We start from the raw sequence: 56101 nt of genomic DNA on the forward strand, positions 1-56101 counted from the left end.
CCCTCCACGCGCTCACCCAACGGCCGATGGCCATGTACCATTCTTGGGGGTCGCAGAACGCGTGGCTGCGCCAAATTCACGGGGTGAACCCGCTTTATGTCCCAACAAAAATCTGGGAGGCAAACGGGTTCACCGAGGGCGACTGGGCCAAGGTCACATCCCCGCATGGCACCATCACCGTCCCCGTCGCACATCAGGCCAGCCTGAACGAAAACACGGTCTGGACGTGGAACGCGATTGGCAAACGCAAAGGGGCGTGGGCGCTGGACAACGACGCGCCCGAAACCACCAAAGGGTTCTTGCTCAATCACCTGATCCACGAATTGATGCCCCCCAAAGGCGACGGGCTGCGCTGGGCGAATTCGGACCCGATCACAGGCCAAGCCGCATGGTTTGACCTGCGCGTGAAAATCGAAAAGACCGCAACGCCAAAAGAGGTACAGCCGCAAATGCCCCCGATCAAATCAGCAGTGCCTGCGGGGCCAAAAACATTACGCTGGAAGGTAGGAAAATGACCCGTTGGAATCCCGTTCACTGGTTCAAACCCAAAGCTGCGCCTGCCGAGGCAGCAAACGATGCCTGCAAAAACTGGGGTGAATACAAAGGAACCGGCATTTGGTGGATATGCCCGGACTGCGACGCCCCGCATGAGGTCACGGACCAAGCCTTTTTCGACGAGGTCCAGAACGCCTGCGCAGACATTTCTGAATCGACACGAAAGATGTACGACGATTTCTACTTTAATAGTGATGGTGGGCGATGGGATATTGATCCCGACAACGGACTTTTTATCAAAACCGCACCTGATGGTCGCAAGGCCAGCGGGCGCTACGCAGTCGTCGGCTCTTGGAATGAAAAGACGCATTCTTGGTTATGGTCTTGGGAAATGGACGAAAGCTGGATGCCGCGTGCCGCGATTGAGCATGCGCAATACCTGTTGGATGCGGGCCGCGAAAAAGAGTGGGAAATCACATCGGCCAGACATTTGCTGGTGAATGCACATGAAACATGGCACCTGACAAACCTCGCTGCAAAAATCGCAGGTTTTCAGGGCACCTATCGTGCCAAGGTGAACGATCTTAATCATCACTATTTCATAATTGACCGGCTTGCGTGGGATCCGCTGCAATGAGCAATGCAAAGGTTCTGATGCTTATCGCCGCATTTGTGGCCCTCACATTCGGCAGTTTTATCTGGTTCATCGTGACATGGGACGCGGACAAGGAACAGCCGGTTGGCCAACTGACCCCCGCCTATATCGAAAGGGCCACCATATGACCCAACTGCCTCCGCCTTCTGCCAAAAAGCTTGGCCTTGTGATTGATCTGGATACTTGCGTGGGCTGTCATGCCTGCGTGATTTCGTGCAAGGGCTGGAATACGGAAAATTATGGCGCGCCGCTGTCGGACCAAGACCCTTATGGGGGCGACCCGTCGGGGACATTCCTTAACCGTGTCCATTCCTACGAGGTCCAGCCGGAAGACGCCCCCGCCCAGCTGGTCCATTTCCCCAAATCGTGCCTGCACTGCGAAGACGCGCCTTGTGTGACGGTCTGCCCCACAGGTGCCAGTTACAAGCGGGTCGAGGACGGGATCGTTCTGGTGAACGAGAGCGACTGCATCGGTTGCGGGCTTTGCGCGTGGGCATGTCCCTACGGTGCGCGTGAATTGGATGCGGATGCTGGGGTAATGAAGAAATGCACGCTTTGCGTGGACCGGATTTACAATGAAAACCTACCGCAAGAAGACCGCGAACCCGCCTGCGTGCGGACCTGCCCTGCGGGTGCACGGCATTTTGGCGATCTGGGCGATGCGGATAGCGATGTATCGAAACTGGTCGCAGAACGCGGTGGCTTTGATCTGATGCCGGAACTTGGCACCAAGCCCGTCAACAAATACCTGCCGCCGCGCCCGAAAGATGTGGCCACACCCTGTACGCCACTCGAAACCGTCGCGCATGACGGCAAAGGTTTTGCCGCATGGCTTGACCGCGCCCTATCGGCCCTACCCGGAGGAGGTAGCTGATGCATCCCGCACCTTCAGTCATTATTTTCACCACGTTTTCCGGCCTCGGGTTCGGCCTGCTTTTCTGGCTGGGGCTTGGGGTGATTACACCAACTGGCCTATCGGCGTTCATCTGGTTTGCGATTGCCTATGTCTTTGCGGTTGGCGGGTTGCTCGCATCCACGTTCCATCTTGGGCACCCCGAACGCGCGCTTAAGGCGTTCAGCCAATGGAAAACAAGCTGGCTCAGCCGCGAAGGCATCGCCGCGATCGCGACCCTGATCATCATGGCAATCTATGGCGCAGGGTTGGTTTTTGCGGCCACCCCGATTGCCATTCTGGGCTGGATCGGCGCACTGGGGGCACTGGCCACCGTATTCACCACATCAATGATCTATACCCAACTGAAAACCGTGCCGCGCTGGCACCACTGGTCGACCCCTATGTTGTTTCTCGGGTTGTCACTTGGCGGTGGGGCATTGCTTGCGGGGCAAGTCAAATTGACGATTACACTGCTGACATGCGCGGGCGGGTTGCAGGTATTCGTGTGGATCACGGGCGGCGCGCGGTTTGAACAATCGGGCAGCGATATGCAGACCGCCACAGGGCTTGGCAATATCGGCAAGGTCCGGTCCTTTGCGCCGCCGCACACGGGCAGCAACTATCTGATGCGCGAATTTATCTATGTGGTCGGGCGCAAACATGCGCAGAAGCTGCAAGTGATTGCGCTTGTTTTTGGGTTTGTCGCGCCCATCATCCTGCTTTTGATCCCGTTCAACCATATTTTTGCAGGACTTGCCGTGCTGTTCCATATCGGCGGGGTACTCACGCTACGCTGGCTGTTTTTTGCACAGGCCGAACATGTGGTCGGGCTGTACTACGGGATGCGCTGACACAAACCGTGCTTTTACTTTTGTTCGCGGTGCACTACCAATTCCCGCGAACATAGGGACGACATACGATGACTATCAAAGCAGATTGGATCGCCGTTGACTGGGGCACCAGCAACATGCGCGCTTGGGCGATGTCCGCAAGCGGCACGGTGCTGGCCGAAGGCAGCACCGACAAAGGCATGGGCCGCCTGACCCCCGCCGAATTTGAACCGACCTTGATCGAAGTCGCAGGGGACTGGATCGACGGGCCAACCACGGTGATTGCCTGCGGCATGGTCGGCGCAAAGCAAGGCTGGGTCGAGGCGCCTTATGCAGCGGTGCCCTGCCCTGCGATGGGTCATAACTTTGTGACTGCCCCGACGCAAAACCCCGATCTAACGGTGCATATCATCCCCGGCGTCAGCCAGGCATCCCCCGCCGATGTGATGCGCGGCGAAGAAACCCAGATCGCGGGGTTTCTTGCGCGCAACACCGGTTGGGATGGCGTAATTTGCCTACCCGGAACCCACACCAAATGGGTCCATGTCAGCGCCGATGAAATCGTCAGCTTTCAAACATGTATGACCGGTGAATTGTTCGCAACCATCAGCACGCACACCGTTTTGCGCCATTCGGTTTCCGGCGACGGCTGGGATCAGGCCGCGTTTGATGGCGGCTTGGCCGATGCGATGGCACGGCCCGAACGCATGGCTGCACAGCTGTTTTCGCTGCGCGCCCAAGGATTGCTTGACGGGCTTGGCAATGATGCGGCCCGCGCGCGGTTGTCGGGGCTGCTGATCGGGGCAGAGCTTGCCGCGAGCAAACCCTATTGGCTGGGCCAGCAGATTGCCGTGATCGGCGCAGGCGGGTTGTCGAAACTCTATGTTGATGCATTAGCGGCACAATCGGCCCCCGCCACCCAAGTCAACGGCAGCGCCATCACCCTTGCCGGTTTGACCGCTGCCTACCGCCTGTTGAAAGGATAGATCATGCACCGTCCCATTATCGCCATTTTGCGCGGCATTACCCCCGATCAGGCCGCCGCGGCCGCCGCAGCGCTGATCGACGCTGGCATCACCCAGATCGAGGTGCCGCTGAATTCACCCGACCCGTTTGACAGCATCAAAGCGATGGCAGATGCGCATGGGGATCAGGCGCTGATTGGCGCGGGCACCGTGCTGTCGACCGATGATGTCGGCCGTGTGGCGCAAGCAGGCGGCAAGCTGGTCGTGTCGCCAAATTGCGACCCGCGCGTCATTGTCGCAACCAAAACCGCCGGCATGCAAAGCTGGCCGGGTGTTTTGACGCCAGCCGAATGTTTTGCCGCGCTTAAATCCGGTGCTGACGGGCTGAAAATCTTTCCCGCCAACCTGATCGGTCCCGATGGGATCAAAGCCTTCCGCGCGGTTCTGCCCCAAGGCACATTGGTTTATGCCGTGGGCGGGGCTGGCAAGGACAACTTCAAACAATGGATAGATGCGAGCGCTGACGGGTTCGGCATTGGCTCTGCGCTTTATAAACCGGGAATGTCGATCGCAGATATCAGCGCACGCGCCCGCGACATCGTGACCGCATATGACGAGGCCGCAAAATGATCTTCGACGACACACATTGCCAGCTTGGCGAAGGCCCGCTGTGGCACCCGACCCGCAACCAATTATTTTGGTTCGATATTCTGAACAACCGGCTGCATACCAAAGGCCAGCATTGGGATTTTGACACATTTGTCAGCGCCGCGGGCTGGATCGATAATGACACGCTGATGATCGCCTCTGCCAAGGCGCTTTTGCGGTTTGACATCCCCACCGGCACGCATTCAGATATTTGCGCGCTTGAGGCGGACAACCCTGTGACACGCTCCAACGATGGGCGCGCGGACCCGCAAGGTGGGTTCTGGATTGGCACGATGGGGATCGATGCCGAAGACAAGGCAGGGGCGATCTACCGCTATTACAAGGGCGAGCTGCGCCAGATTTTCGCGCCGATCACCATCACAAATGCGATCTGCTTTGCCCCCGATGGCAAGACCGCCTATTTCACCGACACGCCGACGCAATTGGTCATGCAAGTCAGTCTTGATGCTGACGGCTGGCCCAATGCGGAACCGACTGTCTATCTTGACCTGCGTGGCACGGATGAACGCCCCGACGGGTCGGTCATTGATCAGGACGGCAACATGTGGAACGCGCAATGGGGGCTTGGCCGTGTGGCGGGCTACACCGCTGCTGGCAAGTTCATCAAAGCCTATGATTTCCCCGCCCCACAAACCACCTGTCCGGCCTTTGGTGGCGCCGATCGCAATATCATGTTCTGCACATCTGCGGCCGTGGGTCTGAACAGCGGCGAAAACAACGGCCAGACCTTCCAGATCACAACCGATATTCGCGGTCAGGCAGAACATCGGGTGATCCTTTGATCGCGCAATTTGGCACCACGCAAAACGGTGATCCGGTCGAAAAAGTGACCCTGCGCGCGGGTGATTTAGAGGTCAGCATCCTGACCTTGGGCGCAATTGTGCAAGACCTGCGGCTTGACGGGGTCGCCCACGGCCTGACGCTCGGGTCCGATACCCTGTCCGATTACGAGACAACAATGCGCTATCACGGCGCAATCGTAGGGCCCGTTGCAAATCGGATCAGCAATGCGCGTGTCCGGCTAGACGGGATGATGTACGAATTGGAACGCAACGACGGCGCGGGCCATTTGCATTCGGGCAGCGATGGCACCCATGCGCAAATCTGGACCATCGCGCAGCAAAGCGACAGCAGCGTCACGCTCACGCTTGATCTGGCCGATGGGGTTAACGGGCTACCCGGGCGGCGCAAGATTAGCGCGACATTTACCGTGGCTGCGCCCGCCAGCCTGACGCTCGATATTACGGGCACCACCGACACAAAAACGCTGATGAACTTTGCCAACCACAGTTATTGGAACTTGGACGCAAACGACACTTGGGTCGGGCACAAGTTGCAAATCGCGTCAGACAACTATCTGCCAACCACTGCGGCCAGCGCCCCCACAGGCGAAATTTGCCCTGTTGTAGGCACCGAGGTGGATTTCAGAACGGCGCGCAACTTTGACAAAGCGACCCCTGCGCTTGATCACAACTTTTGCTTGGATGATGCCACTGAATTGCGCGACGTGCTTTGGCTTACTGGGACCAGCGGCATAGCGATGACTGTCGCCACCACCGCACCCGGCATTCAGGTCTATGACGGGCGCGCAGCGCAGCGGCCGGATCGCGCGACATATGAAGGGCTCGCGATTGAACCGCAGCATTGGCCGGATGCGCCAAACCAGCGCGGATTTCCCAACATCACCGTGACGCCCGATGCGCCCTACCGCCAGACATCGCGCTGGACATTTACAGCCTAGCTGCCGCGATAGGTCGAAAAGCTGAAGGGCGAGACCAAAAGCGGCACATGGTAGTGTGACGCCGGATCATTGATGCCAAAACGGATCGGAATATCGTCGAGAAAGCTGACGTTTTCGCCACGCGCGAAGTAGGCCCCCGCCTGAAACACGAGTTCGTATTTGCCCACCGCAAAGGCATCTGTAGGCAGGATCGGGCTATCGGTGCGGCCATCATCATTGGTCACCATCGTGACCAGATGTTTGCGCGCGTCACCCTCTAGGCGATAAAGATCAACCGTCATCCCCGCCGCTGGCAGGCCGCTGGCGGTGTCCAGCACATGTGTTGTCAAAAATCCGGTCATCAATTGCCCCTTGTTGCGCCGCATCATGGTGCAAAAAACGGCCCCTGTTGTCACGTGGTTTTCATAGGTCGGGGCAAGGATAACAGAAAACAGGAAAAACCAGCCAGAATCGGTTTGACACCCCGCGCCCCATTGCGTAATCGGTCCTTCGTGATCAGGCGCGGTAGCTCAGTTGGTTAGAGCGATCGACTCATAATCGATAGGTCGGGAGTTCAAGTCTCCCCCACGCCACCACACTTCCCCCTTTGTCTGGAATGTTATGCCTGCGCTCTTTCGCGCGCGGTGGTTTCGCGCTAGGCAGATTTCACGCAGTTTTTGAGGGGGATAAGATGTCAGAAATTTGTGAACAAATTGCCAAGATAATCGGCGCGGACCGCGTGCTGACAGGCGCAGATGCCGCCCCCTATGCAACCGACTGGACGGGCCAATATACGGGCGCGCCCCTGGCCGTGCTGCGCCCCGCCAATACTGCCGAAGTCTCGGAAATAATGAAGATTGCGCATGCGACAGGCACGCCTGTGGTGCCAGTATCGGGCCACACAGGGTTGACGGGGGCGACATTGGCAACGGATGCGCTGGTGCTGTCGGTAGATCGGTTGAACAGCATTGACGCGATTGATGTCGCGGGCCGCACCGCCACGGTTGGTGCGGGCGTGATCTTGTCAAATTTGCACGACGCGGCGGATGCGCATGATCTGATTTTTCCGCTGACATTTGGGGCGCGCGGCTCTGCGATGATTGGCGGGGTTCTATCGACAAATGCGGGCGGATCAAACGTCGTGCGTTACGGCAATACCCGCGATCTATGTCTGGGGATCGAGGTCGTGATGGCCGATGGGCGGATCATGAACCTGATGAGCGCGCTGCACAAAGATAACTCCGGCCTGAACCTGCGCCACCTGATGATCGGGGCCGAGGGCACATTGGGGATTATCACCGCCGCCGTGATGAAGCTCAAACCCAAACCGCGCGCCTATGCGACCGCGATGATCGCACTGCCTTCGCTCGACGATGCGCTTTCACTGCTGCACGTGATGCAAGACAGCACCGGCGGCGCGGTCGAGGCGTTTGAATATATGCCGCGCAGCTATATCGACCGACACCTTGCGATCATGCCGGGTGCAAAGCCGCCCTTTGAAGACAGCTATGACGTCAATATTCTGATCGAAATCGGCGCCACGGCTGCGCACGATGCGACACCGGGGGCAAATGGGCAGGTCCCTGTTGTAGCGCAGCTTGAGGAAACGCTGGGAGCGATGCTCGAACAGGGCCGTGTGCTGGATGCGGTGATCGCCCAGAACCAAGCACAACGCGCGCAGATGTGGCAGCGCCGCGAAGACGCGGGCGAGGTGATGACCCGCGGCACGCCCTTTGTGAACACGGATGTCGCCGTACCGCTTGATAAGGTCGCAGCATTCGAGCGGATGATCACACCGCGCCTGAAAGCCATCGACCCCGACTGTAACGAGGTCATCGTGTCCCATCTGGGCGACGGCAATATTCACCACACCACATATGTCAGCAACAGCGCCCCCGCAGCAATGAAGGCCATGGTCGCAGCGGTCGAGGATGTTGTGCAGGAACTTGGCGGATCATTCAGCGCCGAACATGGGGTAGGCATTTCCAAACTGGATACGATGCGCAGGCGCAAAGATCCGGTCGCACTTGATGCGATGCGCGCAATCAAAGCAGCCCTTGATCCGAAAAACATCCTGAACCCCGGCAAGGTGATCCCGCCAGCAGATCCGGCCGCACAGAATTTTTGAAAAATTCTAAGGCCAAGGAATTTTCAAAATTCCTTGGCGCGCTCAGCGAAAAAAGTCAGGTCCAGCCCGGCTAAGCAACCGCAGCGCCATTGCATTGCCCATGTCAGGACCGCTGGCAATCGGGCCTGTGGCCGCATCCGTCAGCACCCGCGCGCCGTCCTCGCTCAGGATTTCACCGCGCAGGTGTAGCTGATCGCCCTCAATTTCCGCCAATGCCCCAATCGGCGTCTCGCACGACCCGTCAAGCCGCCCCAAAAACGCGCGCTCTGCCGCGACCCGCGCACCGGTTGGCGCATCGTGAATTGCCGCAAGCATTTTTGCCGCCCGCGCATCATCACCGCGCCGTTCAATCCCGATCGCGCCTTGGGCAATGGCTGGCAGCATGTCATCAGGTGAAATCGGCGTATAAGGCACATCATCCATGCCCAGCCGCCGCAGGCCCGCTGTTGCCAGAAACGTAGCATCAGCCACACCGTCCGCCAGCTTTTTCAACCGCGTCTGCACATTGCCGCGAAATTCAACGACCTTCAAATTGGGGAACCGCGCGGCCAGTTGCGCGCGTCTGCGTGTCGACGAGGTGCCGACAACCGCGCCATCGGGCAAATCAGCAAGGCTCTTGTATTTTAGCGACACGAACGCGTCGCGCACATCTTCGCGCGGCAAAAACACATCCATCACCAGCCCCGCCGGATGCGCCACAGGCATGTCTTTGGTCGAATGCACTGCAATGTCGATGCTGCCGTCAATAAGCGCTTCTTCGATTTCGCGGGTGAATAACCCTTTGCCGTCGATCTCGCGCAGGGGTTTGTCCTGAATTTGGTCGCCGGTGACTTTGATCACGCAAATCGCAAAGGCCTCTTGCGGCAGGTCCCATGCCGCCATCAGCCGGTCACGGGTTTCATGCGCCTGCGCCAATGCGAGCGGCGAACCACGGGTTCCGATTTTAAAACTCTGGGCGGGTGTGGGCATTTCAACTGTCATGCAGCGTTGTTAGCGACCGCGAACTTGCTTGACAATAAGCCATGCAATTGGGACCACCGTCGCAAGCAAAAGGACGAACAAATGACGCAGCAAAAAACCATCCTACGGGCCCTTGCGGGTGAAACATTGCCAACCCCGCCAATCTGGATGATGCGTCAGGCGGGGCGTTATCTGCCCGAATACAAGGCGACACGCGCGCAGGCGGGCGACTTTTTGTCGCTGTGCTACAATCCGGAATTGGCGGCCGAGGTCACATTGCAACCCATCCGCCGCTACGGGTTTGATGCAGCGATCCTGTTTGCCGACATCCTGCTTTTGCCGCAGGCTTTGGGCGCGGATCTTTGGTTTGTCACCGGCGAAGGCCCGCGCCTGTCCACAATCACCACGGCGGATGAGCTGGCGCAGCTCAAACCGCTCGATGCCATCCACGACACGCTGAACCCTGTCTACGAAACGGTGAAAATCCTGTCACAAGAATTGCCCAAGGAAACGACGCTGATCGGCTTTGCAGGCGCACCCTGGACTGTCGCGACCTATATGATCGCTGGCAAAGGCACCCCCGACCAAGGCCCTGCACATGCGCTTTTGCGCGAAAACCGCCCCGTTTTTGAAGGCATCATTGACCGGATCACCGATGGCACAATCGCCTATCTGTCCAAGCAGATCGAAGCCGGTGCCGAAGTGGTCAAACTATTCGACAGCTGGGCCGGATCGCTGGCGGATCAGGATTTCATCGACTTTTCGGTTAATCCCATGCAGCGCATTATCGCAGCACTCAAGGCCGCACACCCCGGCATTCCCGTTATCGCCTTTCCGCGCGGCGCAGGTACGCGCAACGTCGGCATGCATGCCGCGACAGGTGCCGATTGTATCGCGCTTGACGACGGGGTTGATGCGGCATGGGCTGCGGAACACGTGCAAATCCACGGCTGCGTGCAGGGCAATCTGAAATCATCGCATATGGTCACCGGCGGGGCCGATCTGGTGGCCGAGACGCGGCGCATTTGCGCGGCCTTTTCCAAGGGTCCGCATATCTTTAACCTTGGCCACGGGATCACGCCGGACGCCAGCCCTGACAATGTGCAACTGATGATCGACACTGTGCGCGGTGGCTAGGCTACACATCCCTTTGACGCTGCGGCTGGCGTTTCACGCGTTGCGCGCGGCATGGATCGGGCTGATCTTGTTTATTGCCAGCTGGGTCTGGCTTGTCCCCGCGACCCCGATGGAACGCGAGGCGCTTTCGGCGCCGTTCAGCAATGCAAGGCCCGCAGGGCTAAGCGCGATGCGTATCGCCCGCGCGATGGTGCATTTTGCGCCCGAACGCGCGGCACAATTACTTAGCGATTCCAGTAACGGTGAAATATCACCACGCTTGGCAGGCATGATCTTGCGTCAGGTCGCAGCGGGCAACGCAGGTCCACCCGCACCCGAAAACGGCCCCGCCGCGATTGGCGATGATATTGACGGGCCGCGATTTATCAGCGTGGATTAAACGTCGTCGCCCAGCCAAACCACAGCGCGACCGCCACGAGCGCCAAGGCCAAGGCCCGCCGGATAAAGCGGCTATAGCGTTCATTCTCAAGCAAGACCTGCGCGGTTCCGGCAAGGCTGACAATCCCTGCATGGATGACCGTCGCAACCACCACAAAAACAGCCGAGAGCGCAAGCGTTTGCGACATCACCGGTGCATCGGCGCGCACAAAGCTGGGCAGGATCGCGACATAGAACACTGCTGCTTTTGGGTTCAGTAAATTGGTAATTAGTCCACGTCGAAAATACGTGCGCGCGGCGACACCGCTTGCGACCTTTTGCACGGGCTCGGACGCATCACGCCAGCCATCCCATGCCAGCCACAGCATATAGGCGACACCGCCAAACCGCAGCGCCTGAAACAACAGCGGCGAAGCATTGATCGCAGCGGCCAATCCCAGCGCCGCTGCAATGCCCACAACCGCCAACCCAACGGCAACACCGGCAACGGCCGCGTAGCCCAACCTGCGCCCTTGGCTTGCCGCCACAACGGCGAGGTAAACCATGTTTGGCCCCGGCGTGAGTTCGATCAGCATTGCCGTTCCCGCAAACGCGAGCAGGATTGCGGGATCAATCATTGCTAGACCCATTTGGCCATTGGCGGCAGGCTCATCAATACGGCATTGGCGTCATGTCCGGTTGCCAGCCCGAATTTGGTGCCACGGTCGTAAACAAGATTATATTCCGCATATAGCCCGCGATGCACCAGTTGCGCATCCTTATCCGCATCTGACCATGCCGTTTCACGGCGTTTATCAACCAGCGGCACATAGGCGGGCAAGAAAGCGCGGCCAATGTCTTGGGTCAGGGCAAAATCGGCATCCCAGTCGCCCGTGCAATGATCATCCATAAAGATGCCGCCAACCCCGCGCGCGCGATTGCGGTGCGGGATATAGAAATATTCATCTGCCCAGTCCTTCAGGCGCGGATAAAGATCAGCCCCGTGCGGATCAAGATGCGCCTTTTGCACTGCGTGAAAATGCGCCGTGTCATCCGCGTATTCAATACAAGGGTTCAAATCCGATCCGCCGCCAAACCACCATGCATGCGGGGTCCAGAACATGCGGGTGTTCATATGCACGGCTGGCGCATGCGGGTTTTGCATATGGGCGACCAGCGAAATACCCGAGGCCCAGAACCGCGGATCGCTGTCCATACCGGGCACGCCGCGCGCGGCCATTGATTTTTGCGCCGCGTCCCCAAGCTGGCCATACACCGTGGACACGTTCACGCCGACTTTTTCAAATACCCGCCCGCCGCGCATGACCGACATCAACCCGCCGCCCGCATCGGCCCCGTCGTCAGCGGCGCGTTTGGTCTGTGTCACTTCAAAACGGCCAGCAGGCGCATCTGTTTCGTGCCGGTCTTCGAGCCCTTCAAACGCCGCGACAATCTCGTCGCGCAATTGGCGAAACCAAGCTGATGCCGTTTGTTTTCGGGTCTCAAATTCCTGTGACATATCCGCTCTCTTATGCTGTGCTATTGCATAACACTCTATCTTAGCTTCTTTGGGATATAGCAATCACGAACCCCGAATTTGACACTATCCCGGAGAGCCTTATGCACCGCGCGCTTATTATTCTGCCCCTTATTGCCCTGACAGCCTGTGCGACACCGCGCGAACAATGTATCGGCGATGCCAACCGGCAGGTGCGCGTGCTATCCGATCTGGTCACTGAAACGCGGGGCAATCTGTCGCGCGGCTATGCGCTGGCGGAAACCACGGATGTGCGCACGCTGACACGAACCTGTGAAGCAACCAACGCCGAAGAAGTGGTGTTCACCTATCCTTGCAATGAAACCGAAACATTCACCACCACACGTCCCGTGGCGATTGATCTGGACGCCGAACAGGTCAAGCTGAACCAGCTTGAACGCCGCCTTGCGCAAGCGCAATCAAATGCCAACGCGATGATCGCGCAATGTATCGCGATGCATGCGGAGTAATCAGTGACATGACACCGCGGCCGGATCCAACAGGGTGCGGCCGCCATCAACGGTGATAATCTGACCGGTAACAAAGCTTGACGCGTCGGATGCCAGATATTCAACCGCATCGGATACTTCGCTCGGGCTAGCGATCCGGTGTAGCGGCGTGTTGTCGACGATTGCCTCGCGGGTTTCATCATGGCCCTTGAGCGAACCCATGAGGCTTGCGCTCATGACGCTGCCAAATGCGACCGCGTTCACGCGGATCCCGCTGGGGGCAAATGCAACCGCCAGCGAACGGGTCAGTTGGTCAAGAGCCGCAGAACTGACGGAATAGGCAAGCAGTTCGGGATGGGTGCGCCGCGCCGCGATCGAACTGATATTCACGATTGACCCGACCGGTCCGGCCGGATTGCCTTCGGCCTGCTGGATCATCTTGCGCGCCACAGCCTGACTGACGCGCAACGCGGTCATCGTGTTTTGCTGCAAAAGCTCTTCGACGCTGGTGTCATCGGGATCAAGCGGATCGGTTTTCATCACCTGACGCGATGCGTTTACAAGGATATCGACCCGTTCAAACGCGTCAATGGTCGCTGACAAAAGGTTCTTGATTGTCAGTTTCTTGCGCAAATCACCCGCAAAAAGATGCACATTCTCTTCTTTTTCGGCGGCCTCGCCCATTTCATGGTTAAGGGCTTTTTCATCCATATCGGCAAAGACGACGTTTGCGCCCGCTTGGACAAAATGCCGCCCGATCGCAAGCCCGACCCCGTTAGCCGCACCTGTGACGATTACTGTTTTTCCAGCAATTGAATGTGACATTGTGTTTCTCCTGTGCGCGCTAGCGTTGCGGCCGGTTGGCGTGAAAGACCTTGAACGCACCATTACTGGCAATCATGTCCACATTACGGAAACATTCGGACAAGCAGGATTCGTAGGGCAGATGCCGGTTGGCGACCATCCACAGCTTGCCATGCGGGGCAAGCAGGCGGGCGGCGGACTGGATAAATGCACGGCCCAAGGACGGATCAGCGACGCGGCCAGTGTGAAACGGCGGGTTCATGACAATGCCGTCATATCCGGGCTTGGCAGTAAATTGCGTGGCATCGGCCCAATGGAATGTCACGCGCGGATCGGTCACGTTTTGCCTTGCGCAGGCCAATGACAGGGCCTCTGCCTCGATCAGGTCAAGCGATTGCACGCCTGCGCGATCCAGCACTGGCGCCGCCAGATAACCCCAGCCTGCCCCCAGATCAGCCATGCGCGCCGGCAATTTGGCAGGCAACGCCCCCACAAGCAAAGCAGATCCCGCATCAATTGCCCCGTCTGAAAACACACCCGCCGTTGTGACAAACCCGTGCGGGCCTTTGGCGGGGGGCGGGGCTGTCCAATCGGCGAACTTATCCGTTGAGGCAAACCAGAAGATCCGCCCATGCCCTTTGGTGATCGTCGGCAAAGTACCCAACCGCTTGCGACAATCCTTAAAGATACTGTCGACACCGTCCGTCTTTTGGCCGTCAACCACAACAATATCGGCATAGGCACAGGCGGCGGCAACCATCGCGCGGGCCAATGCCTTGGAACGCGGCACAACCACAATCGCAACGGCAGTTTTGCTCAGGTCTTGGGTAACGGTATAGCCCGCGTTTTCCCAAGCGGCATGATCGGGATAGAACCCATGGACGATTTGCACATGATCGCGCGGCAGTGCCGATACATCATAAGTGGCAGACGGGCGCATGATTGTGATGCCACCAGTGGGCAACGACAAGAGACCGTCTTGGAGAGCGGTGGTGAGGCGTGACTGTGACATTTTTGTACGAATAACGCGGGCGCGCTATTCTTTCTCCATCGTGCATTGCAGCGGGTGCTGATGACGCTGCGCAAAATCCATGACCTGCGCAACTTTGGTTTCCGCGATCTCATGGCTAAAGACGCCAACAACTGCAATGCCCTTCTTGTGAACGGTCAGCATAATTTCAAACGATTGCGCGTGCGACAGGCCAAAAAACCGCTCAAGAACCTGCACTACAAATTCCATCGGCGTGAAATCATCGTTCAGGATCATGACCTTATACATCGGTGGACGTTTTGTCTTTGGCTTGGTCTCAAGGGCCACGCCAAAATCGCTATCGTCGCCGTCGTCCGGTTTATCCGCCATCATGTAAAAATCAGCCAGCATTGCATCGCCCTGTTTGGTCAGCCCCATATATAAGCCACCCAACGCGCGTGGAAACCCCCCAGTGAAAATCTCAATATGGCGCATCTAGCGCTGTGGCGCGGACAAGCTACTAAATGTGCCAATTGGTGCTTTATGATCACATCGAAAGTCTTTGAATTTAGGGTATTTTCCGAATTCACAAGCTGTGTTAGCGTCATGGCATAATAATAAGGTCACCGAAAAAATTCGGGGCCAGAGGCAGTAAAAAAAGAGGCAAGCGACGTGGCAAGTCGTCCGGGACAGTTGGCCCTAAATGGGCTGTATCTATTCGCATTCCTAATTGTAACGTTGTTTGCGCCCATCAGCGCAATCGCAGCACCTTATGCCGCGATGGTGATGGATGCGCGCACAGGCGAGGTTTTGCATTCGCGAAATGCCGATACACGGCTGCATCCGGCATCGCTGACCAAAATGATGACGATGTATATCGCATTTCAGGCATTGGAACGTGGTGAAATTACGCTGGATACCGAAGTCACGATCAGCCGCAACGCAGCCAATGAACCGCCATCCAAACTTGGCGTGCAGGCGGGGCAAACGATCCGTCTGCGGTATCTGCTACGCGCGGCAGCGGTGAAATCCGCAAACGATGCCGCAACCGCCATCGGCGAAGCCATTGCCGGATCAGAAGAAGCCTTTGCCATACGCATGAACCGCACCGCCCAAGCCATGGGTATGCGCAACACGACCTTTGTAAACGCCCACGGGCTGACCGAGGCGGGACATTTGTCGACGGCGCGTGACATGACCGTTTTAGGTCGACACATCATCTATGATTTCCCGCAATACTATAATCTGTTTTCACGCCGCACCGCTGATGCGGGGATCGCGACCGTGCGCCATACCAATCGCCGCTGGCTTGACAGCTACGAGGGCGGTGACGGGATCAAAACCGGCTATACAAACGCAGCGGGGTTTAACCTTGTGGCCTCTGCGCAGCGCGGGCAGGAACGTATTATCGTGACGGTATTTGGCGGCACATCGACCGCTGCACGCAACGCACGTGTGACGGAACTGATGGATATGGGCTTTAACCGCGCGCCTTCAAGCGCCACAATCCGGCAGCCGAACCCGCCTGCGGCAATGCTTTCGGCTGCACCGGCGGCCCAACAGCAGGCGGCTCTGCGTGTTTCAGGGTTGGTTGACACCAGCTTGCGCCCAGTTGCGCGCCCCGCCCCCGACACACCTGACCCAGCGCCAGAAGCCGAAATCCTTGTCGCAGCGGCAGATAACGCGATCATAGATGATGTTTTGAATGATGTCATCAACGCGGCCCTGCTCGAGGCGATGGAAGCGCCGGATCCGACACCCGCTGTCGCACCGCCGCCCACCGAAACGCTAGTTGCCGCCGATGAACCAAGCCTGACGCCGGAACTACGCCCTGCAAGCCTGACCACCACTGAGGTCGCCGCGGCAACGCCCGCGCCAGAAGCGGCACCCGCCATTATCACAGCCCCGGCAGAGCCCGAAGTCGTCACACGGATTTCCACCTCGGGCGGGCGTCACTGGGGTATCAATGTCGGGCGTTTCAACAGCCGTTACGACGCGGAACGTGTCCTGCTGCGTGTGGCGCTGAATGAAATGAGCACCCTCGACGGGGCCCTGCGCCGCGTTGTGCAACGTTCTGGCGGGTTTGACGCGAATTTCATGGGGCTTAGCCGCGAAGGCGCCGATCTGGCCTGCCGCCGCTTACAAGCACGCGGCACGACATGTTTCATGATCGGATCTGAAGGTTAACAAAATGCGTTCCACATGCAGTCGCATATGAAACGCCCTAGTGGACCTGCATGATCCTGCCAGCTAGCGGCAGTATTCTCCGGATTGCAGCGCGCCAGCGTTCGTGACTGTTTTGGTCTCGAAATCATAGCAGCCTTGTGTCGCTGCGGGCGCATAGCGAATATAGTAATCTTCGCCTGCATAACGATAATCCATGCGACGTTGACCGTTTTCATCTTCTGAATAAACCAACCCCTCGACGCCACCCTGTGGCGGACGACCAGGTGTTGCGCCGCCGCCTGCTGCCGCGACAAGTGGTGCAACCCTTGGCAACGCATCAAAATCGGCGACAACACCCATCAGGCATTGCACGATATAAGGCGCGTCTTGCGATGTATGATAACGATACCCGAATTGCACATCCGGCTGGCCGTTGCAGACATCAAGCACGCCGTCCGCGATCACCGATCCGTCAGGGTTCGTATCGCCATAAATCGGAAAACCATCAAAGGCCCAGCCGATCACCGCATTCGGACCCGCGTTGTCCATCTGCGCGATCATGCAAACCGGTGCTGCATGGTAATGGTAATCGTCGCCCCGCCCCGCATGCCCGCCGCAAATATCAAGCTGGCCGGTTTGAACCGTATCATGTTGGGCCTGATGGTGCGCCAGATCGGTCTGGGACATCTCTCCACCGCCGGTGTAATCATAGATCGGCACGCCATTGACCGCGACCCCAAGAGCCGCATCACGGGTCAGCGGCGTATCCCCCAGTTCAGGAACAAGAATGACCGGAGCCGCGTAATCAGCGGGCACTGGCACCTGTTCATTGGTTCCTGTGATACCTGTCATCAGATCATGATCGGGATAGGTATCGGACCGGATCGTCGCATGGGTGTCAGAACATGTCACTGTGACGCTATCTGCAAATCCCGCATCAACAACAGAACCCGCAATTGCGGCACAATGATCATCATGGGCTTGCGCCGCAGTGGCGCCGCCAATGCCGACACAGGCCGATATTAATAGCAGCCCCGCTCCGGTTTTCAGCGTTTTCGTATCACGGTGGAGCGCGATGTTCATTCCACCGTCAACCGGCAAAGAACCGTATTGCTTTGTTCAAGATCGGGACCCCAGATCAGTTCCGCCGTGTCATCCCAGCTAATCTCGTCATATCCCATCTTGGGATCGACAGCATTTTCGCTATACACATCGGCTTGCGGCCAGTCACTTGCATCAAATCCGGCGGTGTCCCAATCGGCGGGTGCGTCTGATGCTTCAAATCCGCAAGCGCCCTGCCCCGCGACAGGATTGGCTTCGCTTTCACAAGATTTATCTAGCGGGGCTGTGTGAATCACCAGACATTGCCAAGCCGCATCGCTCACCGCGACGGGTGTGCCTGCGGCATCCATAATCTGCACAATCACGCCGCCATCGCCCATCTGTTGGCGACCGGTCCCGATATATTCAAGACCCGTGTCGTTTTCTTTGAAATCTTTCGCGACCAGCCCGATCGTGAACGGTCGCTCTGCTTCAAAGGTAAAGCTCTCGGCGTTGAAAGAACGCTCTGTGGTGATTGGCACGCTATCTTCGGCGACCTGTACGCCATTGATCCGCATTTCGAACCAGTTATCGGCCCAGACATCCGCACTGAATGTTTCCGCGAAAACCGCCCCCGCAGAAAGTGGGATAAAAGCGAGAGAATAGATGATCGTGCGCATTGTGATGACCTTTGCTGAATTGCTTTCTTATTCAACGGTGCAACTGTGATTTTCCGTCGCACAAAATGCAGATTGTCCACACACGCTTAAACGACGTTGCCCTCAAAGGCGGCGGCCATCAGCGCGCGGGTATAGTCGGTTTGCGGCGCCTCAAAGATCGCCTGCGCTTCGCCTGCCTCGACCACATCGCCTTGCTTCATCACCATGACCTTGTGGGACAGGGCGCGCACGACCTTTAGGTCGTGACTGATAAACAGATAGGCCAGCCCGTATTTTTGCTGCAAGTCACGCAAAAGCTGCACGATCTGCACCTGTACGGTCATATCGAGCGCGCTTGTCGGTTCATCCAGAATAAGCAGTTTCGGGCGCAAAATCATCGCGCGCGCAATGGCAATCCGCTGGCGCTGCCCGCCGGAAAATTCATGCGGGTAGCGGTCCATCGTAGCAGGATCAAGCCCGACCTCTTGCATGATCTCTTGCACCATATCGCGGCGGTTGCGGCCTGGATCAACACCATGAACGCCCAAGCCTTCGGCAATGATTTCCGCCACGGTCATGCGTGGGCTAAGCGATCCGTAGGGGTCTTGGAACACGATCTGCATATCGCTGCGCAGCGGGCGCATTTGTTTTTGGCTATAGCCGTCAATATCCGTGCCCTGAAACGCGATCCGCCCTTCCGACCGGATCAGCCGCATCACGGCCAGCGCCAGCGTGGTTTTGCCAGATCCGCTTTCGCCGACAACGCCAAGCGTTTCACCCGCGCGAATTTGCAAGGTCGCGGCGTTCACCGCCTTGATATGGCCCACCGTGCGCCGCAAAAGCCCTGCATGGATCGGGAACCAAATGCGCGCATTATCCGTTTCCAGAACCACGGGTGCATCCGCGGGTACCGGCACGGGCCGCCCCGCCGATTCCGCCGCCAAAAGCGTTTGCGTATAGGGGTGCTGCGGGTTGGTAAAAATCTCGGCAGTGGGGCCGGTTTCAACGATTTCGCCGTCCTTCATTACACACACACGGTCCGCGATCTTGCGCACGATGGTCAGGTCATGGGTGATAAACAGCATCGACATGCCCGCGCCGCGTTTGAGATCGGCCAGCAGTTCCAGAATTTGCGCCTGAATAGTCACATCAAGCGCGGTTGTGGGTTCATCCGCGATCAGCAAATCGGGGCCGTTGGCCAGCGCCATCGCGATCATCACCCGTTGCCGTTGCCCGCCGGACAATTGGTGCGGATAGGCGGTCAGGCGGCTTTCGGCATCCCTGATCCCCACGCGGTCCAGAAGGTCCAAAATCCGTTCGCGTACCGCCGGACCACGGATACCCTGATGCAGTTCAATGCTTTCGCCCAACTGTTTTTCAAGCGTGTGCAGCGGGTTGAGCGATGTCATCGGTTCTTGAAAGATAAAACTAATGTCATTGCCGCGCACGCGGCGCAGCGCGCGTTCCTCCGCGCCGACCATTTCTTCGCCCGCGTATTTGATCGAACCCGCCATCACGGCGCTTTCGTCCAACAGTTGCACGGTCGAAAGCGCGGTTACCGATTTACCGGACCCGGATTCGCCAACAATCGCAACGGTTTCGCCCTTATCGACATGAAATGACACGCCGCGCACCGCATGGGTCACGCCGCCGTCTTGGCGGAAGGCAACGCGCAGGTCGCGCACATCTAAAACCCTGCTCATTGCGCGGCCTCGCTTTTGTCAGCAAAGGGCAGATCGGCGGTGTCGACCTTGCCATCCGCGACAAAGGTCTTACGCGGATCAAACGCATCGCGCACGCCTTCAAAGATGAAAACCAAAAGCGACAGCATGACTGCAAACGTGAAAAACGCGGTAAAGCCAAGCCAAGGCGCTTGCAGGTTTTGTTTCGCCTGCAGGGTCATTTCACCCAGCGACGGCGCAGAGGACGGCAGGCCAAAGCCCAAGAAATCAAGCGAAGCCAATGTCGCAATTGCCCCCGTGACCAGAAACGGCAGCATTGTCACGGTCGCGACCATCGCGTTGGGCAGCATATGGCGGAACATGATCGTGCGGTCGCGCACGCCAAGCGCCTTGGCCGCGCGCACGTATTCAAGATTGCGCGCGCGCAGGAATTCCGCCCGCACAACACCGACCAATGACGGCCAGCCGAACAGCACGGTCAGAAAAACAAGCAGCCAGAAACTGCGCCCCAAGATCGCAAAAACAATGATGATCACATAAAGCGACGGGGTGCCTGTCCAGATTTCGATAAACCGTTGAAAAATCAGGTCGGTCCAGCCGCCAAAATAGCCCTGCACAGCCCCCGCCATGATGCCCAGAATGGATGACGCGACCGTCACCATCAGCGCAAAAGCAATCGACAGGCGGAACCCGTAGATCACCCGCGCGACCACATCGCGTTTGGTATCATCGGTGCCCAGCCAATTATCGGCACTTGGCGGTGCGGGGGCCACGCCCTGCACATCGACGATGGTCTTGTAAGAATAGGGGATCGGCGGCCAAATCATCCAACCTTTGTAGAATTCGCCATCAATTGTGTCGCCTTGGGCAACGGCATCAATCAGTTCCTCTGGCGTGTCAAAGCAGTCTTCAATCCCGCCCGTGACAATCAGGCATTCAACTTCGGCGTCCTTATAGGCGGCCTCGGTCGGGAAATCGCCGCCGAAATCGCGTTCCGAATAGAAGTTGAAAATCGGCATATGCAATTCGCCGCGATAGCTGACCACAATGGGTTTATCATTGGCGATAAATTCAGCCAGTAGCGACAGGCCAAACAGGACACTGAATATAATCAATGACCATACCGCGCGCCGGTTGCGTTTGAAATTACGCCAGCGGCGTTGGTTCAGGGGGGAAAGCAGCTTCATCCGCGGGCCTCGAAATCAATGCGCGGATCAACAAACACATAAGTCAAATCGGTGATAATCCCCACGACAAGCCCAATCAGCGAGAACGCAAAAAGCGTGCCAAAAACCACTGGATAGTCGCGCGCAACGGCAGCTTCAAACCCCAAACGCCCCAAACCATCCAGCGAAAACAGCGTTTCAATAATCAGCGAGCCGCCAAAAAACACACCGATAAACAGCGCCGGAAAGCCCGAGATCACAATCAGCATCGCGTTGCGGAAAACATGGCCATAAAGCACCCTGCTTTCCGATAGGCCCTTGGCCTTGGCGGTGATCACATATTGTTTTTTGATTTCGTCCAAGAAGCTGTTTTTGGTCAGCAAGGTTAGCGTTGCAAAGGCCGAAATCGTCGAGGCAAAGACCGGCAATGCAATGTGCCAGAAATAATCCAAGACTTTGCCGATCAAGCTTAGCTGGTCAAAATCGGTCGATGTCAGCCCCCGCAGCGGAAACACCCGCCAATATGACCCGCCCGCAAACAACACGATCAGCAGGATCGCAAAAAGAAAGCCGGGGATCGCGTAGCCGATGATGATCGCGCCCGATGTCCACGTATCAAATCGCGACCCGTCGCGGACCGCCTTTTTGATCCCCAGCGGGATCGACACGAAATAGGCAATCAACGTCGACCAGAGCCCCAGCGTGATCGACACGGGCATCTTTTCCATCACCAGATCAAACACGGATATGGACCTGAAATAGCTTTCGCCAAAATCAAAGCGCATGTAGTTCCAGATCATATTCAGGAACCGTTCGAGCGGTGGTTTGTCAAAGCCGAATTCGCGTTCCAATTCGGCGATGAATTCAGGCGGCAAACCACGCCCGCCAATATATTCGCTTTCGGATTCGCCACCAAAATCGGCGTCATTGCCGCCGCCTGCAATGCTTTCAAAGACATCGCCATTGCCTTCCATCTTGGCCAGAATCTGTTCGATCGGGCCACCGGGGACAAATTGGATCAAGGCAAAGTTGACGATCATGATCCCAAGCAACGTGGGGATGATCAGCAAAAGCCTGCGTAGGATATAGGCGCCCATGTCGATGCGTTACTGGAACGCGCCGGCAGCCGCGAGCGCCTCGGCTTTATCTTGGTTAATCCACCAGTAATCCAGATAGCCAAGCCCGAATTCCGGCAGATTTTCAGGGTGCTCGTACATGTCATAGGCCGCGACCCAGTTCTTGCCCAGATACCAGACAGGCACGATGTAATATTCATAGCGCATGATGCGATCAATCGCGCGCACAGCCGCTGCCATTTCATCGTAATCTTCCGCAGCGGTTACAAATTCCGCCAATTCATCAAAGGCTTGCGAGCAGTATCCAGCGGGGTTGAACACGTCATCCTTGTCTTCGCAGCCAAATTTTTGCGTGATCCCGCGCCCTTCGACAAGCCCGTTCACATAGTAGCTGAACATCATGTCAAAATCATTTTCTTGGGTGCGCGCCTGATATTGCGAGGGGTCAACCCGGTTATAGGTGATATTCACGCCAAGCCGCTGCAGGTTTTCGACGTAAGGGTTGATGATCCGGTCAAAGCTTTGCCGTGTTTCCAGAAATTCGACATCAAGTGTATTGCCATTTGCATCACGCAGCAGCCCGTCATCCCCGCTGGTATAGCCCGCGGCCTCCATCAGTATCAGGGCCTGCCGCAGGTTGTTGCGGTCAAGCGCGCGTTCACCGCTGACATGGGGCAGCAATGCCTCTTGGGTGAAAATCTCGGCTGGCAGATGTTCCCGCACGGTTTCCAGCATTTCCAATTCGCGCCCTTCGGGCAGCCCCGCAGCCTTAAGCCTGTCGTTTTCCCAGAAACTTTCGCGCTGTTGGAACAGCCCGTATTGCAGGTTTTCATTGGTCCATGTGAAATTATACATCAGCCCCAGCGCGCGGCGCACGTTGCGATCCTGAAACTTTTCGCGGCGCAGGTTAAACACAAATCCGGTCGCTGCGGGCAATGTCCCGTCGTCCAGCGTGGTGCGGGTTACCCAGCCTTGTTCGAGCGCCGGAAAATCATAGGCCGTCGCCCAGTTGAGCGAGCTGTTTTCACGGCGAAATGTAAATTCACCGGCTTTAAACGCCTCGAACGCGGCGGAGGTATCGGCGAAATATTCGATGCGGATCGAATCGTAATTGCCACGTCCGACATTGATCGGCACATCCTCGCCCCAATAGTCGGGGTTGCGCACGTAAATCAGCTGGCGACCCGGATCAATGGTGCCCACCATATATTCACCCGTCCCTGGGCCTGTTTCCATGCGGGCTTCGTCCAGACGGGCGCCGGTTTCTTCGAACCAAGCCTTTGACATCACAATCTGGCCACCCATTTGTGACACCCGACCCTTTTCCGGCGCATCCGCCGCAAAGGTGAATTTCACGGTGTAATCGTCGATCGCTTCATAGGATTCTACCAATGCGACAATGCCGGCACGGTAGGACGGGGTAGCCTGTTCACGCAGCAATTCGTGCGTATAAATGACATCATGCGCGGTCATCGGCGTGCCGTCTGAAAATGTCACATCATCGCGCAGATGGAATATGACCCAAGACTGGTCTTGCGGATATTCGACCGTTTTGCACAGCAGGCAATATTCCGATCCGACCTCGTCATCGGTGCCGGTCATGATCCGTTCATACATGATAGACGCCATCGCCCCGGGTGAACCGGAGAGCGTGGCAAAGGGGTTCATATTGTCGAAAGTACCGTCGGCGGAAATGCTCACTTCGCCGCCAATGGGGGCATCGGGGTTCACATAGTCAAGATGTGCAAAATCGGCAGGGTATTTCAGCGTGCCATATTCATTATAGCCGTGGCTTTGGATGATCGTGTCGCCGCTTTGCGCATGCAGGGCCTGAGCCGTGAACAATGTCGCAACCCCAACAAGCCCGGCCAGAAATACCTGCGTCAGCCGGCTGGAATCAACTTCTTGTTTCAAGGCGGTAGCGCGGGTCTGGGTGCGGTTTTGCATCATTGTCTCCGATCACGGTTTGTTACCCGCAAGGCTACGTGACAGACCGGTAAACATTCAAGTTGAGAATGCGTGATCAGCCCGTGTTCACCGTATTTTCATAACAAAAAGGCCGCCCTAGATCAGAGCGGCCCCTTGGCAATACAATTATGCGTTCGGATCAGTCGTCAAGACTGTCCAGATAGGCAATCAGATTTGCGCGATCTTCGATCTTGCGCACACCGCTAAAGTTCATCGCAGTGCCCGGCGCAAAGCCGCTTGGGCTTTCGAGGAAATGGTTCAGCGTTTCTGCATCCCAAGTTTCGGCCACAGCGACCAATGATCCCGAATAACCAAACCCGTCAACAGACCCGACCGCACGACCGACAACACCGTAAAGCGATGGACCAGCGCCGTTTACGCCCGGTTCAACGGAATGGCAGGCTTTACAGGGGCGGAATTCGCCTTCGCCGTCAGCGGCGCTTGCGGTTGCCATAACTTCGGCGAAATCGACTTCTTCGACAACTTCTTGTGCTTGATCGCCGCCTTCCACTTCAATCACATAGGCCTGTGCGTGATCGCCGTGGCCACCGCCACCGGAATAAATCAAATCAGCAGCCCAGCCACCCAGCAAGAATACAAGAAACGTCCCGCAAAGGCCGCCTACTACTTTCGTCAAAGTCATTGTGTCGAACATGTCGCGTTCCATTCAGTTCACAGATTTATGGCTATGTATCCGCTTCCCATGGCAGGTTGCAAGGTATACTGCCGCGACCAATCGCCCATTTTTCCGCAGATGCAGTCCGGAGGCCACGTTTATGACCCAAAAAATCGCATTTCAGGGAGAGCTTGGCGCCTACGGGCATCAAGCCTGCGCAGATTCCCGCCCCGATTTCGAACCGCTGCCCTGCCCCACATTTGATGCCGCAATCGAGGCAGTGCGCAGCGGCGCGGCTGATCTGGGCATGATTGCGGTCGAAAATTCGACCTATGGCCGCGTTGCCGACGTGCATTCGCTTCTGCCCAAAAGCGGCCTGCACATCGTTGATGAAACTTTTGTCCGCGTGCACGTTAACCTGCTTGGCAAAAAAGAGGCCGTACTTTCCGATATCAAACAGGCGCATGGCCATCCGGTTATCTTGCCGCAATGCGCTGATTTCTTGCGTGAACATGGCATCACCGGACACACAAGCACCGACAATGCCCGTGCCGCACGCGAAGTTGCCGAAGGCAACGACGTAACAGTTGCGGCGCTTGCGTCCGAACTGGCCGCCGAGATCTATGACCTAAAGGTCGTAGCCCGCCACATCGAGGACCATGACCGCAACACAACGCGGTTCCTGATCATGGCGCGCGACCCTGATTACCGCAAACGCGGTGAATTCGGTATGGTCACCAGCTTTGTTTTCCGCGTGCGCAACATCCCTGCGGCGCTTTACAAGGCGATGGGCGGGTTTGCGACCAATGGCGTCAACATGACCAAGCTCGAAAGCTATATGGTGAACGGGACATTCAACGCGACCCAGTTCTATGCGGAAATTGAAGGCCATCCAGACGACAGCAACGTGCAGCGCGCGCTCGAAGAACTCGACTATTTTACCGACAAACTGCATGTGATGGGTGTCTATCCGGCCGCAGCGCGGCGGCACGAATAATTGCTACTGCGCTTTGCGGTAAGAGTCTTCGATCTCTTCGCAAAATTCAAGCACACGCGCGCGAAAGCGTTTGGTAAGCTTGGCCTTGGCCAGTTTCATTGATTGCAAAATCAGCCGTGAAGTCATTGTTTTTGCACGGACATCAAACCCGACGATAATTCTTGTGCGCGACGGCGACAAAGCGACAAGCTCGACCTCGGTTGTGGAATCCATGCCATCGGTTGATCCGGTGACCTGATAGGAATTGGGCTGATCAAAATTTGTCAAAACCGCATCAAGCGTCCGTGCGCGCCCGCGAAATTTGAACGCAATATGCCACTGCGCCCCGATATTCACCGGCCCGTCATCCACACGCGTGATCTGCGCCCCATGTTGCAAAGCGCGCCGTTCAAAGGCCACGAAATCGCTGACACGCGCAAACGTATCTGCGATCGGAACTTCGATATCCTCGCGTGTGCTGAACTTCATTCGTCGGGCCCTTTTGCGTAGCTTAACTCAATAAGATTAATCAAACCGATCTGCCAACCAGTTTTTAAGCAAAAAATGTGCGATAGCGCCTTTGCGGGCGGGCAGTATCTTTGGGTGCTGGTTTGCGAAAATCTGCGCGACTTCCTCGCGCGTCACCCAAACCGCATCTTCGATCTCGGCCGGATCGATCGTGATCTTTGTACTGGTTGCAGCCCCCGCACAGCCAAACATCAATGACGCAGGAAACGGCCATGGCTGGCTGGCCAGATAGCGCACATCGCCCACGGTGATCCCTGCCTCCTCGAAGACTTCGCGGCGCACGGCGGCCTCGATGGTCTCGCCTGGCTCGACAAAGCCAGCAAGCAGTGAATACATGCCTTCGGGCCATCCCGGAGACCGGCCAAGCAGCACCGCGTTCCCATGCGTGATCAGCATAATCACAACCGGATCGGTGCGTGGAAAATGATGACCGCCGCAATCGGGGCAATCGCGTTGCCATCCACCCATCGCCATCCGGCTTTCATGACCGCAAAGCGCGCAAAACCGGTGCGAACCGTGCCAGCCAAAAACCGCGCGCGCCGTGGCGGCAATTTCTGCATCACGCGGGGAAAGCTGCGTCATAATCGCGCGGAGTTCAACAAATTGCGCCCCCGCAACAGCCGGATGTTCCTGCAACGAAGCGTCTAAAAAGCTGTTCAGCGATTCGACGGCGTCACCCTGTGGCGTCCACGCCGACAAATCCGCTGCAAAAACGGGACCGTCTTCGCAGCCCAAAAAGATCATATCGGCGCTTGCATCATCCAAAACGGCATGCCCCGGCGCAACCCTGACCAAAGCCCCGTCCTGCACCATCGGTTTGCCCCGCCACAACAGCACGATCTGCGCATCGGCCTGCTGCGCTATTACCGCCGCCTGTCCGCGCAAATGCGCCGCGCGATCAAGCCCGGAGCCGCCGAATGTCACTGTCTCTGCAATTTTCATCCCCCCGAAATGGCACGCGCATCCAGAAAGTTCAAACCATTCTATCAGACAGGCACCCCCCGCTTGCACTGCGCGCGCGCCCGCCTTATATAGACCCCGAGAGGTTGGCGCGGGCGAGTGCCTCGCCAACCTGGTCAGGACCGGAAGGTAGCAGCCACAACGAGCCCCACTTGGGTCGATGTCCAACCTCTCACCTAAGTGGTTTTACGCCAGTAAAACCACGTCACGCGACAGAGCAAAATCATGAAATGATTTGGCGGAGTCGCAGCGCTTTGAGCCAAAAGGAGGACAATCATGTTTGTGTTATCCCCTCTCCCGGTTTGGGTGCGCTGAAGATATTCCGTTCCCTCGTCCGGTTCCCGCTGATAGCCTGTGCTTATCAGCCAACGCATTTCCTTTGACGAGGACATTCCATTGACAGAATTTTCCCGCGACGCCCTTGGCTGGTCGCCCTTCTTTATGTCGCAGCTTGATATCGCCGATCTCGAGACGCTTACCCCTGCCCGTATCGCAACCGTCCACCGCGACCGTGTTGTCGGCTTTTCCGAGATTGGCAATCTTGAACTGACGCTTGATCCTGAAATTACTACCGCCGCTGTGGCAGTCGGCGATTGGGTGCTGGCTGCAACTGAACAGCACCGCGTGATCCGCGTGCTTGACCGCAAAACGGAACTGTCGCGCAGTACCGAATTCCATACCGGCGACAAACAACTGATCGCAGCCAATTTGGACACATTGTTCATCACCAGCTCGTGCAACAATGATTTCAATGTGGCGCGGCTGGAACGCTATCTTGCATTGGCGCATGACGCGATGGTCACGCCTGTGATTCTGCTGACCAAGGCAGACCAATGCGAAGACCCCGACAGCTATGTCGATCAGGCGCGCGCGCTTGGGCGCGGGCTTGAGGTGATCGCGCTTGATGCTAAATCAGGTGATGTCGCCGCTGTGCTGGCGCCGTGGTGCGGCAAGGGCCAGACAGTCGCGCTGAGTGGATCGTCGGGCGTGGGCAAAACCACGGTCGCTAATGCGCTGACGGGCGGCAATGCCATCACCCAAGACATCCGCGAAGACGACGCGCGCGGGCGGCACACCACGACGGGGCGTTCCTTGCATGCGATGCCGTCGGGCGGCTGGCTGATTGACACGCCGGGGATGCGCGGGCTTGGCATGGCCGAAGCCGCCTTTGGCATTGATGCGACCTTCCCCGAAATCTCGGAATTGGTCACCCGCTGCAAATTCCGCGATTGCGACCACGACAGCGAACCGGGGTGCGCCGTGCAGGCGGCCATCGCGGCGGGCGATATCGACCCCGAACGCCTGCGCAGGTTCAAAAAGCTGAAACGCGAAAACACCCATGCGACCGAAACGATCGCGCAATCGCGTGAACGGGCAAAGAAGTTTTCCAAGAACGTCAAACGCGCGATGAAGAAAAAAGGGCGCTAACCCTGCTGCGCCCAAGCAAGCTGCGCCTTGGTTTCTACGGCGCAGGGCCTGACGCCGCGCAAGCGCGCAAGTGCGGCGTCAGGGGCTTCGCCTGCGGCAATCATCGCCCGTAAAACCAGCATCCCTGACCGCCCGCAGCCGCCCCGACAATGAATCAACACGCCGTGGCCCTGATCAAACTGGGCGGTCATACGCGCATGCAGGCGCGGCCAGTCCATATGCGCAGGCACCTCGAAATCCGGCACCGGCAGATGCAGCCAGTCAATGCCCCGCCGCACAAGATCATCGCCAAGATGCGCTGCACCGCAGGCCTGCAATTCGGCCTGCACGGTCAAGCTGATCACCAATGCCGGCGCCCAATGCAGCAGGTCACGCAAATCCGCCGGATAATCCCCGCTGCTGCCCGGTGAAGGGCATAGCGCAATGCGCCCTGTGACGATGGGCAGTTCAAAAATCTCAAATACAGACAATTTGATGATCCATGGTTTGCTGTTGCTGTCGCATGGGCGTGATTTCGCGGACCGGCAAAACTAGCGATCCTTCTCTGCCACGTCGCGCAGTTTACGGCTGAGCGCATCGACCTGATCACGCGTCCAACGCGAATGCTTGCGCACCACGCTTGCGGGTTGATTTGCCAATCCCAGCTTGGGCTGATCGTGATAGGCGTTCTTTGGCCGGATCGGGCGCGCGACAAATCCGCCGCCACAGGTTGGACACACGTTGTGCAGAACATGCGCGACGCAATCTGCGCAATAAGTACATTCATAGCTGCATATCCGCGCTTGGTTTGAATCAGGCGGCAGATCCTTGTCACACCATTCGCAATTTGGTCTTAGCTCAAGCACAGCAATAATCCTTTCCTTCGGTCATCGGCAACATCTTCGCTTTATTGAATAACCTCAGAAGATTAGTCGCAATTCGGCGGCCCTACCCCAAAACCCGAATAAACCCGGCCAGCCCCGTCTTTTGGTGTTCGATCACATGGCAATGAAACGCCCAATCGCCGGGGTTGTCCATGACCATGGCAATTTCGATGGTTTCTTCGCGCAGCAGCAGCGCCGTATCTGTCCAGTTGGATGGCAAGACCCGTTTGTTGGATGAAATCGGCCGGAAGGTCATGCCGTGCAGGTGGATCGGGTGGTCATTGGGGCTTTCGTTGCGTAGCCGCAGCACCACGTTTTCGCCCTTTTGGAATGTCGCCAAGGCGGGCGTGTCTTCTGCGGCATCCCCCTGCCACGGGGTGCGGTTGATCGACCAGAACGCATAGCCAAGCGACCCGCACAGCCCGTCCACGGGCGGCCCGCCTTCGGGCGTCCAGCCAAAGACGAATTCTTCAACACGCGGTGCGGTCAGGTCAGGTTCTGAAACCCGATTCGGCAATAGCTGCGGCGCGTCAGCCAGCGCGCGCCCAAGGTTTGCACCAACGCTGCGCAATTGCGCCAGCGCACGCGGCCCGCCTGGCGCGTCGGTCAGCACAGTGACTTCGGCGCCTTCTATGTCTGGCATTTTCAGGACAATTTCAGCGCGTTGTCCGGGGGAAAGGATCAGAGGCTTTTCAGCGCTCGGAAATGGCACCGGTTCACGCAGCGGATGCCCGTCCATCGCGATCACAGCACCCGCAGCACCCGCGACGATCATCTTGTAAATCCGCGTCGTATCCGTCGCCACAAGCCGCAACCGCACCAGCCCGCCAGTCGGCACATCATGCAGATCAAGCTGGTTCCAATTGGCGGTCATAACCGTGCCAAAAGTGCCTGATCGCGCAGCCCCCCGCGCAGTCCACAGATCGATGAATTCGCCCGCGCTATTCAGACGGAAATCGCGCAGGTTCAAAACCACTTCGGAGTCGAATTCCAGCGGATCAGCCTCGTCCACAATCAACACACCTGTCATGCCCCGCGCCATTTGATCCATCGTCATGCAATGCGGATGATACCAATAGGTGCCCGCGTCCGTGGGGGTGAATGCATAGCGAAATGTCTCGGCTTCGGCGATAGGAAACTGGGTCAGATAGGGGACGCCGTCCATCGCATTTGGCACCCGCAACCCATGCCAATGCATCGCCGTGTAATCGGGGGTGGCATTGGTCACATCAATCGCAAATGGTTGGCCTTGCCGCATGCGGATCACCGGCGGCGGCGCATCGGCAAAGGCGGATACCATGCCCTGCGTCGGTACGTCCAATACCGCATAGCTCGCGGGCTGGATGGTCAGGCTTTGTACGGCAGCTACGGCCCGTCGCGGCCAAAGCCCTGCGGCACCAATCGCGCCGCCCCCCATAACGCCCATAAATCCACGCCGTGAAATCGCCATCTTCAAACGCCTTTATTACTGTCGCGCACAGATATGCACCGCCCGCACCCAAAGCAAAAGGCGCAGCATGGTCGCAGTCAAAGCGGTGGACCTTCGCGCCCTGCCCGCTTAGGCTGGCGCGGATAGAATCCACACCCCAAAGGCCCCCATGACCGACACCCCCGCCTACCAAGTGCTTGCACGTAAATACCGGCCTGAAACCTTTGCCGATCTGGTCGGCCAAGACGCGATGGTGCGCACGCTCAAGAATGCGTTCGCGGCGGACCGGATCGCGCAGGCGTTTATTATGACGGGCATTCGCGGCACCGGCAAAACCACCACGGCGCGGATCATTGCCAAAGGGATGAACTGTGTCGGCCCCGATGGCACTGGCGGGCCAACGACCGATCCTTGTGGCAAGTGCGAACCATGCCGCGCGATCATGGAAGGCCGCCATGTTGACGTGATGGAAATGGATGCCGCGTCGAACACAGGCGTGGCCAATATCCGTGAGATCATCGATTCTGTGCATTACCGCGCTGCCTCTGCCCGGTACAAAGTCTATATCATCGATGAGGTGCACATGCTGTCGACGGGCGCGTTTAACGCGCTTCTCAAGACGCTCGAAGAACCGCCCGCCCATGTGAAATTCATCTTTGCGACCACCGAAATCCGCAAGGTTCCCGTCACCGTGCTGTCGCGGTGCCAGCGCTTCGATCTGCGCCGGATCGAGCCCGAAGTGCAAATTGCCCTGCTCCGCAAAATCGCGGATGGCGAAGGCGCACAAATCAGCGATGACGCGCTGGCGCTGATCACCCGCGCCGCCGAAGGATCCGCGCGCGATGCGACGTCACTACTGGATCAGGCGATCAGCCACGGCGCGGGCGAAACCACCGCCGATCAGGTCCGCGCAATGCTGGGGCTAGCGGATCGGGGCCGTGTGCTTGACCTGTTCGACATGATCCTGCGCGGCCAAGCCGCTGAAGCATTGACCGAACTATCCGGCCAATACGCCGACGGGGCCGATCCGATGGCGGTGCTGCGCGATCTGGCCGAGGTCTGCCATTGGGTCAGCGTGATCAAGATCACCCCCGAAGCCGCCGAAGACCCCACCATCAGCCCCGATGAGCGCACGCGTGGTCAGGCGATGGCCACCGATCTGCCAATGCGGGTCCTATCGCGGATGTGGCAAATGCTGCTCAAAGCGCTGGAAGAGGTCGCGATGGCCCCCAACGCGATGATGGCCGCCGAAATGGCCGTAATCCGGCTGACCCATGTTGCCGACCTGCCCACACCTGATGAATTGGTGCGCAAACTGCAAAACGCAACGCCGCCGCCCGGCGGCGGGCCATACGGCGGACGCCCTGCCCCGTCTGGCGGGACGACTTCGGCCATGTCACAGACCCCTGCGCCAACGCATTCAGGCCCAAGTGGCCCGTCAGCATCCGGCGCGCAAGCGGCTGTGGCCTTGGCGGATGATGCCTTGCAACATTACGCGCGGTTCGAAGATGTCGTCGCGCTGATCCGCTATCAACGCGATGTGAAACTTTTGGTCGAGGTCGAAACCGGTCTGCGGTTGGTCAATTACCAACCCGGACGGATTACCGTGAACCCGACCGATGACGCCGCAAAAGATCTGGTCGGGCGGCTTGGATCGCGGCTGCAGACATGGACCGGCACGCGCTGGGTCATTTCGGTCACAACCGACGCAGGCGCGCCCACAATCGCCGAGGTCCGCGACGCCGATGAGAACGCCCTGCGCGCATCAGTTCAAGAACACCCGCTGGTCCAAGCCGTGATTAAAGCCTTCCCCAAAGCCAAGATCAGTAAAATCCAGACCGAGGCCGACAAAGCCCAAGACGCGTTTGAGGACGCATTGCCAGAGGTGGACGACGAATGGGATCCCTTCGACGAGGATTAAGTGCCGCGTTGCCAATCGCGCGCGCAGCCCATATCTGAAGGCAAACAAGACAGGAGAGAGCACGATGCTCAAAGGATTAGGTGGTCTTGGCGATATGGCCAAGATGATGAAACAAGCCCAGGAAATGCAGGGCAAGGTGGCGCAGATGCAGGCGGACCTTGAAAACATCATGGTCGAAGGCGTCAGCGGCGCAGGGCTTGTCAAAGCGACGGCAACCGCCAAGGGCGAGCTTAAGGGGCTGGATATTGATCCATCCATCTTTAACGGCGATGAAAAAGAAGTGGTCGAAGACCTGATCTTGGCCGCAATCAAGGACGCCCAAGCCAAGGCCGCCGAGCGCAGCCAGCGCGAGATGGCCAAAATGGCCGAGGACATGGGCCTGCCTGCCGGCATGAACCTGCCATTCTAGACGCGATAGAGTTTTCGCGAAAATTCAATGGAGCGAACAAATTTCGCGAAATTTGTTCGTGACAGCAGGAACCCCATGACCAACGGCACTGATGATCTTGATAACCTGATTGCGCTGATGGCGAAACTGCCGGGGCTTGGGCCCCGTTCGGCGCGCCGTGCCGTGCTGCACCTGATCAAGAAACGCGGGCAGGTCCTTGTTCCCTTGGCCGAGGCCATGCATCGCGTCGGCTCAACCGTGCGCGAATGCCTGAACTGCGGCAATATCTGCACCGCCGATATCTGCGATATCTGCCAGTCCGATAAGCGCAACATCGGCCAAATCGCCGTGGTCGAAGATGTTGCCGATCTATGGGCGATGGAACGCGCGCAGGTGTTCAAGGGGCGCTACCATGTGCTTGGCGGTACATTGTCGGCGCTTGATGCCATAGGGCCGGATGAATTGCGCATCCCGAAACTTTTGGACCGCGTCAAATCCGAAAACGTCACCGAAGTAATCCTTGCCCTTGGCGCCACAATCGACGGGCATACGACAGCGCATTATATCGCCGACCAGCTGACTGACATCATGGTAACATCGCTGGCCCAAGGTGTGCCTGTGGGTGGCGAACTGGACTATCTTGATGATGGCACCATCACCGCTGCCCTGAACGCACGCAAGGCGCTTTAATACTGGGGCAGCTTGCCCAAAGCATCGGCAAGCGCGTCGTACACAATCCGGATCCGGCGGCTCGTATGCAGCTCGCGGTGCGTCGCCAACCACATCGGAAAGCGTAGCGGCTCCATATCCGGCAGGATGTGTTCAACATCCGTGACACTGGGCCAGATCCCGTTTGGCATGGTCGTGATCCCCAAGCCCGCGCGCATCAGTTCCCACATCACCACACCATTGTCGGCGGTATAGCGTATCTGCGACGGTGTCAGATGAATGCCCTGCATCTGCAGGTATGTGACCAGCTCCTCGCGGTCACCAACGCCGATAAAATCGTGACCGGCAAGATTGCCCAAAGCCTGCGGGCGGCCTCTTTCATCTAGGTAGCTTTTGGCGGCAAATAACCCTGCTTTGTGATGGCCGATCAGGCGCGCGATCAGGTCAGGCTGGGTTGGGCGCACGTTACGCACGGCAATATCGGCATCACGACGGGTCAGGTCCTCGATATGGTTGCTGGCGATAATGTCGATCTCAAGCCCCGGCGCGGTGCGGCGCAGGGTTTTCAAAATCTGTGGCAGATAGGCGGCGGCGAACAGGTCACTGGCGGTTACAGAAACACGCCCCGAAACTGATTGTGACTGGCTCGTCGCGACCATCGAAATCCGGCTGGCGGCATCCCCCATGACCTGCACATGTTCCAGCAAATCCTGACCGGAATTGGTGATGACCAATGTCTTGCCAACGCGTTCAAACAACATCACGCCCAGTTCCGCCTCGAGCGCGGCAACCTGCCGGCCGATGGTCGGCTGCGTTGACCCAAGTGCACGTGCCGCGGCACTAAGTGATCCTTCTTGCGCGGTCGCCAGAAACGCGCGCACTTGATTCCAATCAAAAGATATTGCCTGCCAGTTCATACATATATGTATATCGAAACGCCATTATTTGGCAATTCATATACGATCGACACCGATATAACCTGCGTCCAAGTTTCCGAACCACATTCAGATAGGATTATGACCATGGCTTCTGCCAGCTTTTGGGACAAGGCCGCGCGCAAATACGCGGCCCGCCCTGTACCCAGTGAAACCGCCTACCAAGAAACACTGGCTCGCACCCGCAATTACCTGTCAGCCCAGGACCATTTGCTCGAGATCGGTTGCGGCACCGGCAGCACCGCGCTTTTGCTTGCGCCATTTGTCGCAAAAATCACCGCAACGGATATTTCAGGGGCGATGCTTGAAATTGCCGAGGCCAAGCGCGAGGCGGGTACCCCTGCAAATATTCGTTTCTTGCAAGTCCCCGCAATGAAGCCGCTGGCAGATGCGCCGTTTGATGCGATCTGCGCGTTTAGTATTCTGCACCTTCTTGATGATCTTCCCGCATCGCTGGACCATCTTTACGGGCAGTTGAAACCCGGCGGTTACCTGATTTCCAAAACGGCCTGCATCGGGGAAATGAACCGTGCGATTCCGGTCGTGATCCGCGTGATGCAAATGTTCAAAAAGGCGCCATTTGTGAACAGCTTTACCGTGGGTGAACTTGAAAAATCGATCGCACGTGCCGGATTTGAACTGGTCGAGACCGGGTATTTTGGCAAAAACAGGTCCGCGCGCTTTGTCGTCGCCAGACGGCCCGCATAAAAAAAGCGCGGGTCCCAAGACCCGCGCCATCAATCAACCAAAATGGCTGAGATCAATCGTTGTCGTCGCTATCGGGCAGGTTAAAGAAGCTGTCGGCGTCGGATACGTCGCGCTTGTCTTCAGCCTCTTCGTCTTCGTCACCGCGCGGATCCGACAGGCTAAATGTCTCGAGCCCTGACAGGGACGAAGGCATTTTCGGCTCTGGCTCCATGCCCAGCGACGTTTCGGTGCTGACCAGCTTGCGCCGTTCATCATCGGTCATCGCACCACCTTCGGCAGCCTTTTTCGCATTGGCTTTTTGCACGGCAGCGTCCAGCTCGGACTGTTTGCACAGGCCCAGCGCAACCGGATCAATCGGTTCGATATTGTTGATGTTCCAGTGGGTGCGCTCGCGGATTGCCTGAATGGTCGGTTTGGTGGTGCCGACAAGTTTGCTGACTTGGGCGTCCGACAATTCGGGGTGGAATTTCACCAGCCAATAGATCGACGCTGGACGGTCCTGACGTTTTGACAGTGGCGTATACCGCGGGCCGCGGCGCTTTTCCTCGCCTGCAGATGCAGGGTTGAACAGCAGTTTCAGCTTGTGCTGTGGGTTGGCTTCGGCCTTGTCGATTTCTTCTTGGGTCAGTTGCTTGTTGGCGATCGGGTCAAACCCTTTGACGCCGGCAGCGACGTCACCGTCAGCGATGCCTTGCACCTCAAGCTCGTGCAGGTCGCAAAATTCTGCGATCTGTTTGAACGTCATCGTCGTATTGTCGCAAAGCCACACAGCCGTTGCTTTGGCCATAATCGGTGTATTGGACATCTTTCATCTCCTGCGTATTTTCAGACAAGCCTTTCCCGCGCCCTTAAACTGGGCAGACTGTAATCACAGCCGGGTTCGCATTGTCGGGGAACTTGAACCCTATATAGTGACGCAAACAGATTTAGGAAAGATCAAAATGCGCAGGCTTTTCGCCCTTCTCATGCTTGTTGCGGGCGCGGCCCATGCCGATGATACCGCCGGGGAATTCGACTATTACGTTATGGCGCTGTCGTGGTCCGCCAATTGGTGCGCCATCGAGGGCGATGCGCGCGGCGCGCAACAATGCAAAGCCAACGCGGATTACGGGTGGATATTGCACGGGCTTTGGCCACAATATGAACGCGGATATCCGGCCAATTGCCGCACCACACACCGTGCGCCATCACGCAGCCAAACCGCTGAAATGTCTGATATTATGGGCAGCGCGGGGCTTGCGTGGCACCAGTGGCGCAAACATGGGGTTTGCACCGGACTAACATCTGATGACTATTTTGCGCTGTCGCGTCTGGCCTATGACCGGCTAGTCCGCCCGCCGGTTTTTCGCAGGATCGACCGCGATATCACCGTGCCTGCGCAGGTCATCGAAGACGCATTCCTCGCCGATAATCCGGGGCTCTTGGCGGATCAGATCACCATCACCTGCAAAGACAGCTATATCCAAGAAGCCCGCATTTGCCTGACCCGCGATCTGGAATTCCGGACATGTGGTCCGGACGTTATCCGCGATTGCACATTGCGGGACGCGCGGTTTGCACCGATGCGCTGAAACAAAAAAGGCGCCCGCATCGGGCGCCGATTTTTGTGGAAATTGATTCGCGCTCAGGCGCCCGGCATTGCGGGTTCTTGTTCTGCCATCATGGTGCTGCCGTCCTTAAGAACAATTGCGCCACGATCATCTTGACAGCGCGGTGTGCCATCGCGGTTCAGGCGCGGTGTCATGTACCCTTCAAGGCCGTCATCGATGTACCAGTGCTGGCACCCGTCAGGATCAACCCAGATGTTTGCGACCCCATCGGCCAGCGGGCCGCCGTCATAGCCACCATCAGTGATTCCATTCCCGTCACGGGTCGTTTCGCAGCCTGCCAAAACCATCGCGACTGTCGCCGCTGTAAGCATCTGCAATGTCGTTTTCATCTTCATCTTTACCCTCGCATCGGCAAAACCTGCCGTACTTTGTTACAATACACTGTATTGAGATTCCATAAATGCCTTAGCACCTTGATATTTATGTGACTACCCGATGGGCGCTACGTGTATTTCCTCATAACAAACTGCGCGTGTCAACGCGCCTATTGGGTCAGATAATCCTTCAATTATGTTAAAATGATGTTTGCCATGTTCAAGTATCAACCCGCAGCCCCAATATTTCGCAAGATATTGCGATTGCTCAATAAAAACAGGCCTTTCATCTGCCCCGACCCATATTTCGACCTTGCAGGCGGGTGCAGGCATATTAAGCGGACTTTGCGCGTGTGCCTCTTGGGCATCCAACCCAAGATCCGCATTCATTGTGGTCCGGCACAATGGTGTCAAATCTGCAACGGGTGAGATGGGAAAAACCCCCGTAAGACGCGATTTCCACGCCGCATTTGGCCCGATTGCACCGATGCGCGCGACCAGTTGCGCCCCCGCAGAATGCCCTGTCAGCCGAATCGGGCCGGACACACGCTGTGCGACGACCGAAACCGCGCTGGCAATCTGGTCGCCGATCTGGGTGATCGTGGCCTGCGGGCATAGATCATAAGAAGGTATCGCAACCGCCCAGCCCAGTGCCAGCGGTCCTGCGGCCAGATGCGACCAATAGGATTTGTCAAACATCCGCCAATAACCGCCATGCACAAACACGACCACACCGCGCGCAGGCCGCACCGGATGGAACAGGTCAAACCGCAGCCGTGCACCCGCGCCGTAAGGGATATCCGGTTCATGTCGGGCGCTTGCACGAAACTGTGCGGCCTGCGCTGCCCATTTGTCGGGATAGCGTGCGCCATCCGCAATATAGGCCGCATTTGCGAATGCATCGTCGAATTCCATCTTTCCCCCTTTACGCGGCCGCGCCCGAAGGTTCAGATGGCGCAACAAATGACGGAGCCTACCATGCTTGATAATTCAACCAACCTAAAATCAATACTCAAACGGCCTGACCTGCTGTGCGAGGCCGCATTTGTTGCGGGTGACTGGGTGGCAGCCCAAGGGCGCGCCTCTTTTGCCGTGACTAACCCCGCGCGCGGCGATGTCATCGCAAATGTGCCCGACCTTAACCGTGCCGAAGTTGCCAATGCCATCAAATCAGCGGAAGCGGCGCAAAAACCCTGGGCCGCGCGCCCCGCAAAGGAACGCGCGCAGATCTTGCGCAAATGGTTTGATCTGCTGATGGCCAACCAAGAAGACCTTGCCGTGATCATGACTGCCGAACAGGGCAAACCACTTGCCGAGGCTCGGGGCGAAGTCGCCTATGGGGCATCCTTCATCGAATGGTTCGGCGAAGAAGCCAAGCGCGTCTACGGCGAAACCATCCCCGGCCATATGGCTGACAAGCGGATCACCGTGATCAAGCAACCCATCGGCGTGGCCGCAGGAATTACCCCGTGGAATTTCCCGAACGCGATGATCGCACGCAAAGTGGCCCCCGCACTGGCCGCGGGTTGTGCCTTTGTGGTGCGCCCCGCGTCGCAAACGCCCCTATCCGCACTCGCGATGGCGAAACTGGCCGAAGAAGCAGGTCTGCCCAAGGGGCTGTTTTCTGTCGTGACCTCTGAAGACGCTGCCGGCATCGGCAAGGAATTTTGCGAAAACCCCATCGTGCGCAAACTGACCTTTACCGGTTCAACCGAAGTCGGTCGCATTCTGCTGCGTCAGGCCGCCGATCAGGTGATGAAATGCAGCATGGAACTGGGCGGCAACGCGCCGTTTATCGTGTTCGATGACGCCGATCTGGATGCCGCCGTCGAAGGGGCAATCGCGTGCAAGTTCCGCAACAACGGCCAGACTTGCGTCTGCGCCAACCGGATTTACGTGCAAAAAGGCGTCTACGATGCCTTTGCCGCGAAATTCGCCACCGCCGTCAACGCATTGCGGGTCGGTGACGGGCTGGCCGATGGCACAACGCTTGGCCCGCTGATCGAAGCCAAAGCAATTGATAAGGTCCAAAGCCACCTTGACGATGCGCTGGCAAAGGGCGCCACTGTGCTGACCGGCGGCAAGCCGCATGATCTGGGCGGGCTGTTCTTTGAACCCACCATCATCAGCAACGCTACAAAAGACATGACCGTCAGCACCGATGAAACCTTTGGACCCTTTGCACCGCTGTTCATGTTCGAAGACGAAGACGACGTGATTTTCCAAGCCAACGACACGATCTTTGGTCTGGCATCCTATTTCTACGCCAAAGACCTGTCGCGCGTCACCAAGGTCGCCGAAGCGCTGGAATACGGCATTGTTGGTGTAAACACCGGAATCATTTCGACCGAAGTCGCGCCATTCGGCGGCGTCAAACAATCCGGCCTTGGCCGCGAAGGATCATCGCACGGCATCGAAGATTACCTTGAGATGAAGTATATTTGCGTGGGTGTCTAAAGACTTGCGCACGTCAGGGGCACAAAGCCCCTGATACCCCACCTAATTGATTCCGTTCGCCCGCTGGAGCGTGCGGACATACTCCACGATCATCGCAACATCACCGCGGGTAACGCCATCAAGGGCTGGCATATCGCCAAATGGCCAATGATGGCTCGGCACGCCCAGCGCTGCGGCCCGTTGAAAACTCTCATCGCCATGATGGCCGGGTTCATAGATCACATGCACCAAGGGCGGCGCTACGCCATCCTGCCCAGCGGCATTTGCGCCATGGCAGGCCGCACATATTGCATCATAGGCCCGTTTGCCGAGCTGCGCATTCTCCGAAAGAGTATCAGGCAGGACCACTTCTACGAGTGCGGCGCCGACAGCATCACTTTCAACGGTCTGAACGCGCGTGTCCGCATTTAAGAATCCAACATAGGCAAACGTGGCGATTGCGACGACTGCGCTTGTGGCGATGAATGGCTTCATAATGACCTCTTTTCCGATTGTTGGATCCGCTTTACGGCTTCCAGCCAATGGAAGGTCAAACGATAATAGGCGGGTGCAAGAAATATTTTCGTCGCCCGACCAATGATTGGCCTTTAGCCGCATTCAATCAAATGTGACGCGTTTGATTGGATGCGGCTGCAAATGGCGATTGACAGGTTTTCAGCCCGCGAGGACGTGCGCGGCGCGATAGGCTTTGGGTGTCATGCCCGTTTCGCGTTTGAATGCCTTGTAGAAAGTTGACCGCGAGTTGAAACCAACGTCTAGCGCAACGGTGAGCACCGATGCTTCACCCGCTTTGATCCGCGGTTTTGAGGCCTCGATCCGCCAGCGCGCGACATAGTCAAAGAAACTGACCCCGATCTCTTGATTGAGCGTTTGTGACACTTGATTAGGCAGCGCACCCACATGCTGCGACAGCTTTTGCAACGTCAAGTTGGGTTCGAGATAAAGCGCATCTTTTTGCATCGCCTTCGCAATACGGTCGGCCAGTTTTGCCGCGTGGTCAGCGGTTAACGCAGAGCGGGCATATTTGAGGTCTGGCGCGTCGGCTTCGCCCGCTATGTTCAGATCTGGCGCTTTGATTGGCGCGAAGATGTTCAGCACCAACAGGCCGCTGGCGATCAACGTCAGAAGCAGTTCCTTAGCGAAATAACTGCCTTCCGCAAAATTTTCATCCGCGAGCGAAACCGCCGCCGCAATCCAGATCAATATCAGTAAAACCATCACCGCATCGACCCAGCGTAAATCACGTTCTGCGACATCCGAATAAAGCTGTCTAATATATGCGCGATAGGTCGCAAGGTGGCGCAGGATCGCGACAAGGTAGGCGAAAGACGCAAACATCCAGACCAGAAGCAACACAAAGGTCACAAGCGCAAGTGCTGCGGGCAACATGCCCGGAGGCAATTCGCCCAGTATGAACATTTCCCTTTTAGCTTGCGCGGGGAGGGTCCAAAAACCAATGCAGACCACAGCCCCAATCAATGGCAGCGCCAGATCCCGCCAAAGCGTTTGCACGGTTGGTGACGCCCTGGATGTCTTGGCGATGACGTAGTAGTAAAACGCTGGCGGCAGTACCAGCAGCATGACCAGCAACAGCGGCATGTAATTGATCACCGCAAATGCCGCGAAAGTTGCGATAAGCGGCAGCGCGATCATCCCGATGAACGCGACGTAAACAATCCCGAGGCTGCACCTTTCAAGCAGGCTGCCTTGCCGCAGCACAACGGCAAGAAGCCCGGACAGCGCAATGCCAAGGCACAGCCCGGCGAGGGTCAAAACAGCAGCGTTTTCCATTCCCTTTGATAGACTGGTTTCAACAGCGGCATCAACGCAACCCATCGAGCAAAACAAAAATGTCCGCGCCGTCATGCGCGGACGACACGACATTTTGTACTGCGCATAACCGGACAAAACCAACACCAAGACAGGACACGTTATGCCTACTCCAGATATCATCGCATTGATTGCACATGTAACGCTCGGCACATTGGCCGTCATTGTGGGCGCGATCGCGCTCGCATCACGCAAAGGACGCAAAGTTCATACTAACGCGGGCCGCGTGTTTGTCGTAAGCATGGGGGCGGCGTCTGTGCTCGGCGCGGTTCTTGGCGCATTGAAGTATGAAACCTTTTGGATCACGTTCCATGCGGGTATTCTTGGGGCAACGTTGGTCTCCAGCGGCGTATTGGCGGTGCGCATCCATGCGCATGGCATAAAGAAATGGTTCATCGCGGTCGCCGGGCTAAATTTCCTCAACGCGTTCAGCCTTTTCATTGCGGGCTGGTATGCCACGACATTGCCGAACGCATATCTATTTGGCTTCGCGGCAGAGGATTACTTTTTCCTATTCGGCATGGCGGCCATTGCAGGCGTTGGCGATATTCGCATGATTTTTGGCGCACAGATTTCAAACAGACAGAGGATCGCCCAGCATCTTTTGCGCATGTGTATCGGTTTCTTCATTGCGGCGGGATCAGCATTCACCGGACCGGGTGCATCGGCCTTTCCCGAAGTGGTGCAAAATTCGGGTATTTTGTCACTGCCGGAACTCGCTATCATAATCTTGATGCTGTTTTGGCTTTGGAAAACTCTGCGCCGCCGCCCGACGTTGGTTGCGCGTCAATAGCGCATTCGCCTACATCGGCGGACAACAGACAGAAATTCCCGCCAAGGATTGACCATTGGCCCGCGTCCAACCAATTGTGATGCGTATGACAACCAGTGACGAAGATCTCGCAGCGGCGGCTGCAAATGGCGATGGGCAGGCTTTTGCGAGCCTGCTGGATCGCCATTATGATCGGCTGTTTGCCTTTTGCTTTCGGCTGACCGGTGCGCGGGCCGAGGCTGAGGATCTGACGCAAGATATCTGCGCCGCCCTTCCCGCGAAACTGGCCAGTTACCAACGCCGCGCCAAGGTCACGACATGGCTTTACCGTGTGGCGGTGAATGCCGCGCATGATCGCCGCCGCAAGCGCGCGACCTATATGAAAGCGACCACTGGCTGGGGCGATTGGGAAATTGCACGCACTGAAACGAACAAAGACACCGCCGAACAGGTCGACTGGCTGACCGCCGCGATGAACCAATTGAATGACGACCTGCGCGACACACTTGCGCTTGTGCTTGATGATATGACCCACGCCCAAGCTGCCGATATTTTGGGCGTGTCCGAGGGCACAATCAGCTGGCGCATTTCCGAAGCCAAAAAAGCCCTGCGCGCAATCAAAGAAAAGGAGGACGCGCTATGACAGACGACCTCGATGATCTCAAATCCATGATAGATGCCGCCACCCCGCGCCCAGATGCCGCGCGCCGCGCCGCGAACCTCGCGCTTGCGCAGAAAAATTTCGACGACCTCCAAGGATCGCGCCAGCAGCCGCGTCCTACCCCTGTAACCGGGCGCAATCGCCTTTGGACAGGAGTAACGAATATGCTGAATACACTGACATCTAAAGCGGCACTGACAACAACCACGGCCATCGTGGCCTGCGGGTTTCTTGTGCTGACACCGGCGGGCCAAGACCTGCTAGCCCCGCGCGAACATGATTTCGGCGCAACGCCGATCCCTACGGCAGAACAGGCAGATACATTGCAAACCAGCGACGAAGAAGCCGCGTTTGACGACACGGGCCTTGGCGCTGCGCGATCAGGCACCGCCGAATTGGCCGCAGCCGAAGCAGCCCCCAAAGACCTGATGGCCGAAACCAACGCCCCTCCACCGCAACCAACCGCACGGGCCGCACTGCGCGATGATGCCGCGCTTGCTGATGATCTGGATATGATCATCGTGACAGGCCCCGTTATGGCCGAAGAAATCAACCGCGCGGCCCCCGCCGCCCCCGCGCTCGGCCTTGTGGCACCCGAACCGCAACCCGTGATCACGCAGGCTGACACCGAATCCTATGCCAATGCGGAACCGAACCCGCTGAAAATAACTTCTGAAGATCCGGTTTCGACCTTTTCAATCGATGTCGACACGGCGTCCTATTCCGTTGTGCGCTCATCCTTGTCACGCGGGCATCTGCCCCCCGCAAATGCGGTGCGGATCGAGGAAATGATAAACTATTTCCCCTATGCCTACCCCGCCCCCGAAGATGACAGCCCGTTCCGCACGACCGTGTCCAGCTTTGAAACACCGTGGAATCCGGACACGCAATTGGTGCATATCGCGCTGCAAGGGCAGATGCCTGCGCTCGACGACCGGCCGCCGCTGAACCTTGTGTTCTTGATCGACACATCGGGGTCGATGAATGAACCCGAAAAACTACCGCTGCTGAAACAATCCTTCCGGATCATGCTTGACCAGTTGCGCCCCGAAGATCAGGTCGCAATTGTGGAATATGCGGGCAGCGCGGGGCAGGTTCTGGCCCCCACCGCCGCATCGGACCGCGCGACCATTTTGCAAGCGCTGCAATCGCTGGGCGCGGGCGGGTCGACCAACGGGCAAGGCGGGCTGGAACAAGCTTACGCTGTGGCCGATACAATGGCCGAAGATGGCGAGGTCAGCCGCGTGATCCTTGCCACAGATGGCGACTTTAACGTTGGGATCAACAATCCCGACGCGCTCAAGGATTTCATCGCCGGCAAACGCGACACGGGCACTTATCTGTCCGTGCTGGGGTTCGGGCGCGGCAATCTCGATGATGCGACGATGCAGGCGCTTGCCCAAAACGGCAACGGCACGGCGGCGTTTATTGATACTCTATCTGAGGCGCAAAAAGTGCTGGTGGATCAGCTTTCCGGCGCGCTGTTCCCGATTGCGGGTGACGTCAAAGTGCAGGTCGAATTCAACCCGGCCCAAGTCGCCGAATACCGGCTGATCGGCTATGAAACCCGCGCGCTGAACCGCGAAGATTTCAACAATGATAAGGTTGACGCAGGGGAGCTTGGCGCTGGCCATACGGTCACCGCGATCTATGAAATCACGCCCGTCGGCAGTCCCGCGCAATTGTCTGATCCGCTACGCTATGCGCCCAACTCCGTTGCGGCCTCGTCGGATGAATTGGGCTTTGTCAAACTACGCTATAAGGCACCGGGCGAAGACACCAGCCAGCTGATCGAAACCGCGATCACAGGCCAGAGCAACCCCGACACCGAGGCCAATTTCGCCGCCGCCATCGCAGGGTTCGGGCAGTTGCTGCGCGACGATAGTTACCTTGGTGATTGGGGCTATGCTGACTCCATCGCACTGGCCAACGCCAACCGCGGTGACGATAATTTCGGCTACCGGACCGAGGCCGTGCAACTCATGCGGCTCGCGCAAAGCCTGTCGGAATGATCTAATGGTTTAGCTTGGTGGCCGTGTAATCGCGGCTACCAAGCGCCGCGTGATGGGTGCTGCAACTAGGACGGCGGGAAAGGCTACAAGCCATGCTGATACCCATGATCCCATCCAGAGGCTTGCGAATTCAGGAACCATCCCAATCGCCCGAAACGTTGCGATCGCGGTGACTAGCAGGGACATCATGCCTGACAGTAGGAAACCAAATAGAATGGGGGCATAGCGTTGTGGAATCATCTAGTGCTCTCCTGAAACCGATAGGGATCAGTCCCATTTTCCGGCTGCGTATTCAAGATCACTGCGCACACGTCCGCCTGCGTCTGAAGCGCACATGTGTCAATCTTTAGTAGACTAGGCACCGGCCGAGCGGACCGAGACAACCTCTGTTTCGCGCGACCATGCCGTTGAACTGGCTGGGCTAGCGGCTGCCACCTTTACGCCAAACACCGATGCCCGACATGTAGCCCCTCAACGCTCGTACGCCTTACACTCCATAAAATCCTTGAGCGTTTGGCCTTTGGCGGGGCGGAACGTGCCTGCGTCTTCGACCGCGACGATCCGGTCGAGCCGGAACATCCGGAAATCATCCCGCAATTCGCACCAGCAGACGGCGGTCCAGACTTTGCCCCAGAACCACACGCCGAGCGGGCGCACGGTGCGGGAACTGGCCGCGCCATTGCCATCTTCGTAGCTTATCGTCAGGCGCGTGTGCGATGTAGCGGCCTCTTCAAACTGGTCGATATGATCGCGCCAACTGCCGCCGTGCCAAGGGGCGGCAACGGTGTGGACATTGACTTGGCCGATTTTACGCCGTGCGGTATCGGGTAGGACGGTGTCGATCTTCACGAGCGCCTCTTGCGCGGCGGCGGACATCTTTGTGCCGCCCCACGTTTGCAAAATCCGCGCGCCCGCGACCAGCGCGACGATTTCTTCCTCGGAAAACATCAAGGGTGGCAGATCATAGCCGTCGCGCATCAGGTATCCGATGCCAGCCTCGCCATCAATCGGCACGCCGGACCCGATCAGATGCGCGATGTCGCGGTAGATTGTGCGCGGCGTGACCTCGAGCCGTTCGGCCAATTGCGCCGCCGTGGTGAGCCGACCACCCCGTAGATACTGCAGTATCTGGAAAAGACGGTCGGCCCTGCGCATTATTTCGCAGGCTCAAACAGCCCAAGCGAATTGCCGTCCAAGTCTTTGGCATAGGCAAACCGACCAGGCGGAATTGTAATCACGGGGCTGACGACCGCACCACCCGCAGCGGTGCAGCGTTCCATTGCGGCCTCTAGCGTATCAGGCACGGCAAGGTGGATTGTATTGCCCCCATCCGCTGCCGGTTTGCCCGGATAGATATGCCCGCCGACGGCATTCATATCGGTTCCGAAATTCGCCATAGGGTTGGGGCCGGAATTGTCGATAACCATCTGATAGCCAAAGACATCATTATAGAAGGCCACTGATTTCTCCATGTCGGTTACGGGTACTTCGGTCCAGACAACAATTGCATTATTTCCCATCGTTCATCTCCTTGTTTGCGATGTTGATGGCCCCTTTAACCATACCCCTACTGACAGCGTTATGTCAGCAGGTTTTCAGTATCCAAAACAAGATGCGGCACACCGTCGGATGTGCGTTCTTTTGAATAGCCATCCGGCCCGATGGTCGCTGTGACCCTGCTGCGCATGTTTTGGAAACTGGTAAAACACACCGTATCCACCGGATGATCGAACTGGATTTCCAGCGTCACAAAGCCCGCGCCAATTTCGCGCGTGCGGATGATTTCGCCTTGAAAACGATGCCCAAGATAACGCCCGCCGACCCGCGCACCGGCCGCCAGTGATTGGAGCGGCTCGGCAATGATTGCGGCATGCAAACTGTTCCAATCGCGAAAACCGTATTTCTTTGCAATCTGTTCCAGCGCCTGCGCGTGGCTGATCCCTGTGGTGCCCGCGCGCAGCGATTTGGCCTGCGCTTTGGCGTCTTGCAGCCTTGGAAGTTGTACGGTCATTGTGCGACCTCCTGCATGTTTGATTGCATCCTTCGCTGCGCGACGATCGCAATTGTCAGTAATAGAAGCAAGATTTCAGAAACCGGCCCCGCGTACCATATCCCCGGCTCGCCCATGAACCTTGGCAGCGCAAAGGTCAGCGGGATCGCAAAGAGATAGGGTTTGGAAAGCCCCAAGATGGCAGCGCGCGTGGCGTCCCCGATGGTCTGGAAATAGCTGGCCATCATCATCAGCGGCCCCATCAGAAAAAACACCACCGCCATAACCGGAATGATCCGCGCGACCTGCGCGATGACGGCGGCATCCGCCACAAAAGCGGCCCCAATCTGGGCGGCAAAGCTGGTCACGATGATCTGCACAACGACACAGTAGACAAACGCTGCAATCAACGCGATCCGCAGCGACCGCCCCGCCCGCGCCCATTGTCCGGCCCCATAATTGTTGCCCGTGATTGATTGCATCGCAAACGACAGCCCCAGCATAGGCAAATAGGTAAATGTCACCACCCGTGTGATGATCCCGTAGGCCGTGACCGTTTCGGCGTAATGCGGCGTTTGCACCATTTGCAGCGTGGCCATAATCGCGGCGGACCCAAGCGCGAGACCGGTGAAATTCAGGCTTTGCGCCGCGCCAAGGGCCAGCATCCGCAACCAGCCCTGCCCCCAAGAAAATCCGCGCAGCACCTCGATCGGCAGCGGGGTTTGCCCGCGCGCCCGAAACCCCATGATAATGGCCAATGCCACGCATTGCGCCAGCCCCGTGCCAAAGGCCGATCCGGCAACGCCCAAATGCAGCTTGGCAATCAGCACATAGTTGAACGCAATATTGACCAGTGACACGAGCAGGCTCATCGCGGCCATAAACCCGACCCGACCTTCGTTGCGCAAACCGTCGGAATTGACCGAAAGGATAAACATCACCGGCGTGAACCAGACCGTGATGCGCAGATATGTCAGCCCCATTTGCGCAAGCGCAGGGTCCGAGGCGGCAGAAAGCTGCGCTATTTTGGGGCCAAACAGCGTGGCCAGTACAATCAATATACCTGCCACCGACAGGGCCAACCCATGCGCGCCCACAAATGTTGCGCGCGCCTGCGTGATACGCCCAGCCCCCAAATGCCGTGCAAGGATGCTCGACATGCCGCTGGAGACAAGCGTCGCGCAGGCGGCGATCAGCATGTAGATAGGAAACATCAACGTCACCGCGGCCAAGGCCTGCGGCCCAACGTAATGCCCCAAGAAAAGCGCATCCGCGACCGTCAGCGCCCCGTTCATGCCCATCACAAAAATGATCGGCAATGCGGTCTTGATATACAAACGGCCCAATGCGCCCGTCAGAAACTTGTTTTGTGGGATGTCAGACATGCCCATACTCCTCAATCCGAAGATCGCGTCGATTTAGGATGGGCACCCGCGTTACCATCCGCGCGAAATGCGGAAGGGAAATATGAAATCATGCGCTAAACTTCACCAAGACAGATGTCAGCGGGTGGCAGGCGTTAGCGGCCTGCGCGTTGCATAGCGACCCAACGAAATTCGGTCAAGTAACCCACTGACATCCTGCTGCCGTTTCGCCGCGCGGCTTGTATTCACCGCTGATCCAGCCCTGATAGCCATCTTTGGCAAGTTGTTCAAAAAACGCCGGATAGTCGATTTCACCCGCATCGGGTTCAGAACGGTCTGGGGTTTGCGCAACCTGCACATGCGCCGCAATACCGCGCATAGCCTCCCATGTTGCGAACACATCACCGGTGATTTTTGCAGCGTGATATGCATCAAATAACAAACGTACATTGGGCGCATTTATCATTTTAAGGACCCGTGCGGCGCGGTCAAAATCATGCAGGAAATAGCCGCGCATATCGCCGCGATTGATCGGCTCTATCAGCAGGCTTTGCTTGGGCACCTGTGCGGCAGCCCAAGACAGGTTTTCAATGTAAACCGCTTCGGCTTCTGGCCCGTCTGCAACCCCTGCCATGATATGCAAATGCTGCGCGCCCAGCGTTTTGGCATAGCGCGCGGCACGCATGAAGTCGCGCTGGAACCGTTGTTGCAATGCAGGCACCGCCGCCCAACCGGGTTCGCCGCCTGTGTAATTTGGCGGCGGGCAGTTGATCGACACCATCGTCAATTCATAGCGCGCCAGCGCGTTCACGATATCTTGGGCGTTCACGTCATATGGGAACTGCACCTCAACCCCGTCAAAGCCCGCGTCTTTGGCCGCGCCAAAGCGTTGCAGGAACGGCAGTTCCGTGAAAAGCAATGTCAGATTGGCGCAATATTTTGGCATCAATAATGTCTCGTCGGAATTGGTCGGTCAGGCCAGATCCTTGGCCCGCATGATGGGAAAGAAAACACCCGACGACCAGACGCCAAACCACTGCTCGCCTGCATGGGTGGCCTCTTCGCCGGTCTCAACAAGGCGGTAAAAAGATTTACGATCAATTAATGCCTCAAGCGCGGCGCGGATCAGAATATAGGGGCTGGGTTCCCCCGTTTGCGGATCATATGCCACACGGATCGGATGATCTGGGCCTGCCACAGCGGTATCGCCCACGTTGGTCTCAAAAACCAGCGCGTCACCTTTGCGGTTGAAATCCACCGCCACAAAAGGCGCGTCATCAACCGTGATCGTGACCTTTTCAACGGGTGTGACAAGCACATATTCATCGCCATCCTTGCGCAGAATCGTTGAAAACAAGCGCACAAGTTCGGGCCGTCCAATTGGGGTGCCCATATAAAACCATGTCCCGTCCCGCGCGATCCGCATATCAATCGGGCCACAATCGGGCGGATTCCACAAATGCACCGGCGGCAACCCGCCTTTTTGGGCGGCGCGCGCGCTTTGGGCGATGCTTTGGGCGCTTGGTGTCACACTCTTTTGTGTTGCCATTGTTTTTGCCATTGGGGTTTATGCGATTATCTGTTCGAATAGCAGATAACGAATTACCGGAGGAAAGTCATGGGTGATCACGCCGATCTTGTTGTCCAAATCGAAAATCTGGGCGCTAAGCTGCAAGAGGCCCGCCACAGTATTTCGGCCCGCTTTATCGGCCAGACGCGGGTGGTTGACCTGACGCTGACCGCCTTGATTTGTGGCGGACACGCGGTGTTGATCGGCTTGCCGGGGCTTGGCAAGACCATGCTGGTTGACACGCTGTCGACCGTGATGGGGCTGAATGGCAACCGGATCCAGTTTACGCCCGACCTGATGCCCGCCGATATTCTGGGGTCCGAAGTCTTGGAAACATCAGCCGATGGCACCCGCAACTTTCGGTTTATCCAAGGGCCGGTTTTTTGCCAGCTTCTGATGGCGGACGAGATCAACCGCGCCTCCCCGCGCACCCAATCAGCGCTTTTGCAAGCGATGCAGGAAAAAGAAGTATCGATTGCCGGTGAACACCGTCCGCTTGGTGCGCCGTTTCATGTGCTGGCCACGCAAAACCCGATTGAACAGGAAGGCACTTACCCGCTGCCCGAGGCCCAGCTTGACCGGTTTCTGGTCCAGATTGATGTCCCCTACCCCGACCGCGCCACCGAGCGCGACATCCTGATCGCAACGACCGGTGTGGCCGAGGCCGAAGCGACACCCGTGTTCACCGCCGCCCAATTGCTGGATGCGCAGACCCTGCTGCGCCGGATGCCCGTTGGCGACAATATCGTTGAAATGATCCTTGATCTGGTGCGCGCCTGCCGCCCTGACGCGAATGCGCCCGATGTGATCCGCCAAAACGTCAGCTGGGGTCCAGGCCCGCGGGCAGCGCAGGCGTTGATGCTGACCGTGCGCGCGCAGGCGTTGCTTGACGGGCGTCTGGCCCCATCAGCCGAAGACGTGCGCGCGATGGCCGTGCCTGTGCTGGAACACCGGATGGCGCTGTCATTTGCGGCCCGTGCGCGGGGCGAAGACATTGCTGATATTATCAACCGCGTGGCAGCCGAAATTACCAAGGTTACAGCCGCCGCATGACCGCCCCGCTTTCCCTGCGCGCCGAGGCACATAGCCTCTCTGCCCCGCTACCGGCACTATTGGCCGAGGCAGAACACCTTGCGACTACGGTCTTGCTTGGTGATCACGGGCGCAGGCGTGCAGGCACGGGCGATACGTTCTGGCAGTACCGTCCGGCGCAACCCACAGATGCGGCGCGCAGCATTGATTGGCGCAGATCAGCACGGTCGGATGCAAATTTTGTGCAAGACAAGGAATGGCAAATCGCGCAGTCGATCCTGCTTTGGGTTGATCAGGCGGCGTCGATGCAATTTCAATCCGGCGATCTGCCCAGCAAAGGCGCACGCGCGCGTGTTCTCGGGCTTGCCACGGCGATCTTGTTGAACCGTGGTGGCGAACGGGTCGGGCTAACGGGGCTGCGCCTGCCGCCGCGCCGCGGTGACGCGCAGATCACGCAGATGGCGCATATCCTGTCTGAACAGGCCGATGTCGATTACGGCGCGCCCGAGGTCCAAGGCATGCTGCCGCATTCACGCGCCCTGTTCATCAGCGATTTTCTAGGCGATATTGCACCGGTCGAAGACGCGCTACTGCGTGCCGCTGATCGCGGTGTGCGCGGTGCGTTGTTGCAAATCCTTGACCCGCAGGAAGAAGAATTTCCCTTTGACGGGCGCACCGTATTCACATCCATGACCGGCGCGCTGGAACATGAAACGATGAAGGCAGGCGATCTGAAAGCGCGCTACCTTGACCGGCTCGCCGCGCGCAAGGACAGGCTGATGCAACTGGCACGCACAACGGGCTGGCAGTTCAGCACACATCATACCGGAAAACCCGCGATTGCTGCACTGCTTTGGCTTTATAGCGCGTTGGAGCGGCGCACATGATGGCGCTTGGCCCGATCGGATTTACCGCCCCTTGGCTCTTGGTCGCGCTTGCGGCACTGCCCGTGCTTTGGGTGCTATTGCGCGCCGTGCCGCCTGCGCCGATCCGCCGAAAATTTCCAGGTGTCGCGCTGCTGCTGGGGCTGACCGATAAAGACAGCCAATCCGACCGCACACCTTGGTGGCTTTTGTTACTGCGATTGCTGGCAATGGCGGCGCTGATTATCGGCTTTGCCGGACCCGTGCTAAACCCGCAAGCCGCGCGCGACGGGCATGGTGATCTGCTGATCGCCGTGGATGGCACGTGGGCGGGGGCTGCACGCTGGTCGCAGCAAATGACCCGCGTTGATACGCTTTTGTCCGAAGCCGCCGTGGCCGACCGCCGTGTCGCGGTAGTGGTCCTGTCGGATTTGCCGACGGGTGATCTGCCCTTTGCTGCGCCGAACGACTGGCAGAACCGCCTGCCCAACCTTGCGCCGCGCCCGTGGCAACCGACTGCCCCCGCAGACTATTTTGCGGATCAATCCGGCGCATTTGAAACCTATTGGCTGTCGGACGGGATTGACTACGCGGGGCGCGATGCGCTGCTGGCACAATTCGAAACGCGCGGCGCGGTTACCGTGTTCCAAACACCGCAGCAAACCTTTGGGCTGCGCCCCGCCAAATTTGAAGACGGGCAAGTGATCCTATCCGCCACCCGTACGCCCTCGGGCACAGCATTTGAGGCGCAAATCACCGCCACTGGCCGCGACCCTGCGGGGGTTGAACGCGCGCTAGCCGCCGTGCCGATCAGCTTTGCCGCAGGCGCGGCAGAGGCGCAGACGGCGATGGTCTTGCCACCCGAGTTGCGCAACCGGATCACGCGGTTTTCGATTGACGGGCTGCGTTCGGCAGGCGCCGTCAGCCTGACTGATGACGCGCTTAAGCGGCGCGAGGTCGCACTGATCGCGCAGGGTGATGCGCGCGAAGGGCTGGAACTGCTTTCGCCGCTTTATTACCTGCAAGAGGCGCTTGAGCCGACCGCCGATCTGATTGACGGCACTTTGGCCGATATCTTGCTGGCCAACCCCGATGTGATCATTCTGGCCGATGTTGCCACGCTGAGCGCGCCAGAAACCGAAAGCCTGCAAGAATGGGTCACAAATGGCGGGATGCTACTGCGTTTTGCGGGTCCACGTCTTGCCGCGAGCGATCTGGGGCGCATCACGCAAGACCCGCTTTTGCCAGTGCGCCTGCGGTCCGGTGGCCGCACTGTCGGCGGCGCGATGAGCTGGGGTGCGCCCAAATCGCTGGCCCCTTTTGACGCTGACAGCCCGTTCTTTGGCCTGCCCGTCCCCGATGATGTGACCGTCACCAGCCAAGTCATGGCGCAGCCCGACCCTACGCTTGCCGCGCGGGTCATCGCGCAATTGGCGGATGGCACGCCGCTGGTCACGCGCAACCGCATGGGCGATGGGCAAATCGTCTTGTTCCACGTCACCGCAAACGCACAGTGGTCAACCTTGCCGCTGTCAGGGCTTTTTGTGCAGATGCTGGAGCGTTTGGCGGTTTCAACCCGCCCGGCCATGCCCGACGCGGCAGAGCTGACAGGCACAACATGGTTGCCGCATCAGGTTCTCGATGCTTACGGCCAGCTCGATGATGCGCGCACTTTGCCCGGCGTCGCCGGAGAGCTGATCGCAACCGCATCCCCCGGGCCGGAATTGCAACCGGGCCTTTATGCGGGCGCTGACAGGCAATTGGCGGTGAATGTGATCAGCGCGGATAGCGTGCTTGCACCCGCAAGCTGGCCCGCACGTATCGCGGTTGAAGGCATGACAGCGCTCCGCGAAACCGCGCTCAAGGGCTGGTTGCTGGCAGCGGCCACGCTATTGTTGATGATCGACGTGATCGCGTCGCTGGCCGTGGGCGGGCGTTTGCGCGGGCCGCGCGCGGATGTGGCGGCATTGCTTGCGCTGATGCTTTTGGCCGCACCCGATGCACAGGCCGATGATGCCTTTGCGCTGCGCGCCACATCGGACGTGGTGTTGGGCCATGTGATCACCGGCAATGCCAGCGTCGATGAAACCGCCAGCGCAGGGCTTTTGGGCCTGTCGCAAGCGCTGTACCGGCGCACCTCGATTGAGCCATCCGCGCCTTTGGCCGTGAACCTTGAAACCGACGAACTTGCGTTTTTTCCGTTTCTTTACTGGCCCATAACCGCCGACCAGCCACTGCCTTCGCAGGCCGCCTATGCCAAGTTGAACCGGTATTTGCGGTCGGGCGGGATGATCATGTTTGATACCCGCGACGCCGATACCGCGCGTTTCGGGTCCGGTTCGCCCGAGGGGCGCAAATTGCAGGCGATTGCGCGGTCTTTGGACATTCCGGCGCTTGAACCTGTGCCATCCGATCACGTGCTGACCCGCACGTTCTATCTGCTACAAGATTTCCCCGGCCGCTACGCCAGCCGCGATGTCTGGGTCGAGGCCGCACCGATCGGGGCAGTTCAGGCCGAAGGCATGCCGTTTCGCAATCTTAACGATGGCGTCACCCCTGTCATAATCGGCGGCAACAATTGGGCCGCCGCATGGGCGGTTACGGCAAATGGCGCGCCGATGCTGCCTGTGGGGCGCGGCCAGTCCGGCGAACGCCAGCGCGAGATCGCATTTCGTTTCGGGATCAATGTGATCATGCATGTGCTGACCGGAAACTATAAATCTGATCAGGTCCATGTGCCGGATCTGCTTGACCGGTTGGGCCAATGACACAGACATTGATTTTTGATCCTTTACTTCCCGTTCCGGCGCTGATCGGATTTGCCTGCATCGTCGCATTTGGGATTGCGTTTGCGCTATGGCGGCGTCTGCCCGGTCGGTGGCTGCGCTGCGCCGCGGCGGTTTTGCTGCTTGGCGCGATTGCAGGGCCGTCGATCCAGCAAGAAGACCGCGCCGCCCTGTCCGACATTGTGCTGGCTGTGGTCGACGAAAGCGCAAGCCAAAGGATCGCCGACAGGCCCGCGCAAAACGCGGCCGCGCTTGCCAATATCAGCGCGCAGATCGCACGGCTGGACAACACCGAACTGCGCATCGTGCGCGTCACGGATGGCGAAGATAACAGCGGCACCGCATTGATGACCGCCACGACCCAAGCCCTATCCGAAGAACCCCAAGGCCGTGTTGCGGGCGTTATCTTGATTAGTGACGGGCGTTTGCACGACATTGAACGCGCGCCGCGCCTGCCCGCGCCGATGCATCTGTTGCTGACTGGCCAGCCCGATGACTGGGACCGCCGGCTGGTTGTGTCACACGCACCCGCCTTTGCGATATTGGGTGAACAGGTCACGCTGACCCTGCGCGTTGATGATCAGGGCGCAGCGCCCGCGACCCAAGCGGTCGAGTTGTCCATCGCGGTCGATGGCGAACCCGCGGTAAGCCTGCCAATCCCGATTGGCCAAGACATTGAAATCCCGTTCGAGCTGCCCCACGGTGGTATGAACGTCGTGCAGTTTTCCATCCCCGAGGCCGAAGGCGAGCTGACCGCGCGCAATAACGCCGCAGTCGTGCAGATCAACGGCGTGCGCGACCGACTGCGCGTGCTTTTGGTGTCGGGTGAACCGCACGCAGGCGAACGGACCTGGCGCAACCTGCTGAAATCCGACCAGACCGTTGATCTGGTGCATTTCACCATCCTGCGCCCACCCGAAAAGCAAGACGGCGTGCCGGTCAATGAACTGTCGCTGATCGCCTTTCCGACGCGCGAATTGTTTCTGGAAAAGATCAATGACTTTGATCTGATCATCTTTGACCGCTACCGCCGCCGCGGGATCCTGCCGGGGGATTATTTCAACAATATCCGCGAATACGTGGAAAAAGG

Annotated in this window: 61 protein-coding genes, 1 tRNA gene and 1 other RNA gene (2 of these 63 only partly in view); 31 read left to right on the forward strand and 32 right to left on the reverse strand. The window is 58.0% G+C overall.

Annotation, left to right across the window (positions count from 1 at the left end):
• From BM320_RS10245 to BM320_RS10280, 9 genes are all read left to right on the forward strand, one after another.
• On the forward strand, window positions 1-515 hold the 3' end of the coding sequence (locus BM320_RS10245; RefSeq protein WP_090199626.1) for a molybdopterin oxidoreductase family protein. Its footprint begins 2293 nt before the window's first position; only the last 515 of its 2808 coding nucleotides appear in the window; its start codon lies beyond the left edge, outside the window; its stop codon occupies window positions 513-515.
• Window positions 512-1132, forward strand: coding sequence for a DUF6882 domain-containing protein (locus BM320_RS10250; protein ID WP_090199628.1), 621 nt, complete (start codon window positions 512-514; stop codon window positions 1130-1132). Before BM320_RS10245 ends, BM320_RS10250 begins: the two co-directional genes overlap by 4 nt.
• Window positions 1129-1278, forward strand: a complete 150-nt coding sequence (locus BM320_RS16420) for a hypothetical protein (protein ID WP_165615028.1) — start codon at window positions 1129-1131, stop codon at window positions 1276-1278. The genes BM320_RS10250 and BM320_RS16420 overlap by 4 nt, the downstream gene beginning before the upstream one ends.
• Window positions 1275-2024, forward strand: a complete 750-nt coding sequence (locus BM320_RS10255) for a 4Fe-4S dicluster domain-containing protein (RefSeq protein WP_090199630.1) — start codon at window positions 1275-1277, stop codon at window positions 2022-2024. Before BM320_RS16420 ends, BM320_RS10255 begins: the two co-directional genes overlap by 4 nt.
• Window positions 2024-2896, forward strand: coding sequence for a dimethyl sulfoxide reductase anchor subunit family protein (locus BM320_RS10260; RefSeq protein ID WP_090199632.1), 873 nt, complete (start codon window positions 2024-2026; stop codon window positions 2894-2896). The genes BM320_RS10255 and BM320_RS10260 overlap by 1 nt, the downstream gene beginning before the upstream one ends.
• Before the next feature lie 68 nt (window positions 2897-2964).
• Complete coding sequence (locus tag BM320_RS10265; RefSeq protein WP_090199635.1) at window positions 2965-3861, forward strand: 2-dehydro-3-deoxygalactonokinase; 897 nt, start codon at window positions 2965-2967, stop codon at window positions 3859-3861.
• A 3-nt stretch (window positions 3862-3864) separates the two neighbouring features.
• On the forward strand, window positions 3865-4470 hold the full coding sequence (locus tag BM320_RS10270) for a 2-dehydro-3-deoxy-6-phosphogalactonate aldolase (RefSeq protein ID WP_090199637.1): 606 nt from the start codon (window positions 3865-3867) through the stop codon (window positions 4468-4470).
• Window positions 4467-5291, forward strand: a complete 825-nt coding sequence (locus BM320_RS10275; RefSeq protein WP_090199638.1) for an SMP-30/gluconolactonase/LRE family protein — start codon at window positions 4467-4469, stop codon at window positions 5289-5291. The genes BM320_RS10270 and BM320_RS10275 overlap by 4 nt, the downstream gene beginning before the upstream one ends.
• On the forward strand, window positions 5288-6250 hold the full coding sequence (locus BM320_RS10280) for an aldose epimerase family protein (protein WP_311135498.1): 963 nt from the start codon (window positions 5288-5290) through the stop codon (window positions 6248-6250). Before BM320_RS10275 ends, BM320_RS10280 begins: the two co-directional genes overlap by 4 nt.
• Here the strand turns inward: BM320_RS10280 and uraH are convergent.
• Window positions 6247-6591: a hydroxyisourate hydrolase gene (gene uraH, locus BM320_RS10285; RefSeq protein WP_090200552.1), complete on the reverse strand. Its 345-nt coding sequence runs from the start codon at window positions 6589-6591 to the stop codon at window positions 6247-6249. The two genes, BM320_RS10280 and uraH, sit on opposite strands and share 4 nt — an antisense overlap.
• Window positions 6592-6748: 157 nt before the next feature.
• On the opposite strand from uraH, the gene BM320_RS10290 reads away from it, so the two are divergent.
• A tRNA-Met gene (locus tag BM320_RS10290) sits at window positions 6749-6825 on the forward strand.
• A gap of 95 nt (window positions 6826-6920) precedes the next feature.
• A complete protein-coding gene (locus BM320_RS10295; protein WP_090200554.1) occupies window positions 6921-8357 on the forward strand; it encodes an FAD-binding oxidoreductase in 1437 nt (478 codons plus the stop codon).
• Window positions 8358-8399: 42 nt separating this feature from the next.
• On the opposite strand, the gene hemC is transcribed toward BM320_RS10295, so the two are convergent.
• Window positions 8400-9338, reverse strand: a complete 939-nt coding sequence (gene hemC / locus BM320_RS10300; protein ID WP_090199640.1) for a hydroxymethylbilane synthase — start codon at window positions 9336-9338, stop codon at window positions 8400-8402.
• Between the two features lie 81 nt (window positions 9339-9419).
• Between hemC and hemE the strand changes: the two genes are divergently transcribed.
• Both hemE and BM320_RS10310 read left to right on the forward strand, forming a co-directional pair.
• The gene (hemE, locus tag BM320_RS10305) at window positions 9420-10454 is read left to right on the forward strand and encodes a uroporphyrinogen decarboxylase (protein WP_090199643.1); all 1035 of its coding nucleotides are present in this window, start codon (window positions 9420-9422) and stop codon (window positions 10452-10454) included.
• On the forward strand, window positions 10447-10833 hold the full coding sequence (locus BM320_RS10310) for a hypothetical protein (RefSeq protein WP_131802383.1): 387 nt from the start codon (window positions 10447-10449) through the stop codon (window positions 10831-10833). Before hemE ends, BM320_RS10310 begins: the two co-directional genes overlap by 8 nt.
• Here BM320_RS10310 and BM320_RS10315 read toward each other — a convergent pair.
• Window positions 10820-11449, reverse strand: a complete 630-nt coding sequence (locus BM320_RS10315) for a LysE family translocator (protein WP_207496870.1) — start codon at window positions 11447-11449, stop codon at window positions 10820-10822. The two genes, BM320_RS10310 and BM320_RS10315, sit on opposite strands and share 14 nt — an antisense overlap.
• A gap of 2 nt (window positions 11450-11451) precedes the next feature.
• Window positions 11452-12330 carry an oxygen-dependent coproporphyrinogen oxidase gene (gene hemF, locus BM320_RS10320; protein ID WP_090199648.1) on the reverse strand — a complete coding sequence of 293 codons (879 nt, stop codon included), beginning with the start codon at window positions 12328-12330 and terminating at the stop codon, window positions 11452-11454.
• 101 nt (window positions 12331-12431) lie between these two features.
• Between hemF and BM320_RS10325 the strand changes: the two genes are divergently transcribed.
• The gene (locus BM320_RS10325) at window positions 12432-12818 is read left to right on the forward strand and encodes a hypothetical protein (RefSeq protein ID WP_090199650.1); all 387 of its coding nucleotides are present in this window, start codon (window positions 12432-12434) and stop codon (window positions 12816-12818) included.
• Here BM320_RS10325 and BM320_RS10330 read toward each other — a convergent pair whose 3' ends face one another.
• The 3 genes from BM320_RS10330 to clpS are packed head-to-tail and all read right to left on the reverse strand — an operon-like array spanning window position 12819 to window position 14982.
• On the reverse strand, window positions 12819-13622 hold the full coding sequence (locus BM320_RS10330; RefSeq protein WP_090199652.1) for an SDR family NAD(P)-dependent oxidoreductase: 804 nt from the start codon (window positions 13620-13622) through the stop codon (window positions 12819-12821).
• Between the two features lie 19 nt (window positions 13623-13641).
• Complete coding sequence (locus BM320_RS10335; RefSeq protein ID WP_090199654.1) at window positions 13642-14613, reverse strand: class I SAM-dependent methyltransferase; 972 nt, start codon at window positions 14611-14613, stop codon at window positions 13642-13644.
• A gap of 24 nt (window positions 14614-14637) precedes the next feature.
• Entirely contained in the window at window positions 14638-14982 is a 345-nt protein-coding gene (gene clpS, locus BM320_RS10340; RefSeq protein ID WP_090200558.1) for an ATP-dependent Clp protease adapter ClpS, read from the reverse strand.
• A gap of 261 nt (window positions 14983-15243) precedes the next feature.
• On the opposite strand from clpS, the gene BM320_RS10345 reads away from it, so the two are divergent.
• Entirely contained in the window at window positions 15244-16758 is a 1515-nt protein-coding gene (locus BM320_RS10345; protein WP_375342067.1) for a D-alanyl-D-alanine carboxypeptidase family protein, read from the forward strand.
• Between the two features lie 63 nt (window positions 16759-16821).
• Here BM320_RS10345 and BM320_RS10350 read toward each other — a convergent pair whose 3' ends face one another.
• From BM320_RS10350 to BM320_RS10380, 7 genes are all read right to left on the reverse strand, one after another.
• Window positions 16822-17820, reverse strand: coding sequence for a YHYH protein (locus tag BM320_RS10350; RefSeq protein WP_090199656.1), 999 nt, complete (start codon window positions 17818-17820; stop codon window positions 16822-16824).
• The gene (locus BM320_RS10355; protein ID WP_090199658.1) at window positions 17817-18458 is read right to left on the reverse strand and encodes a PEBP family protein; all 642 of its coding nucleotides are present in this window, start codon (window positions 18456-18458) and stop codon (window positions 17817-17819) included. The genes BM320_RS10350 and BM320_RS10355 overlap by 4 nt, the downstream gene beginning before the upstream one ends.
• An 86-nt stretch (window positions 18459-18544) precedes the next feature.
• Window positions 18545-20140: an ABC transporter ATP-binding protein gene (locus BM320_RS10360; protein ID WP_090199660.1), complete on the reverse strand. Its 1596-nt coding sequence runs from the start codon at window positions 20138-20140 to the stop codon at window positions 18545-18547.
• Window positions 20137-21306, reverse strand: coding sequence for an ABC transporter permease (locus tag BM320_RS10365; RefSeq protein ID WP_090199662.1), 1170 nt, complete (start codon window positions 21304-21306; stop codon window positions 20137-20139). The genes BM320_RS10360 and BM320_RS10365 overlap by 4 nt, the downstream gene beginning before the upstream one ends.
• Window positions 21303-22382 carry a microcin C ABC transporter permease YejB gene (locus tag BM320_RS10370; RefSeq protein ID WP_090199664.1) on the reverse strand — a complete coding sequence of 360 codons (1080 nt, stop codon included), beginning with the start codon at window positions 22380-22382 and terminating at the stop codon, window positions 21303-21305. The genes BM320_RS10365 and BM320_RS10370 overlap by 4 nt, the downstream gene beginning before the upstream one ends.
• 9 nt (window positions 22383-22391) lie before the next feature.
• The gene (locus BM320_RS10375; RefSeq protein WP_090200562.1) at window positions 22392-24308 is read right to left on the reverse strand and encodes an extracellular solute-binding protein; all 1917 of its coding nucleotides are present in this window, start codon (window positions 24306-24308) and stop codon (window positions 22392-22394) included.
• Between the two features lie 160 nt (window positions 24309-24468).
• Window positions 24469-24984: a c-type cytochrome gene (locus BM320_RS10380; protein ID WP_090200564.1), complete on the reverse strand. Its 516-nt coding sequence runs from the start codon at window positions 24982-24984 to the stop codon at window positions 24469-24471.
• A gap of 121 nt (window positions 24985-25105) precedes the next feature.
• On the opposite strand from BM320_RS10380, the gene BM320_RS10385 reads away from it, so the two are divergent.
• Window positions 25106-25942, forward strand: a complete 837-nt coding sequence (locus tag BM320_RS10385) for a prephenate dehydratase (RefSeq protein WP_090199666.1) — start codon at window positions 25106-25108, stop codon at window positions 25940-25942.
• 3 nt (window positions 25943-25945) lie between these two features.
• Here BM320_RS10385 and BM320_RS10390 read toward each other — a convergent pair whose 3' ends face one another.
• Together BM320_RS10390 and nudC are read right to left on the reverse strand one after the other, a co-directional pair.
• Window positions 25946-26410: an SRPBCC family protein gene (locus BM320_RS10390; RefSeq protein WP_090199668.1), complete on the reverse strand. Its 465-nt coding sequence runs from the start codon at window positions 26408-26410 to the stop codon at window positions 25946-25948.
• A gap of 36 nt (window positions 26411-26446) precedes the next feature.
• Window positions 26447-27391 (reverse strand): NAD(+) diphosphatase, encoded by a 945-nt coding sequence (gene nudC / locus BM320_RS10395; protein WP_090199670.1) that lies wholly within the window; start codon window positions 27389-27391, stop codon window positions 26447-26449.
• A gap of 97 nt (window positions 27392-27488) precedes the next feature.
• Between nudC and ffs the strand changes: the two genes are divergently transcribed.
• Both ffs and rsgA read left to right on the forward strand, forming a co-directional pair.
• An RNA gene (gene ffs / locus BM320_RS10400) (signal recognition particle sRNA small type) lies at window positions 27489-27587 on the forward strand.
• Between the two features lie 218 nt (window positions 27588-27805).
• Window positions 27806-28837, forward strand: a complete 1032-nt coding sequence (gene rsgA, locus BM320_RS10405; protein WP_242650997.1) for a ribosome small subunit-dependent GTPase A — start codon at window positions 27806-27808, stop codon at window positions 28835-28837.
• Here rsgA and BM320_RS10410 read toward each other — a convergent pair.
• From BM320_RS10410 to BM320_RS10420, 3 genes are all read right to left on the reverse strand, one after another.
• Window positions 28834-29307, reverse strand: a complete 474-nt coding sequence (locus BM320_RS10410; protein WP_090199672.1) for a protein-tyrosine phosphatase family protein — start codon at window positions 29305-29307, stop codon at window positions 28834-28836. The two genes, rsgA and BM320_RS10410, sit on opposite strands and share 4 nt — an antisense overlap.
• Before the next feature lie 60 nt (window positions 29308-29367).
• Entirely contained in the window at window positions 29368-29682 is a 315-nt protein-coding gene (locus tag BM320_RS10415) for a DUF1272 domain-containing protein (protein ID WP_090199674.1), read from the reverse strand.
• A gap of 82 nt (window positions 29683-29764) precedes the next feature.
• Window positions 29765-31150: a multicopper oxidase family protein gene (locus tag BM320_RS10420; protein ID WP_090199677.1), complete on the reverse strand. Its 1386-nt coding sequence runs from the start codon at window positions 31148-31150 to the stop codon at window positions 29765-29767.
• Window positions 31151-31298: 148 nt separating this feature from the next.
• Here BM320_RS10420 and BM320_RS10425 point away from each other — a divergent pair, with 148 nt between their 5' ends.
• The 3 genes from BM320_RS10425 to recR all read left to right on the forward strand — a co-directional run bounded on the left by BM320_RS10425 (window position 31299) and on the right by recR (window position 34128).
• Window positions 31299-33050 carry a DNA polymerase III subunit gamma/tau gene (locus BM320_RS10425; RefSeq protein ID WP_090199679.1) on the forward strand — a complete coding sequence of 584 codons (1752 nt, stop codon included), beginning with the start codon at window positions 31299-31301 and terminating at the stop codon, window positions 33048-33050.
• A 64-nt stretch (window positions 33051-33114) separates the two neighbouring features.
• On the forward strand, window positions 33115-33459 hold the full coding sequence (locus BM320_RS10430) for a YbaB/EbfC family nucleoid-associated protein (RefSeq protein WP_090199681.1): 345 nt from the start codon (window positions 33115-33117) through the stop codon (window positions 33457-33459).
• Window positions 33460-33534: 75 nt separating this feature from the next.
• Window positions 33535-34128 carry a recombination mediator RecR gene (gene recR, locus BM320_RS10435; protein ID WP_090199683.1) on the forward strand — a complete coding sequence of 198 codons (594 nt, stop codon included), beginning with the start codon at window positions 33535-33537 and terminating at the stop codon, window positions 34126-34128.
• On the opposite strand, the gene BM320_RS10440 is transcribed toward recR, so the two are convergent.
• The gene (locus tag BM320_RS10440; RefSeq protein WP_311135499.1) at window positions 34125-34988 is read right to left on the reverse strand and encodes a LysR family transcriptional regulator; all 864 of its coding nucleotides are present in this window, start codon (window positions 34986-34988) and stop codon (window positions 34125-34127) included. The genes recR and BM320_RS10440 overlap by 4 nt on opposite strands.
• 141 nt (window positions 34989-35129) lie before the next feature.
• Between BM320_RS10440 and BM320_RS10445 the strand changes: the two genes are divergently transcribed.
• Window positions 35130-35750: a class I SAM-dependent methyltransferase gene (locus tag BM320_RS10445; protein WP_090200567.1), complete on the forward strand. Its 621-nt coding sequence runs from the start codon at window positions 35130-35132 to the stop codon at window positions 35748-35750.
• A 52-nt stretch (window positions 35751-35802) separates the two neighbouring features.
• Here BM320_RS10445 and BM320_RS10450 read toward each other — a convergent pair whose 3' ends face one another.
• Window positions 35803-36555, reverse strand: a complete 753-nt coding sequence (locus BM320_RS10450) for a DUF1013 domain-containing protein (RefSeq protein WP_090199687.1) — start codon at window positions 36553-36555, stop codon at window positions 35803-35805.
• 136 nt (window positions 36556-36691) lie between these two features.
• On the opposite strand from BM320_RS10450, the gene BM320_RS10455 reads away from it, so the two are divergent.
• A complete protein-coding gene (locus tag BM320_RS10455) occupies window positions 36692-37321 on the forward strand; it encodes a ribonuclease T2 family protein (RefSeq protein WP_090199689.1) in 630 nt (209 codons plus the stop codon).
• A 53-nt stretch (window positions 37322-37374) separates the two neighbouring features.
• On the opposite strand, the gene BM320_RS16460 is transcribed toward BM320_RS10455, so the two are convergent.
• Together BM320_RS16460 and BM320_RS10465 are read right to left on the reverse strand one after the other, a co-directional pair.
• Window positions 37375-37689: a hypothetical protein gene (locus tag BM320_RS16460; RefSeq protein ID WP_207496871.1), complete on the reverse strand. Its 315-nt coding sequence runs from the start codon at window positions 37687-37689 to the stop codon at window positions 37375-37377.
• 99 nt (window positions 37690-37788) lie between these two features.
• Entirely contained in the window at window positions 37789-38589 is an 801-nt protein-coding gene (locus tag BM320_RS10465; protein WP_090199691.1) for a hormone-sensitive lipase, read from the reverse strand.
• A 63-nt stretch (window positions 38590-38652) separates the two neighbouring features.
• On the opposite strand from BM320_RS10465, the gene BM320_RS10470 reads away from it, so the two are divergent.
• A complete protein-coding gene (locus tag BM320_RS10470) occupies window positions 38653-40131 on the forward strand; it encodes an NAD-dependent succinate-semialdehyde dehydrogenase (RefSeq protein WP_090199693.1) in 1479 nt (492 codons plus the stop codon).
• Between the two features lie 42 nt (window positions 40132-40173).
• On the opposite strand, the gene BM320_RS10475 is transcribed toward BM320_RS10470, so the two are convergent.
• Together BM320_RS10475 and BM320_RS10480 are read right to left on the reverse strand one after the other, a co-directional pair.
• Window positions 40174-40605 (reverse strand): c-type cytochrome, encoded by a 432-nt coding sequence (locus BM320_RS10475; RefSeq protein ID WP_090200569.1) that lies wholly within the window; start codon window positions 40603-40605, stop codon window positions 40174-40176.
• 180 nt (window positions 40606-40785) lie between these two features.
• Window positions 40786-41922 carry a helix-turn-helix domain-containing protein gene (locus tag BM320_RS10480; RefSeq protein WP_165615029.1) on the reverse strand — a complete coding sequence of 379 codons (1137 nt, stop codon included), beginning with the start codon at window positions 41920-41922 and terminating at the stop codon, window positions 40786-40788.
• 142 nt (window positions 41923-42064) lie between these two features.
• On the opposite strand from BM320_RS10480, the gene BM320_RS10485 reads away from it, so the two are divergent.
• From BM320_RS10485 to BM320_RS10495, 3 genes are all read left to right on the forward strand, one after another.
• Window positions 42065-42754: a hypothetical protein gene (locus tag BM320_RS10485; protein WP_131802385.1), complete on the forward strand. Its 690-nt coding sequence runs from the start codon at window positions 42065-42067 to the stop codon at window positions 42752-42754.
• A gap of 85 nt (window positions 42755-42839) precedes the next feature.
• A complete protein-coding gene (locus BM320_RS10490; RefSeq protein WP_090200571.1) occupies window positions 42840-43376 on the forward strand; it encodes an RNA polymerase sigma factor in 537 nt (178 codons plus the stop codon).
• A complete protein-coding gene (locus tag BM320_RS10495) occupies window positions 43373-45406 on the forward strand; it encodes a vWA domain-containing protein (protein ID WP_090199699.1) in 2034 nt (677 codons plus the stop codon). Before BM320_RS10490 ends, BM320_RS10495 begins: the two co-directional genes overlap by 4 nt.
• Before the next feature lie 9 nt (window positions 45407-45415).
• On the opposite strand, the gene BM320_RS10500 is transcribed toward BM320_RS10495, so the two are convergent.
• The 7 genes from BM320_RS10500 to BM320_RS10530 all read right to left on the reverse strand — a co-directional run bounded on the left by BM320_RS10500 (window position 45416) and on the right by BM320_RS10530 (window position 50309).
• Window positions 45416-45646, reverse strand: coding sequence for a DUF2798 domain-containing protein (locus tag BM320_RS10500; protein WP_090199701.1), 231 nt, complete (start codon window positions 45644-45646; stop codon window positions 45416-45418).
• Window positions 45647-45877: 231 nt separating this feature from the next.
• Window positions 45878-46561 carry a helix-turn-helix transcriptional regulator gene (locus BM320_RS10505; protein ID WP_090199703.1) on the reverse strand — a complete coding sequence of 228 codons (684 nt, stop codon included), beginning with the start codon at window positions 46559-46561 and terminating at the stop codon, window positions 45878-45880.
• Window positions 46561-46926, reverse strand: coding sequence for a VOC family protein (locus tag BM320_RS10510; RefSeq protein WP_090199706.1), 366 nt, complete (start codon window positions 46924-46926; stop codon window positions 46561-46563). Before BM320_RS10510 ends, BM320_RS10505 begins: the two co-directional genes overlap by 1 nt.
• 59 nt (window positions 46927-46985) lie before the next feature.
• Entirely contained in the window at window positions 46986-47417 is a 432-nt protein-coding gene (locus tag BM320_RS10515) for a glyoxalase superfamily protein (protein WP_090199708.1), read from the reverse strand.
• The gene (locus tag BM320_RS10520; protein WP_090200572.1) at window positions 47414-48781 is read right to left on the reverse strand and encodes an MATE family efflux transporter; all 1368 of its coding nucleotides are present in this window, start codon (window positions 48779-48781) and stop codon (window positions 47414-47416) included. Before BM320_RS10520 ends, BM320_RS10515 begins: the two co-directional genes overlap by 4 nt.
• A gap of 175 nt (window positions 48782-48956) precedes the next feature.
• Window positions 48957-49706 (reverse strand): hydroxypyruvate isomerase family protein, encoded by a 750-nt coding sequence (locus BM320_RS10525; protein WP_090199710.1) that lies wholly within the window; start codon window positions 49704-49706, stop codon window positions 48957-48959.
• Between the two features lie 27 nt (window positions 49707-49733).
• A complete protein-coding gene (locus BM320_RS10530) occupies window positions 49734-50309 on the reverse strand; it encodes a DUF1285 domain-containing protein (RefSeq protein WP_090200573.1) in 576 nt (191 codons plus the stop codon).
• 69 nt (window positions 50310-50378) lie between these two features.
• Between BM320_RS10530 and BM320_RS10535 the strand changes: the two genes are divergently transcribed.
• The 4 genes in view from BM320_RS10535 to BM320_RS10550 are tightly spaced (each overlapping or abutting the next) and all read left to right on the forward strand, a layout consistent with a single transcriptional unit that may run on beyond the window.
• The gene (locus BM320_RS10535) at window positions 50379-51383 is read left to right on the forward strand and encodes an AAA family ATPase (RefSeq protein ID WP_090199712.1); all 1005 of its coding nucleotides are present in this window, start codon (window positions 50379-50381) and stop codon (window positions 51381-51383) included.
• Window positions 51380-52249 (forward strand): DUF58 domain-containing protein, encoded by an 870-nt coding sequence (locus BM320_RS10540; protein ID WP_090199715.1) that lies wholly within the window; start codon window positions 51380-51382, stop codon window positions 52247-52249. Before BM320_RS10535 ends, BM320_RS10540 begins: the two co-directional genes overlap by 4 nt.
• Complete coding sequence (locus BM320_RS10545) at window positions 52246-54993, forward strand: DUF4159 domain-containing protein (protein WP_090199717.1); 2748 nt, start codon at window positions 52246-52248, stop codon at window positions 54991-54993. The genes BM320_RS10540 and BM320_RS10545 overlap by 4 nt, the downstream gene beginning before the upstream one ends.
• Window positions 54990-56101 carry the 5' portion of a hypothetical protein gene (locus tag BM320_RS10550; RefSeq protein ID WP_090199720.1) on the forward strand. It continues 955 nt past the right edge of the window, so the window shows 1112 of its 2067 coding nt (coding positions 1-1112); the start codon lies at window positions 54990-54992; its stop codon lies beyond the right edge, outside the window. Before BM320_RS10545 ends, BM320_RS10550 begins: the two co-directional genes overlap by 4 nt.

This window comes from Yoonia tamlensis (assembly GCF_900115105.1).
GTDB classification, from domain to species: domain Bacteria; phylum Pseudomonadota; class Alphaproteobacteria; order Rhodobacterales; family Rhodobacteraceae; genus Yoonia; species Yoonia tamlensis.

Coding starts and splice junctions, on each gene's coding strand:
- BM320_RS10350 (WP_090199656.1), bottom strand. CDS start 17,820: ATGAACATCGCGCTCCACCGTGATACGAAAACGCTGAAAACCGGAGCG.
- BM320_RS10490 (WP_090200571.1), top strand. CDS start 42,840: ATGACAACCAGTGACGAAGATCTCGCAGCGGCGGCTGCAAATGGCGAT.
- BM320_RS10450 (WP_090199687.1), bottom strand. CDS start 36,555: ATGTCCAATACACCGATTATGGCCAAAGCAACGGCTGTGTGGCTTTGC.
- BM320_RS10385 (WP_090199666.1), top strand. CDS start 25,106: ATGACCCAAAAAATCGCATTTCAGGGAGAGCTTGGCGCCTACGGGCAT.
- BM320_RS10360 (WP_090199660.1), bottom strand. CDS start 20,140: ATGAGCAGGGTTTTAGATGTGCGCGACCTGCGCGTTGCCTTCCGCCAA.
- BM320_RS16460 (WP_207496871.1), bottom strand. CDS start 37,689: ATGAAAACGACATTGCAGATGCTTACAGCGGCGACAGTCGCGATGGTT.
- BM320_RS10505 (WP_090199703.1), bottom strand. CDS start 46,561: ATGCGCAGGGCCGACCGTCTTTTCCAGATACTGCAGTATCTACGGGGT.
- BM320_RS10330 (WP_090199652.1), bottom strand. CDS start 13,622: ATGTCACATTCAATTGCTGGAAAAACAGTAATCGTCACAGGTGCGGCT.
- BM320_RS10425 (WP_090199679.1), top strand. CDS start 31,299: ATGACCGACACCCCCGCCTACCAAGTGCTTGCACGTAAATACCGGCCT.
- BM320_RS10545 (WP_090199717.1), top strand. CDS start 52,246: ATGATGGCGCTTGGCCCGATCGGATTTACCGCCCCTTGGCTCTTGGTC.
- BM320_RS10495 (WP_090199699.1), top strand. CDS start 43,373: ATGACAGACGACCTCGATGATCTCAAATCCATGATAGATGCCGCCACC.
- BM320_RS10390 (WP_090199668.1), bottom strand. CDS start 26,410: ATGAAGTTCAGCACACGCGAGGATATCGAAGTTCCGATCGCAGATACG.
- BM320_RS10510 (WP_090199706.1), bottom strand. CDS start 46,926: ATGGGAAATAATGCAATTGTTGTCTGGACCGAAGTACCCGTAACCGAC.
- BM320_RS10380 (WP_090200564.1), bottom strand. CDS start 24,984: ATGTTCGACACAATGACTTTGACGAAAGTAGTAGGCGGCCTTTGCGGG.
- BM320_RS10475 (WP_090200569.1), bottom strand. CDS start 40,605: ATGAAGCCATTCATCGCCACAAGCGCAGTCGTCGCAATCGCCACGTTT.
- BM320_RS10255 (WP_090199630.1), top strand. CDS start 1,275: ATGACCCAACTGCCTCCGCCTTCTGCCAAAAAGCTTGGCCTTGTGATT.
- BM320_RS10470 (WP_090199693.1), top strand. CDS start 38,653: ATGCTTGATAATTCAACCAACCTAAAATCAATACTCAAACGGCCTGAC.
- BM320_RS10420 (WP_090199677.1), bottom strand. CDS start 31,150: ATGGCGATTTCACGGCGTGGATTTATGGGCGTTATGGGGGGCGGCGCG.
- BM320_RS10335 (WP_090199654.1), bottom strand. CDS start 14,613: ATGTCACAGTCACGCCTCACCACCGCTCTCCAAGACGGTCTCTTGTCG.
- BM320_RS10250 (WP_090199628.1), top strand. CDS start 512: ATGACCCGTTGGAATCCCGTTCACTGGTTCAAACCCAAAGCTGCGCCT.
- BM320_RS10530 (WP_090200573.1), bottom strand. CDS start 50,309: ATGGCAACACAAAAGAGTGTGACACCAAGCGCCCAAAGCATCGCCCAA.
- recR (WP_090199683.1), top strand. CDS start 33,535: ATGACCAACGGCACTGATGATCTTGATAACCTGATTGCGCTGATGGCG.
- clpS (WP_090200558.1), bottom strand. CDS start 14,982: ATGCTGGCTGATTTTTACATGATGGCGGATAAACCGGACGACGGCGAC.
- BM320_RS10455 (WP_090199689.1), top strand. CDS start 36,692: ATGCGCAGGCTTTTCGCCCTTCTCATGCTTGTTGCGGGCGCGGCCCAT.
- BM320_RS10365 (WP_090199662.1), bottom strand. CDS start 21,306: ATGAAGCTGCTTTCCCCCCTGAACCAACGCCGCTGGCGTAATTTCAAA.
- BM320_RS10375 (WP_090200562.1), bottom strand. CDS start 24,308: ATGCAAAACCGCACCCAGACCCGCGCTACCGCCTTGAAACAAGAAGTT.
- nudC (WP_090199670.1), bottom strand. CDS start 27,391: ATGAAAATTGCAGAGACAGTGACATTCGGCGGCTCCGGGCTTGATCGC.
- uraH (WP_090200552.1), bottom strand. CDS start 6,591: ATGACCGGATTTTTGACAACACATGTGCTGGACACCGCCAGCGGCCTG.
- hemC (WP_090199640.1), bottom strand. CDS start 9,338: ATGACAGTTGAAATGCCCACACCCGCCCAGAGTTTTAAAATCGGAACC.
- BM320_RS10500 (WP_090199701.1), bottom strand. CDS start 45,646: ATGATTCCACAACGCTATGCCCCCATTCTATTTGGTTTCCTACTGTCA.
- BM320_RS10260 (WP_090199632.1), top strand. CDS start 2,024: ATGCATCCCGCACCTTCAGTCATTATTTTCACCACGTTTTCCGGCCTC.
- BM320_RS10325 (WP_090199650.1), top strand. CDS start 12,432: ATGCACCGCGCGCTTATTATTCTGCCCCTTATTGCCCTGACAGCCTGT.
- BM320_RS10315 (WP_207496870.1), bottom strand. CDS start 11,449: ATGATTGATCCCGCAATCCTGCTCGCGTTTGCGGGAACGGCAATGCTG.
- BM320_RS10275 (WP_090199638.1), top strand. CDS start 4,467: ATGATCTTCGACGACACACATTGCCAGCTTGGCGAAGGCCCGCTGTGG.
- BM320_RS10430 (WP_090199681.1), top strand. CDS start 33,115: ATGCTCAAAGGATTAGGTGGTCTTGGCGATATGGCCAAGATGATGAAA.
- BM320_RS10525 (WP_090199710.1), bottom strand. CDS start 49,706: ATGCCAAAATATTGCGCCAATCTGACATTGCTTTTCACGGAACTGCCG.
- hemF (WP_090199648.1), bottom strand. CDS start 12,330: ATGTCACAGGAATTTGAGACCCGAAAACAAACGGCATCAGCTTGGTTT.
- BM320_RS10445 (WP_090200567.1), top strand. CDS start 35,130: ATGGCTTCTGCCAGCTTTTGGGACAAGGCCGCGCGCAAATACGCGGCC.
- BM320_RS10370 (WP_090199664.1), bottom strand. CDS start 22,382: ATGGGCGCCTATATCCTACGCAGGCTTTTGCTGATCATCCCCACGTTG.
- BM320_RS10515 (WP_090199708.1), bottom strand. CDS start 47,417: ATGACCGTACAACTTCCAAGGCTGCAAGACGCCAAAGCGCAGGCCAAA.
- BM320_RS10535 (WP_090199712.1), top strand. CDS start 50,379: ATGGGTGATCACGCCGATCTTGTTGTCCAAATCGAAAATCTGGGCGCT.
- BM320_RS10485 (WP_131802385.1), top strand. CDS start 42,065: ATGCCTACTCCAGATATCATCGCATTGATTGCACATGTAACGCTCGGC.
- BM320_RS10355 (WP_090199658.1), bottom strand. CDS start 18,458: ATGCGCACGATCATCTATTCTCTCGCTTTTATCCCACTTTCTGCGGGG.
- BM320_RS10270 (WP_090199637.1), top strand. CDS start 3,865: ATGCACCGTCCCATTATCGCCATTTTGCGCGGCATTACCCCCGATCAG.
- BM320_RS16420 (WP_165615028.1), top strand. CDS start 1,129: ATGAGCAATGCAAAGGTTCTGATGCTTATCGCCGCATTTGTGGCCCTC.
- hemE (WP_090199643.1), top strand. CDS start 9,420: ATGACGCAGCAAAAAACCATCCTACGGGCCCTTGCGGGTGAAACATTG.
- BM320_RS10520 (WP_090200572.1), bottom strand. CDS start 48,781: ATGTCTGACATCCCACAAAACAAGTTTCTGACGGGCGCATTGGGCCGT.
- BM320_RS10265 (WP_090199635.1), top strand. CDS start 2,965: ATGACTATCAAAGCAGATTGGATCGCCGTTGACTGGGGCACCAGCAAC.
- BM320_RS10540 (WP_090199715.1), top strand. CDS start 51,380: ATGACCGCCCCGCTTTCCCTGCGCGCCGAGGCACATAGCCTCTCTGCC.
- BM320_RS10480 (WP_165615029.1), bottom strand. CDS start 41,922: ATGGAAAACGCTGCTGTTTTGACCCTCGCCGGGCTGTGCCTTGGCATT.
- BM320_RS10295 (WP_090200554.1), top strand. CDS start 6,921: ATGTCAGAAATTTGTGAACAAATTGCCAAGATAATCGGCGCGGACCGC.
- BM320_RS10465 (WP_090199691.1), bottom strand. CDS start 38,589: ATGGAATTCGACGATGCATTCGCAAATGCGGCCTATATTGCGGATGGC.